Origin of the sequence: uncultured Lawsonella sp. (assembly GCF_947252745.1) — a bacterium.
GTDB lineage: Bacteria > Actinomycetota > Actinomycetes > Mycobacteriales > Mycobacteriaceae > Lawsonella.
Window position 1 is genome coordinate 1 of record NZ_CAMXWW010000002.1, and the last position, 57,671, is coordinate 57,671.

Below are 57,671 nucleotides of genomic sequence, written 5' to 3' on the forward strand. Positions count from 1 at the left end.
CGCGACCTCCGCCGTGACAGGGCGGCGCGCTAACCAACTGCGCCACAGGGCCATACGAAAAAAGCTGCCGATGCAGCAGTGGCCAGGGCCGGGATCGAACCGGCGACCTTCCGCTTTTCAGGCGGACGCTCATACCGACTGAGCTACCTGGCCTTAGTAAGACGATGACGTCTGGCGACCCTGACGGGACTTGAACCCGCGACCTCCGCCGTGACAGGGCGGCGCGCTAACCAACTGCGCCACAGGGCCTTGGTACCCCCAACGGGATTCGAACCCGTGCCGCTGCCGTGAAAGGGCAGTGTCCTAGGCCGCTAGACGATGGGGGCATCTCTCTATTACTAGAGCGAGACTAAGCCTAAGGGATAACTACCGGTTTCTGCAAAACCACTGGTAAATCCGTTGCATTTAGATGTTATTGCGACAGTATTCATACTGAGTTTCGTCATTGGCGATGTTTCTACTAGATTATTAGCTGCAAGCCCCTATAGCTCAGTTGGTAGAGCTACGGACTTTTAATCCGCAGGTCTAGGGTTCGAGTCCCTATGGGGGCACGCACAGAAACCCCCGGGTGGACAGCATTCACTGCCTCCACCTGGGGGTTTTCGTTTGCCACCGGGAATGTGCAGCGCAACTGCTCTACCGGAAGTCGCGGGATGGCATCGCCCATCCAACATCGAGCGGTTCAATCTTGTCAGCCACGATGCTCACCGCCCCCTCCGCGCTATCGACAAGACCACGCACCACCAGTGCTGTCGATTGCGTGAGGATAGCCCGGTATCGTTTCCATAATCCCGCGGAACAAATGACGTTCATGAGCCCTGTTTCGTCCTCCATGCTGAGGAACGTCACTCCCCCTGCAGAAGGGGGACGTTGCCGGTGAGTGACCACTCCGGCAACGCGGACTCGCTGCCCATTAGGTTGTGCCAGCAGGTCGCGTGCACAGGTCACTCCTTGTTCCGTGAGACTTTTCCGCAGGAATACCGTGGGGTAGGCGGAGATACCAGTACTGGCATAGTCCGCCATGGCAATTTCCCACGCACTCATTCCGGGTAGATGTGGTGCAGTGGTGACGGTAATGCCTGGTAAGTAGGCAGGGTGTGTTTGCGCTTCCAACCCGGCACGCCACAGCGCCTCGTGTCTTCCTGCACCCCCCCGCTGCTGGGTGAGACAGTCTAAAGCTCCCGCAAGCGCCAGGGATTCCACCTGCTCGGTGGTAAGTCCGGCGCGCAGGACCAGGTCTGCGATGGAGGTGAAGGACCCGCCTTCCTGCCGAGCAGTAACGAGACGGCGGGCAGGGTCTTTTCCGAATCCGCGTACGGAGGTGAGTCCTAGCCGCAGCTCCTCACCGTGTTGCTCACAGGTGGCCTCGACGTCACTGTGGTGGATGTCGACAGGGTGGACGCGCACACCGTGGCGTTGGGCATCCTGCACTAGCGATTGTGGGGAGTAGAAGCCCATCGGTTGGCTACGGAGGAGAGCGGTGCAGTAGATGGCGGGATAGTGACATTTGAACCAGGCCGAGTAGTAGACAAGGGAGGCGAATGATTGCGCATGACTTTCGGGAAAACCGTAGGCAGAGAATGCTTTCATCTTCTCCCAGAGACGCTCGCCAATCTCGCGCGGGCAAGGTTGCCAGTCCGGTTCTGCTAACGGCCCAGGCGTCTCCCCAGGAGCGGCTCCGATACCGTGCCGTTCCCGCATCCCTGCGAAAAAGCGCGCCTTCATGCGTTCCATTCTTTCTACGGACCGTTTGGAACCAATGGCACGTCGTAGCTGGTCTGCTTCTCCCCCGTTAAATCCTGCTGCAGCCTGTGCAATTTCCATGAGTTGTTCTTGGAAAAGTGGGATACCGAGGGTCTTCCCGAGAGCTGCTTCGAGACAGGGATGGTCAAAAGTAACGGGTTCGCGTCCGTTGCGGCGACGAATGTAGGGGTGGACGGAATTGCCTTGGATGGGCCCCGGACGCACAAGTGCGACTTCGACGACAAGATCGAAGAAATTACGGGGGCACAACCGCGGCAGTGTGTTCATTTGTGCCCGCGATTCCACTTGGAAGACGCCCACAGTATCTGCTTGTTGCAGCATGCGGTACACGGCAGGGTCATCCATGGGGATGTCGGTGAGTTCCTTATCGTCCTCTTTTTCCTCTTTGAGGAGATCGAGGCAGTGCCGGAGAACTGTAAGAATGCCGAGCCCGAGGAGGTCAAACTTGACGAGTCCTACTGCTGCACAGTCGTCTTTATCCCATTGCAGGACGCTGCGACCCGGCATTCTCCCCCACTCGACAGGAACCACGTCGGTGACGGGTCTATCACAGATCACCATGCCACCGGAGTGAATACCCATGTGCTGTGGCATGCGGCGGAAGCCTGCGGCCAGACTCTGTACCAGTGGCGGGATACCAGTACAGGGATCGAGGTCCCGTTCGGTGGCGCGGAGGATGGAGTAGAGGCGGCTTACTTTTTTACTCCAGGCGTCTTGTTGCCCCGGAGAATATCCGAGGGCACGGGCAGCATCACGCACTGCGGACCGCCGGCGGTAAGTGATGACGTTAGCAACTTGTGCAGCGTTGCGACGTCCATAGCGCTGGTAGACGTACTGGATGACGTCTTCCCGCCGCTGCGACTCGATATCCACGTCAATGTCTGGTGGGCCGTCCCGCTCCGGGGAGAGGAAACGCTCAAAAAGGAGGTGGTTGGCAATAGGGTCGACGGCCGTGATACCGAGACAGTAGCAGACGGCAGAGTTGGCGGCGGAGCCACGGCCTTGACAGAAAATATGGTGCTCCCGACAGAACTGGACAATATCGTTGACGATGAGGAAGTAACCGGGGAAGTCGAGTTGACGAATAATCTCGAGCTCATACGTGATTTGCTGTAGAGCCGCCTCTTCCACGTCTTTTCCGCGATAACGCCGCTGCGCTCCCGCTAGGGTGAGAGCACGCAGGTAGCTATTTTCATCCTCGCCGGGCGGGACCGGGAAAGGCGGCAACCCCGGCGAGACAAGATGCAGGTTAAAAGCACACTCTGTGCCAATGCGAACAGCAGTGGCGAGAGCCTGCTGATGTGGCCCCGCTAGAGTGGCCATCTCCTGGGGAGTATGAAGGAACGCAGCTCCACCCGGATGAATGTATCCAGCATTCTCTTCCACTGTGCGGTAGGCACCCAGCGCCTGCACAGCGGCAGCAGTTCTCCCTTCACGGGGTGTTCCCATCGCAGGACAGGAGGTGGCGATATAGGCTACGGGCGGCTGATGATTCTCACAGATTTCAACGAGTGCATCATTGCGTTCACATTCTCCCATTCGCCCGCTATACACGAGTTCTACCAGGATATTGTCTGCTCCATATCGTGTTATACAGCGGGTGAGTTCTGCTGCTGCAGCGCTAATGCCAGAACTGTCGAGCGCCTGTCGTAGGAGACTGCCGGGCCCCCCAGTAAGGACCCAGCAGTGCCCCGCACGCACAAAGTCGAGAAGCTCCGACTGATCGTAGTGCACATGATCTTTATCACCCGCCCGCAAATACGACTCCCCGATGAGGTGGGAGAGGGCACGGTAGCCGTCGACATCGCGTACAAGGATGGGGACGATTTCAGCAGTAGGGTCGTCTCGCTGGTGCGTACTGCTAAGGGTGAGCTCCGCCCCGAAGGCGGTACCAAGGGGAGAACGGTGAGGGAGGAGACCTGCCTGCATATCGTCGGTGAGGTCGCGCACAGTTTCCGCTACTTGGACGGCAGAGTAGAGGCCGTCACGTTCGAGGAGGGCGATAGTGCTGAGCCCCGCTTTCCACGCGGTCTCCACCATATGTTGAGGGGTGGCGGCACTGTGGGAGAAGGTAAAGGAGCTGTGTGCATGCAGCTCGGCATATAGCGTGGTGGGACACTGTGCCGAAGACTGCGGACCCATATGTCACCCTCCTTCTCATAATCGAAACTATGTTCGAATAGTATGCCGAAGGTGTAACACATTTCAACGAAAGGAACCCAGCGCTAGCGCGCTACTCTGACACTTCGTGCAGCGAGTACAGCTGCCAACTCCAGCACGGCTTGGGGCTGGCCCCACAACTTTGCGGGCGGGGTGGTAACTGGACAGTCCGCAGCACCACATTCCACACCCGTCCCTCGGGATGGATGACGCGTACCTCTGCCTCGTCTCCCCCACGTGGCAGTGTCCTCTTTACCAGCGTCGTAGCCTTCAACAAACCAGGAGTGAGTAGCTGGGATTCTCGCGCCAGAACTTGCGCAACCACCAACTCGGCCGCCTGCGCGGGAGCGTCAAGAGACGTCCGTCCCCGCAGTTTAGTGAGGTCAATGTACCCTTGACGGGCTGCACTAGCGACTGCGATGGCCTCTTCCGGGGTAAGTCGGCCGTACATATAATTCCCCGGCAGTGTCATGAATGCCGGGGCGAAGCGATGCCCAGCGATATGAGAAATTTCCCAGAGCGCCGGCTCTTCTCCCCAGTGTTCCCGGCTGTATTTATCGAGGGCATCGGCCACGGGGCGTCCATTGATGGCGCAACACCGGTCTCGCTTGCCATGTGTACACACGACGGAAATAGAGGTACAGCGAGTACACCCATAGAGAGCCGGTGACAGGGGGTTCCACCGCAGAATATCCCGCAAATGGACAATGCTTCCCGTCCACAGTTCGGGGATGCCGTCGAGGGAAAGGGAAATGTAGACACGTCGTTGCTCGATGTCGCAGTGTCCCTGACGTCCGTGCCGGCGGATGAAGGCAATCCGCATGCCATAAGTGTCGGCATAGTCTTTCAATGCTGCACTAACCTCAGGTAGAACTGTTTCACCATCAAAAATATCGTGGCTCCACGCGCCTGTGTGCTCAATGAGAATCCACCCATGCGCAACAAAGGGGGCAGTTCCGGGGAGAGGCTCGTCGGCATAGCTAGAGCAGCGCACCAGGGCGCCAGTAAGGGGGGTATCCGTAGTTGTCTCGCACTGTTCTACAGCGGAAATCACCGGCGGATCGACGTGGTCGAAACAGTTCGGGGCAGAATCCGCCATCAGACCTCCTTTAACGTCCCTTCCCGCTACACACTGACGGGGAGAGAACTTTTCTTCTTGTAGTTTCTCAGTACTCTCCTTCGATGTACCACCTCTTTTCTCGAATCACGAGAAGAAAAAGTTCATTTCTACTGGTCTGAACCTGAATACGCGCACAGCGAACAGGCTCGTCCTCCCACCATTTATCGTCAAAAGTCCACGGACCCGCCCAATTCGTAATGGCAAAGAGGCGCCCCTGATCCTCCAGATAGGCGGGGGCAGCCGTCATCACGCCTCGTCCCGTCACTCCAACACTGTGTCGGGAACTATCGAGGAGAGTGACGGGTCGCTGCACAATAGTAGCGGGGAGTGGGCACAGCATCTTACCCTCCCATGGGGCAGCAGCGCATTGCTGCTGGCGGACAGTGGGGGCATCTCCATAAGGCACCCACGAGACTGCGTCGTTGGGTCCCCATCCTCCGCTGGGAACAGCACTGAGCACGTCATTTTCTCCGAGCATCCCTTGAACACGGGTAAGGCACCGGCGACGCGTCATTTCTCGATCGCTGACCCCACTCCACAGGTCTGGCTGTTGATGCCCGGCTCCCACCACATCGAGGGGACGCATCCACAGCTGTTGCAACCCTGCAGTGAGAGTGCCCGAGGTGAGCCACCCCTCCAGCTGCCATCGCATCCGGTCGGCCATGGCGGTGGAGCTGAGCGGTTCACTACACCGCCATGTGCGCACCAGTTCCACTCCGTCTGTAGTACAGGCTCCCACCTCTACTGTGTGGCAGCAGAGGTCTTGGGCGACGAGTCGTTCATGCAGCTGTACCGCGAGGCGACGCGCAAGGAAAGCAGCCTCGTCGATACGACAGAGGGGCGGCTCGCAGGTGTGTTGGACGGTGGAGTTCACTTCTGCGGGGTGCGGAAGGACTGCACGAAGCGGCTCACCGCAGGCCATGCAATGAATGTCTCGTGCATCATTTCCGAAGCGCTGCACAACATCGGGTCTCGGCAGGTGAGCAAATTGACCCATCGTCTGCACACCCATGCGCGCCAACATCGCCGCCATATGGCACCGTTGCGAAAAGAACGGCAGAGCACTTTCTTCTGCCAATACATGTATTGGCAGATTATGGAGGAAATGGGAGGTCTGCCCCGCTGTCACCAGTACACTCCGGGGAGCCGCCCATACTGCGGCCTCCATGCTATCTGCACTGCCCACCAGACACTCCACCCCAGCCTGCTCCATCTCGGTGGCTAACACCTCGCAGGCTGCTTCCTCTCCCCCGTAGAAGGACGCCACACTCCGGGAAGAAACCACAATGAGCCCGGGGCGTAGCACTTCCATATGGGGGGTGATGGTATCGCAGCGCTGTATGACCGGTTCAAACCAGCGAGCGTCACGGTCATCATTATGTGCAGCGAGAAGCGCTTCTGGGCAACGAGAATGAGCATCCCGCTGGCGCATACCCACCTGAATGCCGTACTGCCGTGCGCGCGCGTTTGCCGCCGTCACCTGATAGTTATCGACAATAACAACGGGAGTAGAGAGGTCCCTCTCTGTATCGAGCAACAGTGCGGTGGCCGGCCAATCGGGAAAAAGACAGGCAATAACGCGCTGCGATTTACCCGACATGCTGCCACTCCATCAGCTCCCCACCCGCTGGGTGAAGCCGCTGTACTGGTTGTTGAGCACCATATCGGCTCCGCCCGATGCTCCACTGATACCGTTGTGTTTGCTGATACCTTCGCGACACTGCCACATCTAACGTGACAGTGGAGATACGGCCGTACCCGTGCTGTAATCCGTCTGCCGACGCTGGGCTGGTATGAATAGCCAAAGATACCTGCGGCCACACACAATCCACTGCTATGAGAGTGCCCGCAGAATGCCGCAGAGAACTTTCATAGGTGCGGCATCTCCGGGGTGTGGGAGAGAAATCAGCAAAGTCGGCGACCACAAGATCGAAACCAGCTGCGAGGATCATACAGAGGCCAGCCACATCACTGCCGGGATGCGGTACCCAGATGAGATTGGAGCTACACGCTCCCATTTCCACAGCCGCAGACCACCCCACTGTAGGAAAACCCACAAGGGCTACACTGTGGTCCACGCTGGCAGCCGCTACCACCCCCAGTAACCCCTGCCGTGAGCCACTCAGGCAGGACACCTCCCCGCGAGGAATCCCCTGCGGTCCGAGCATCTCTGACCATGGGGCTGCCAGTCCAAGCGTGTTATCGGCAGGATCGTACGAGAGTCCCGTCACCGCTTCAGACAAGGCCGAGGTGGCCGCAGCAGCAGATGCTGAAGGGTGCCCTACCGGAGAAGTACCAACAGATGAACCGGCCCCTTCTGAAGCAGTGAGGCGGTGTCGCGATGCGCCTTCCAACACCGTCATTCGTTGCCGCAAAAACGCAATTGTCTCTGCCCGGGACATTCCCTCTACAGCGTCACACATTGTCGTCTCAACCTGCGACGATGTTATAGCATGCACGTTCTCCACCCCTCCTCTCCAGACCTTTTCTCGATGCTCATATTAGAACATACTTTCGAAAAGAGAAGCAGTCAAGGAATAAGGAAGGAGAGGAAAATTAATTCGCAGCAGCCATCCGAGTGGACATCATTTGAAAAACTTGGTCCCGCAACGCCGTTACTGCCGCCACATACTCCTCTTTGACAGGAAGGGGCGGAGGGTAGACCGGCGGCAACACTTCTACGCGCATGCCACGCCGCAGATCCCCCCACCACATTTTGCGGGTTTCGGGAACCGCCACAATAGGAAGAATGGGGACCTGCTCCGTGATCGCCACATGGAATGCGCCCTTATGGAAAGGCTGCAGCTCTTTCTCGAAGGGACGGAGATTACCCTCCGGGTAAATCACTACCGATTTCCCCTCATTGAGCAACACTCCCAACTGGGCATTAAACAGCTCTTTGCCGCCTTCCCCTCCGACAACACCCACCACATCCCAGAAAGAGAGAATGCGGCCCGCTACCGGCAGGGAAAAATTCTGCGCTTGTGAGGTAAACCAGAGACGACGCGGCCACAGTGCCCACACGGCGAACGCCGCGTCGAGGTAGTGTGTGTGGTTGCAGACCACGATTCCACCGCGATGTTTCGTCAATCCACGAAAACGCATCGCGTTAGAACGCCCGATAAGCCGCACACGCGTCAGCAGTCGGAGAACCCCCACCGTCGCAGGCCCAAAAGCAAAGCGGAAAATATTATCTTTGATGCTGCTCCACAGCCGCATACAACATTTCCTCCATCTTCCGGCCACACTCAGCCATCCGATAGCCATTCGCCGATTCTGCATAAACCTTCGACATCTGGATACGCTGCACCGGGTGCTCAATCCAGTAGTCGATCTGGCGCGCCAAGTCGCGCGGATCATTATTGATAAAGAGGCTACGCTCATCGAGCGCAAATTGCCGAGTCGCAGACTTCGGAGAATTTGCGATGAGAGGGACTAAACCCGTTGCAACAGCCTCCAAACAGGAAATGGCTTCAATCTCCACCGAAGCGGTATGCACATACAAATCGCACGAGTGCATCAGTTTGAGCAGCTCATCTTGCGAATAGTAGTGAATACTGGGAGGGTGGGGCAGCACACTTCCCATGCTCTGCAGCATCTTCCGATCCGCTCCGCCCCCAGCGAAGAAGATGCGAATGTACTCCGCGTAGCGAGAGAGCTGCACCGCACGAATAAGAACCTTCTGGTTCTTTTCAGGAGACAGCCGTCCCACCATCAAAATGTCGAATGTGCCCTTATAAAGAGGGAAGACACGACGATCTGGAACCGGCGGATGGAACCTGTCTCCCACCCCGTTAGAAATGACGACAAATTCAGCGTGCTTGTCGTACCCATTGGCGACCAGCTGTTCCTTAATGAATTCGGTGGGACAGTGGATAAAGGGGAACGAGTCGTAGAAAATCTCGTACAGAACTTTGTATACACGGTTAGCAGCCCAGTCCACCCCCTGCAGACGCGGGCTGATGTTGTAGGTAATGTTTTCCGGCTGGATATGGAACGCGGCAGTAACGGGAAGCCCCATCCGTTTAGCAACGCGCACACCCACTTGCTCCAGCATCATCGGCATGAAGAAATGCACTACGTCGGCATCTTCAAAAGCCTCACGCAAGGTCGAGATCTTGGGAGTGCCGAACACAAAGCTTTGCTTCTTCGCGAATCGATTTACCACCGGAATATGGAGCTCGCGAACAACATAACGATCCTCTAGATCGTCATCAACGTCATCCCCCAGTTGTCGCACGTGCACCTTCGTGGAATCTTCATCCCCCGACGCTGCTATGTTCTTAGTACCTGCGGAAACAACGCGGACTGTGTGTCCCTGAGAGCGAAGCTGCGCACACATCCGCCGTGCTGACGTGACAATACCGTTCTTCTCAACGTCAAACATGTCCGTCACAAAGACAATGGTGAGGGGACGACGTTCAGATGACCCCATCATCGCTCCTTGCAGTTGTACTAATAATGTGGGAATGCTTCTTATACCCTACCTGTATCGGTAAAATTCGGAAGAAACAAACAGTGTGACTCAGCTAACTCAACTGGAATAACGGTGGTGCACGAGATGTTGACCCAGATAGGGGAACCTAGTTCGAACTGAGGAAGCGTGATTTTATGAGCATCCCGGCTCCAACTGCACAATATGACAACCTTGTTTCCGACTACGATCAATGGTTCGTTGATAACGCCGCCATCGTGGCATCAGAATTCAACGCCCTGCACCAAGTCCTCCCTGATTTCGACAATGCCCTTGAAATAGGCGTCGGCACTGGCTTTTTCGCAAAAGAGCTGGGCATTCAGAACGGTATTGACCCTTCTACAAAGATGCTCGAGCGCGCCCGTGAGCGTGGTATCCGCGTAGAACAGGCGAGCGCCGAGGACCTCCCCTATGGCGACAACACTTTTGATGCCGTCTTCTTCATTACCGTGGACGGCTACGTCGACCTTCCCACCGCTCTGGCAGAAGCCAAGCGCGTTCTCACCCCCGACGGCACACTCGTAATAGGCATGCTCGATTGGGACACCCCAGTAGGCACAGAGCGCCGTGCCAGCCACGCAGATAGCCCCTACTTCGCTGGCATCTCCTTCCACAGCTTCGCAGATATGGTGGCAGCCCTCCAGACTGCCGGCTTCACCGTGGAAAATACACGCCAGACCGTCTTTAGTTGGGCAGATGACCTCAGCAATCCCCACGACCAGCAAGAAGTGCGAGAAGGTTTGGGCGACGGCTACTTTGCAGTACTGACCGCACGTATCGCATAGCGCCTCAGCCGCGTCGCAGTACGCCGCACCGTAACGCGGTAACTCCGCCAGTGCGGCTCTACCGCACTAAGAACGCCTTCACAAGCGTCGCCGCCCTGATAAACACAGGGCGGCGACGCTTTTATGATGACAATGCGGTAAAGAGGCACCTCTCAGAAGCAGCTCTCTCTACCTGTAGCGCAGCTAGCGCTGCACCCAGACACGCTGGGAAACATCCTCGCCTTCCTTGGGCTCCGGCTCAGCGGCGATACCCCCGAAGGGGGCCTGCGCGACCAGTTCCCACGCCCCCGGGGCACCCGTCACCTCTCGAATAGCCTCATCGATAACAGGGTTATAGTGCTGTAAGGAAGCGCCTACGCCGACGCTCCGCAGCGCGGCCCAAATATTGAACTGCAGCATGCCATTAGCCTGGTTAGCCCAGATGGGGAACTTATCGGCGTAAAGCTCATACTGTGCCTGCATGGATTGAATGGTGGACCGGTCAATAAAGTAAAGAATGGTACCTGCACCAGCGGCGAAAGAGTCAATCTTCTCGCGGCTCACTTTCCCCTCGAAAGCATCATAAATGGCGTCCCACACCTGCTGGTTCTTGTCACCGAAGACAACAATGGCGCGGGCGCTCTTCTGATTAAACGCATCGGGAGTCAATTCCGTAAGCTCTTCCACGAGCGAGATAACGTCGTCTTCAGAGACGGGAAGGTCCGCATTCAGCGCGTAAATGGAGCGGCGGTTGGTAATAACGTTTTTAAAGGCCTGGTAATCGTTACTAAGGGTCATAATGATGAAGTCCTTCAGAGAATCATATCTTGTACGGTCACCCATGACGACCAATTACCCTCCAATAACATTCCCGCAATAAGGAAATACTCACCCCTCCTGCGGAGACCACTCTTCACCGCCCCACAGAAATCCCCCCCCCACCTGCGCGCGCCATCTCGGCCTAAAGGACGAACCGATAACCTGCACCCAACTCAGTCACAAAATATTGTGGCTGCGACGGCTCCACCTCCAACTTCTCCCTAATCTGCTTGATATACACCCGCAGATGGTTGTTCTCCTTCGTATAGTTCTCCCCCCACACTGCCCGCAGCAATTCCTTCTTCGTCACCAAACGCCCACGATGCCGCACAAGGAACATCACCATCGCCAGTTCGTGCGGAGTCAGATGCACCCGCTCCCCCTCACACGTCACCACCTGCCGCGCCACATCAAACTGCACACACCCATCTTCCGTCTCCACCACCGTCTCCACCACCGACTCCGCCGGCTGCTCAAGCCCTGCCCGACGCAACGCTGCCCGCACCCGCGCCAACAACTCCCCCACCCCAAAAGGCTTCGTGATGTAATCATCCGCCCCCCACGAGAAACATCACCGGTGTCTTGTAGAGAGAGCGGGGATCCATCTTCTTGAGCGCGAGCAGGATGGCCTCCCCCACCTGCTTGAGAGTGAGCCCAGAACGCGCCTGTTTACGCTGCTTACGCTGCGCATCTGATGCCGTCGCATCACCTGGAACGAGAGAAGGGTGATTCGACTGCGGTGCGTCCACAGCTGATTGCGCGAATACCGCTGCGTCAGTGGACGACGTACTGCGTGGAGAGGTCATAGAACTGCCTCCAAGATCGGTCCAAGCACGAGAGTGGGAAGGAAGGTCAACGCCCCCACGATGAGGGCGACACCAACCGTGATACCCACAAACTGTGCTCGATGAGTGGGAAGGGTACCGGCAGTCTCAGCCGCCTGTTTCTGGGCGGCAAAGGAACCTGCCAGACCCAGCACCATCAACAGAGGAACAAAACGCCCCAGGAACATCGCTACGCCTAAAGCGGAGTTGAACCACATCGTGTCCGCACCCAGGCCAGCAAAAGCAGACCCATTATTGTTCGCTGCGCTAGTGAAGGCGTACACGATCTCGCTGAACCCATGCGGGCCAGAGTGCGACAACGCCTCCCGCGTATCGGGGAGCACGGCAGAAATGCCGACACCCGCCAGTACCAGCGTAGGCATGGTGAGGATATAAAGACTGACCTGGGTAATTTCGCGGGAGCGAATACACTTGCCCAAATACTCGGGAGTGCGGCCAACCATCAGGCCACAGATGAAAACGCCCAAAATAACCACCACGAGCATGCCATAAAGGCCCGAGCCGACACCGCCGGGCGAAATCTCCCCCAGCATCATGTTGACCATGAGGGCTGCCCCGCCGAGCGGCGAATAGCTGGAATACGACGAGTCCACTGCGCCAGTAGATGTGACGGTGGTGGTGACGGCAAAGAATGCAGACGGGATAACCCCCAGCCGCACCTCTTTACCTTCCATCGCCCCACCAGCGGCAACCGCGGTATGCAGCTCTGCCGCAATAACGCAGGCAAGCGATGCCACATAGAGCACCGCCATTGAGGCCAGCACTGCCCAGCCTTGCCGCTTATCGCCCACCATCAACCCGTACGTGCGGGTGAGAGAGACCGGAATGAGAAGAATGAGAAAAACCTCCAACATGTTGGACCACATGGTGGGGTTTTCGAAGGGGTGGGCAGAATTGGCATTGAAGTAACCGCCGCCATTCATCCCCAGTTCTTTAATAGCTTCCTGCGACGCCACCGCACCCCCGGGAATAGTCTGACTACCCCCCGTAAAAGTCTCTACCGTGTGCGGGGCCGCAAAGTTTTGAATAACACCCTGGGTGAGTAACAGCACGGCGACGACCGCCGCGACAGGCAGCAGTATGCGGAAAATTGTGCGGGTGACATCCACCCAGAAATTGCCGATGAGGCCGTCACCGGACTTATTGGCGAGACCCCGCATGAGGGCCACGGCGACACTAATACCCACCGCCGCAGAGGCGAAGTTCTGCACAGCCAGGCCAGCCATCTGCGTCAGTTGGCTCATGGCTTGCTCGCCGGAATATGACTGCCAGTTCGTATTTGTGACGAAAGATACCGCAGTATTCCATGCTTGATCGGGGTCAATGGCGTCCACCCCGTGCGCAAGGGGTAACCACTGTTGGACACGTTGCAGCAGGTAGAGAAAAAGGAGAGAGACAAGCGAAAAGCCGAAAACGGAGGTGTGGCGTAGCGCATCCAGTTTTGGCGTCCGTCACCGTTGACACCAATGACCCTGTATAGGCCGCGCTCTACCACGGTGTGATGGTCGCTCTGGAATACCCGCGCCATGTAGTTGCCGAACGGCAGATACACCGCTGCTAGGGCAGCAAGGACGAGGATGACGGGGATCCACCCCGCGAGAGAAGAAGTCATGAGAACTTCTCCGGATTCACTAGGGCGATGAGGAGGTACACCAGGGCTGCCAGCCCAAGCACAGCTCCTACAATGAGCTCCCAACTCACAGCTTGTCCACCGCCTTCACCCCAAGATGAAGAAGCAGAAAGCCACCAATAGTGAAACCGACGAAGACAATGTCAAGTAACATGAACTCCATTGTTCATGCTGTGGGAGGGCAACTCCGCATGCCTTAACGCTTTTTTAACGCCCCACTCTGCATACACGTCACCCCACCTAGCCAGTCAATGCAGCGTAGGGCCAGATGGGGTGACAGTGGTCTAAAGAGAGTGTGGAGAGAGGCTCCCACTACTCCCACTCGTTGTTGGGCATCGTGTTTAACGGATTTTGCTTCATAAATTTGATACCTCATTTTTTTGATTATTTGATGTGTCCATATTATCCAGCCTATACGATGGGCTGTTATCAAATTGTTATCGGTGGTGATAACGGGGGGTAGCAGGGTTGTTGTTTTCTCTGGTGGTTTACAACTACATTTTACCACGAAAGGCAGGGAAATGCAATAACCATCCTTGCTGTGGCGTATCAAGGAATCTTACTGAACATATGGCGCACCTTATCCAAACGGCTGTTTGGACGACGGGGCTGGATGACTGGCTCGCCGACAGTGGCCTGATACCCTTTCAGTTCCGTCAGGCACACGCTCCGCCCGTTGGTGTAAAAGGCCAAATCAGTACGGTATGCCTGTATGCAACGGGCGGGAATCTCGCCAGTAAAGACAACTTCATCCTTTTTTATCTGGGCCGTTTCGATGGTGGCACAGTATTTCGGCGCATCATGATAAGCCCTGGAAAGGTATTCCTGGGGCGCATAGAGGGTGAAGGAGAGATAAGGTTCCAGCAACTGCGTCCCAGATTTCTTCAATGCCTGTTCCAATACAATCGGGGCCAATGAGCGGAAGTCCGCCGGCGTACTGACCGGGCTATAGTAAAGTCCATATTCAAAGCAAATCTTACAGTCCGTTACGTTCCAGCCACACAAGCCTTGCCCCAAACCGTAACGGATACCATCCATGACAGCGTTTTGAAAACTCTGGTTCAGGTATCCCAGGGAAACCCGGCTCTCGTATTTTACACCGGAGCCAAGCGGGAGCGGTGTAACAGACAGTCCGATAGATGCCCAAAACGGGTTAGGCGGCACCTCGATATGGATGGTGTGACTGGCCACTTTGAGCGGCCGCTCTAAATAAATGACGGCGGGTTCCTTCACTGCTGTTTCAATCTTGTATTTTTCCGTCAGCAAAGCGGAAACAACCTCCAACTGCATCCGACCCAAAAAAGAAAGAATGATCTCATGGGTGGTGGAATCCACCTCGTAGTGCAAAAGCGGGTCAGTATCCGCAATTTGCGTAAGAGCGTCCAGCAACCGGTCTCTTTGCTCTGCCGTTTTTGGCGTAATCGTCGTCCGCAGCATAGGGAAGGGAACATCACTCCACATTTCACGAGGAAGTTGGGTTTTGTCCCCCAATATATCGTTTAATCTCAAGCTGTCGCTGGGAAGGATGACAATTTCGCCCTTATGGGCGGTATCTGTCCGAACAATCTCCCCTTTGGATGGAATACGCATCTCTGTGATTTTCAGCTTTTCTCTCCCGGCCAGGGCCACCGTATCCCGCAGGCGCAGCGTTCCGCTGTATAGCCGTAGATAGACACGCCGCTGGCCGCAATCTGTATACTCCACCTTGAAAACGCTGCCGCATAGGGCGGCGCTCCCCTGTTCCCCAATCGGTTGGAACAGCCCTGTCACCGCATCCATCAACGGTTGAATGCCAAGGCCCTTTTTGGCGCTGCCATAATAGACCGGGAACAGGGAGGCGTCTTGAACCCGCCGCTGTTCCTCCCGCACAAGTTTTTCCCGGCTGATTGGTTCTCCTGCGATATACTTTTCCAATAATTTATCGTTATTTTCGATGACCGCATCCCATGCTTCTATGTCGGTATTTTCCTCCAGGACTATTTCCGGGGACAGCGACACCGTCTGCTTGATGATAATATCGGCGGAGAGCTTATCCCGAACAGACTGAACCACGCTCTGCAAATCAACGCCAGCCTGGTCGATCTTGTTGATAAAGATAACGGTGGGAATGTTCATTTTCCGCAGGGCATGGAACAGAATACGGGTCTGGGCCTGCACGCCATCTTTAGCGGAGATCACCAAGATGGCCCCATCTAAAACAGCCAAAGAGCGGTACACCTCCGCCAAAAAATCCATGTGGCCGGGCGTATCCACAATGTTGACTTTACATCTGTGCCACTGGAAGGAAGTGACTGCCGCTTGAATGGTAATCCCACGCTGCCGCTCCAAAAACAAGGTGTCCGTCCTCGTTGTCCCTTTTTCGACGCTCCCTGGTTCTGAAATGGCTCCACTGGCATATAGCAGACTCTCCGTCAAGGTCGTCTTTCCAGCGTCTACATGGGCAAGAATCCCGATATTGATAATGTTCATGTCTATCCTCCATACAAGGCCCAAAAGGGCGCAAAAATCCCCAGCGGCAAATACTTTTACCGCTGGGGATCATGACTTCGGATACATAGAAACGCATTCAGCTAACATGAGCCGTTATCCGTCACGATATTTGATAAAAAGGCAAAAGCATTCTTAAATTGGGTACAAAAACCAAGCCCCTGCAAGGGGCAATTATTTTTGTGCCCATTATCAAATTTTATTTAAGAATACCTTGCCGCATGTTGAATAGACTCCTCAAATCAGGATGACAGCAGTATAGCATAGCACACTCTAAAATGCAAGAAGTTTTTACCCGCTGTCCCAAATAAATCAGGAGGGCATTCACCGGGACACCCTCCGATTTGGGGCCTCATGCGCAAATAATTTCTGTGTCCACGATTTCCGCCGCACACGCCCGAATATTGTTAGTCCCTCTGCAACTCATACCACAGACCGTTGCCCTCGTCAAAGATGTACTTTTCCATGAAATTACCTCCATTTTTTGTGATTATCGTGCGCCTACCCTCATTTTTGACCTTGCACCCCATTTCCGCTCCTTTTCGACCTGTTCCTGCTGGTAAGCTGCCTCCAGTATCCTGTCCGCCTGTTCCGGGCCAATGGCCCGTCTGACCCGCTCATAGTCCCTGACTTGCCCTTTCAAGCCGTCCCTCTCGGCACAAACCTCATAAATCCTGGCTGACAGGGAGCCGTTCTTACTGACCTCACGATCATAGGCGCTCTGCAACCGCTCAAACTTGCTCTTGAGGTCGAAGTAGGCCCGGTAGACGGAGCGCAGCACCTTGACGATCTTCTCCCAAAGGGGCTTGGCCTTTTTCTCCCGGTAGGACTTGGCCGATTCCAGCGGCCCCGCCTCCGGCAGCGTCCGCTCCGGGTCGTCGGAGAAGTCCGCCGCCAGTTTCTCCATGCCCTTGAGCAAGGGCGCTACATCGTCCAGCTTAGCCCTGGCCTGGGCCGCTTTCTTCTCAGCTGATGCTGCCTCCTTATTCTTTTTGTCGGCCTCAACCTGGGCCAGCGCCGACACCTCTTGAAGCTGTGCAAGCCGTTCCTGCTCACGCTCCGTCTTGAACTGCGTAACAGTCAAATGTTCTTCGGAACTACCACGTTCCCCACGCTCTACATCGTCATAGCCAGCGGAGCGCATATGCTCAAAGAAATCATCTTGCAGGACACTGTACGACTTTCGTAGAACGGGTTTGCCCTTAGCTGTGCGTAACGGCTCCCCGGTGGTTTCGTCCAGAATGGGCTTGGACGCCCACTTCTTGCTCATGCTCACCTGCATGATCGTTTCCTTGACCTTGCCCACCAGGGACTTGTCCTTGCACCGCTTTGTCCAGCGTATCTCCTTCTCCACTACCGGGATATAAACCACATGGAGGTGGTAGTGGTACACGTCCTCCCCCAGCGCCTCGGACATGGCCCGGTTGCGCTCGTCAGCGTGCATGACCGCCGACAAAATATACTGCTCTCCGCCCACGATTTTGATTGCGGCTTTGTATGCTTCGGTGTAAAATTGTTTTGCAAAGTCATAGCCGCCGTGGTTGTAGAAGTAAGCGGAGTTTACGTCAAAGACCAGCTCACCATATCGAAAGGCATCCTCCTTGATACCACGAGTGGAAATCACGCCATCAGCCTCCATTCGAGCAAACATCTCTCGATACCCGGCAGACGGGGTTTTGAAATGGACATTGAGCGGCGTCCGCTCCAGTACAATGTCCTGATTGACATAGGAATCCTTCTCACGCTCGTTGTGCTGCTGGGTGTTACCGATCTTGGTTTCGGTCAGCCTCATATTTCTTGCGTTGGTACGGTCAATACCGTCGCCTCTCGCCATAGGCAAAAATCCTCCTGTTTCAGATGTTGGGTTGTTGAAAGAGGACGGGGGTTCGGGGGAGGCACTTCCTGCGGGAAGTGTAATAACCTACTATGACACTTTCATCCCTTCGGTCTGCAAAGTGTCGTGGGCTCTCCGAGGGGGTGTGGGGGCTTTGCCCCCGGCAACTGCGGTTGCCTCCCCCAGCAGGGCCGCCCTTTGAAAAGGGCACCCTGCACCCCGCCTAAACTTTGCTGCTCCCCGTGACAGCCGTGACGACCGTGACGATGTTTCAGACACCGCCGCCACTCTCAAAAAAGCCGTCACAGCCGTCACGGTCGTCACGCCTGGGACGGTTCCAGCGTCAGGCTGATACTTCTCCCGGCGTGGCTCCTGCTGTTCTCATAGCGGATGTGGTAGTCTGTCAGCAGCTTCCCGGCCCGGACGTTTAGCCGCATCGCCAGGGCGTTGGGCTTCATGTCAGTCTGGAGCGCCGCTACCAGCTCGGTGGCCGTACCACCCCAGGTCGGCTTCTCCACCGTCACAAGGGCGGCTATGGCCTCCAGCACCGGGTCGGGCGGCTCTGTCCATGCCTCCGTTTCCGTACGCTCCAGCGTCCATATCAGCCGTTCCTTGTCCTTGGTAAGATAGAATCGCTGGTCTTGCTGGTCACGCCCGGCCACGTCCAGAACGGCGCTGCCGTCTGTCCGCTTCTCCTTTTGAAGAAGAAAGGCCCCGTCCGCCGCTCCGAGCAGGCCGTTGGTGCCGGAAATCATATCGAACTTATCATCGGCCTGTTGTTTGCGGGTGTGATGTACCAGCAGGAGGCAGACGCCGCAATCATCGGCAAGGCGTTTCAGTTTCCCCACCACTTCGTAATCATTGGCATAGCTGTACTTATCCCCGCCAGCCTCCCGGATTTTCTGGAGAGTGTCAATGATAATCAGCTTGGTGTTCGGGTGTTCCCGGACGAACTTCTTTAGCTGTTCCTCCAGGCCAACGCCAAGCTGTTTGGCGTAGACCGCAAAGAGCAGATTGTCGGTGCCCTCTGTGCCGAACATTCGGTATAGCCGCCCCTGCAAGCGGCGGTGGTCGTCCTCCAACGCCAGGTAGAGGACAGTCCCCTTGTGAACAGGATAGCCCCACAGGGGGAGGCCCATGCTGACATGGTAGGCAAGCTGAGCCATCAGGAACGACTTGCCCACCTTGGGCGCTCCCGCAAAGAGGTATGTCCCAGGGTAGAGCAGACCGTCAATGACGGGCGGTCTGCTCTGGTAGATGTTCTGGTAAAGGTCGTTCATAGAAACCGTGTGGAGGTAGGCCGGGTCGCTCATGCGCCGCATATCTCGGAGCATTTCTTCCAAACTTTCCTCTTGGGGGTTGTTTTCAGCCGTTTCCTCTGCTATACTTTTGGCAGTTGTTTGTGAAATGGGCTGTTCCCCGTCTGTTGGCGCAGACGGAACCGGGACAGTCCTTTTCGTTTCTCTGGAATCCATCAATCTATCAATCCTCCTTCATGCCGCCCATGATAGCGGCGATCATCCGAATGGTGTCCAGCAGCTCGCTGTCCACGTTGGCCCCGTCCCTGATCCGCCACAGCTCGGCCAGCACAGTGGCCAGTTCGTCCCGCAGGGCCTTATACACCCTGGGATTGCCCTGCACTACCACGTCCCGGCACAGGAGCCGCTTGGTGATGTAGTCTTGCTTCGTCAGGCCAGAGAGCCGCACAGCGGCGTCGATCTGCTCGTTTTCCTCCGGGGATACCCGGAAGGCCACGGTCTTGTTCCTCCAGCGGTTGTGAGTGTCCAAATTCTTAGCTGACATTACGCTCCCATCCTTTCAAAGTCCAGTTTGTCCGCCATCTCCGTCTGCTTGGACGGAAACAGGTGGGCGTAGCGGTAGGTGATCTCGATACTCTCATGCCCCACGCGGTCAGCAATCGCCACAGCGGAGAAGCCCATGTCAATCAGAAGTGAGATGTGCGAATGCCGGAGGTCGTGGATTCTGATACGCTTGACCCCTGCCGACTTCGCCCCTCTGTCCATCTCATGGTGGAGATAGCTTTTCGTGATGGTGAAAATGCGCTCCTTCTTCTTGATGCCGTAGAGCATCCCCAGGTAGTCCTTCATCTCGTCACAGAGGAAGTTGGGCATTTTAATGGTGCGGTTGCTTTTCTTCGTCTTTGGCGTGGTAATGACGTCCTTGCCGTGGAGCCGCTGATAGGACTTGCTGATTTTCACCGTCCCGGCCTCAAAGTCAAAGTCTGCCGGGGTCAGGGCCAGCAGTTCCCCCTCCCGAATACCACACCAGTAGAGCATTTCAAAGGCGTAGTAGGAAACGGGCTTGTCCATCATGGCGTCCGCAAACTTCTGGTACTCCGCTTTCGTCCAGAACAGCATTTCCTTCCGTTCCTCTGACCCCATGTTTCCAGCCTTGGCGGCGGGATTGGAGCGCAGCTCATAGAAGCGGACGGCGTGATTGAAGATGGCGCTAAGCTGGTTGTGCAGGGTTTTGAGATAGGTAGCCGAATAGGGCTTGCGCTTCTCGTCCCGGTAGGCCAGCAACTCGTTCTGCCATGCGATCACGTCCTTGGTGGTGATCTCGCTAATCTTCCGCTTGCCAAAGTAGGGCAGAATTTTCTTCTGGATGATGTTCTCCTTGGTCAGCCAGGTGTTCTCCTTGAGCCGGGGTTTCACATCCTTGGTGTAAAGCTCGGTAAAGGCTTCAAAGGTCATATCCAGGTCGCCGGAGGTCTGCATCTGGAAACTGCGCTCCCACTCCTGGGCCTCCCGTTTGGTGGCAAAGCCACGCTTGCACTTCTGTTTGCGCTCCCCCGTCCAGTCCTGATACCGCACCATGACGTACCATGTTCCTCTTGCTTCGTCCTTAAAGACTGGCATTTAGTTCCCTTCCTTTCTGGCCCCGTAGAGCCGTTCGTTGAAATACTGGCGGTTGACCCGCCCTGCGATGGTGATGAAGCCCTTGTCCTTCAATTCTTCGTTGAGCTGCCGGATGAGTTTATAGGCGTAGGGCTTCGATACACCCAGCTCGTCCGCAACTTCTTCCGCCCGGATGAATCTGTTCTCCATATGGATTCCTCCTTTCTTTTGATTTAACGCTATTTGCTTAACGTAGTCCTATTATACTAACTCTATTCCGTTATGTCAAGACCTTCCAACGAGAAAATATAAACAAATTTATTTATTTTTCTCTTGACTGGTCTAAACATATCTGTTATACTTCAAGTGTCCCCATTACATAGATTGGAGTTGGCAGTTATGGCGATTGGTGAACGTATTCGTTTCTTCCGCAACATGAAGGGCATCACACAGAAGTATCTTGGCATGGTGGTGGGTTTCCCGGAACGCTCCGCCGATGTGCGTATGGCACAGTATGAAACCGGGAGCCGCACCCCCAAGGCCGACCTGACAAAGACACTGGCTGACTTCTTTGATATTTCCCCTGATGCCCTGACCGTCCCTGACATAGATACCGACATCGGCCTGATGCACACCCTCTTTGCTTTGGAGGATATTCGGGGGCTGACTATTGGGGAGATTGACGGCGAGGTTTGTCTGCGTCTGGACAAATCCAAAGGCAAGACCTATACCAATATGCTTGATATGCTGTCCGCCTGGGCGGAGCAGGCCAAGAAGCTGGAGGCCGGGGAGATCACCAGGGAAGACTATGACCGCTGGCGGTACAACTACCCCAAGTACGACACCACTCACCGCTGGGCCAAAGTCCCCTCCAAAGAGTTGAGCGATTTTCTGGTAGAAGCGTTCCGGGACAGGCTTGACATAGACGAATAGACAGCAAAAGCCCTTACCGACGTTGCCATCGGTAAGGGCTTTCTAATATGGTTGTCCTCACTTATAAGCCGTAAAAAAGCATTCTTTACCCGCAATCCAGTGGGAATATAGAATGATACGGTATATGGGGAGCGTTATCAAATCGTTATCAAAAGAGAGATATAAAACCGTAAAATCGTTGTGCCACAACGGGTTCGGAGTTTCAAAAAATCACTCCCACTCGATAGTTCCCGGCGGCTTGGACGTGCAGTCCAACACCACCCGGTTGATCTCCGGCACCTCATTGGTGATGCGGGTGGAGATACGCTCAAGCACGTCGTAGGGGATACGTGTCCAGTCGGCGGTCATCGCGTCCTCGGAGCTCACCGGGCGGAGCACAATGGGATGCCCATAAGTACGATGGTCGCCCTGTACGCCTACAGAGTGGACGTCTGCTAGTAACACCACCGGGCACTGCCAGATCTCGTTATCGAGCCCGGCGTTGGTGAGTTCGGTGCGGGCAATCTCGTCTGCTGCCCGGAGGATCTCCAGACGCTCGCGGGTGACGGCTCCGACGATGCGAATACCCAGACCAGGGCCGGGGAACGGCTGGCGGCCCACAATGACCTCCGGCAGCCCCAATTCGCGGCCCACTGCACGCACCTCATCTTTGAAGAGCAGACGGAGCGGCTCACACAGGGTGAACTCGAGGTCTTCTGGCAGCCCGCCCACGTTGTGGTGGGACTTAATGTTGGCGGTACCCGCACCGCCACCGGATTCCACCACATCCGGGTAGAGCGTACCTTGTACCAGGAAGTCTACGGTGGCGCCTTCCGCGGCGCTCTCGCCAAGGACCTCGCTAACGGCATCTTCGAAGGACCGGATGAAGAGCCGGCCGATTGTCTTGCGCTTCGCTTCTGGATCGGTGACGCCATCGAGCTCCGTAAGGAACTTATCGACAGCATCGATGGTGACGAGTCGGGCACCGGTAGCAGCAACGAAGTCCTGCTGCACCTGTTCCTTTTCACCTGCCCGCAGCAGACCGTGGTCGACGAACACGCAGGTCAAGTGATCGCCAATGGCGCGCTGCACGAGCGCTGCCGCCACCGCGGAATCCACGCCACCAGATAGGCCACAGATGGCCCGGCTAGTGCTGCCAATCTGTTCTTTCACCTGGGCAACCAGCTGGTCCACAATGTTTTCCGTGGTCCAATCCTGGGAGAGACCGGCCACCTTGGTGAGGAAGTTGACGAGCACTTCCTGACCATGCGGGGAGTGCATAACTTCGGGGTGGTACTGCACACCGGCAATACGGCGTTCCGTGTCTTCGAACGCCGCGACCGGAGCTCCCGGTGTAGAGGCGGTGACGGTGCAGCCAGCCGGTGCCTCCAGGACGGCGTCACCGTGGCTCATCCATACCTTGTGCTCCGCTTCTAAGCCACCGTGGAGGATGCCACCCAAGCCGGCAGGAGTGTCCTGTAGGCTCATCTCGGTGCGACCATACTCGCGGTCACCAGTGTTGGACACCACTCCGCCGAGGTTCTTGGCAAGGAACTGGAAGCCGTAGCAGATACCAAAGACGGGGACACCCATCTCTAGCACTGCCGGATCCATAGTGGGGGCACCATCCGCATAGACGGAGGCGGGGCCGCCGGACAGCACAATGGCTGCCGGGTTCTTGGCCTGGAATTCCGCCAGGGTAGCGGTGTGCGGAATGACCTCAGAGTAGATCTTGGCCTCGCGGATGCGACGGGCGATCAGCTGAGAGTATTGCGCGCCGAAGTCGACAACGAGGACAGGCTGCGGAGTGCTCAACGTACGTCTCTTTTCTGGGGGTCGCGGAACTCGTTAGTGGACGGTCAGTTCGACGCGCTGGAATTCCTTCAGCGACGTGTAACCACACTTGGCCATTGAGCGACGGAGGCCTCCGGCCAGGTCACAGGTACCAAAAGGCTCAGACGACGGACCGTGCAGTACAACCTCCAGGGAGGGGCCTTCATAGTCTTCGTCATCTGCTTCGTAGTCGACTATCAGCGGGACGACGGCGCCACGCGGGTTGGCAGGGTGGCCGGCCACGATCGGCCAGTACACACCCTTACCGGCGGCTTCCTGAGCCTGGGCCAGCAGCGGGCCGGCCATCACGGCGTCAGCACCGCAGGCAATTGCCTTGGCGATGTCGCCGGAGAAGTTCACGTCGCCGTTAGCGATAACGTGCACGTAGCGGCCGCCGGATTCTTCCATGTAGTCGCGGCGAGCAGCTGCAGCATCGGCGATAGCGGTCGCCATCGCAACGTTAATGCCCAGCACCTCGCCGGTGGTGGTGATGCCTTCAGTAGCACCGTAGCCCACGACGATACCGGCCGCACCAGCGCGCATCAGGTGCATGGCGGTGTGGTAGTTAACGCAGCCGCCGACAACCACCGGAATATCGGTGCCGCGCACCAGTTCCTTAATGTCGAGAGGCAGTTCCTCGCCTTCCCACACGTACTGGGCAGACACCATAGTGCCCTGCACGAAGAGGATATCCATACCAGCCTGTACCAGCAGTGGACCAAGCTCGCGGGCATGCTGTGGGGAAACGCGGACAGCTGTCACCACACCAGCATCATGAATCTTCTTCACCGCGGCGACGAGGAGTTCTTCCTTGATGGGTTCACGGCTCAGCTCCTGCAGAAGAGACACTGCCATGGAAGGATCATCAGATTCGAGGGCAGCCTTGCGGACCTCGGCGATCTTTTCCTCGGCATTCTCCCAACGAGCCCACAAGCCTTCCGCGTTAAAGACACCGAGGCCGCCGTTCTTGCCCATCTCGATAACGAACTCAGGGGAGGCGAGAGCGTCCGAGGCGTCAGCAACGAAGGGAACGTCAAACTGGTAGGCGTCCATTCGCCAGTCCAGAGACACCTCGCGGTGGCTGCAGAGAGGACGAGAGGGCACCAGGCTGATGTCTTCCAATTCATAAGTGCGAACGGCCTCGCGGCCAATTCCGATTTCTACGACGTCACGCATAGCTTTGTCGTCTCCTTCTTAACGAATCTGATAGTTGGGAGCAGCCACAGTCTGCTGTATGTCATGCGGGTGGCTTTCCCGGAGACCAGCGGCAGTGATCTGAACGAACTGTGCATCGTGAAGATCCGCGATGCTGTGAGAACCGGTGTAGCCCATGGCAGCACGCAGGCCACCCACCAGCTGGTGCAGGACACTCTCCAGCGGGCCTTGCAGCGGAATTCGGCCTTCGATACCTTCCGGCACCAGCTTCTCCTCCGCCAGTACGTCATCCTGGAAGTAGCGGTCCTTGGAGTACGAACGCTTCTCACCAGTGAGGCCACGGCCTTGCATCGCGCCTAGGGAGCCCATGCCGCGGTAGGTCTTGAACTGCTTGCCGTTGATGACCATGATTTCGCCCGGGGCTTCCGGCGTACCTGCCAGCATCGAACCAAGCATGACGGCATTGGCGCCGGCCGCAATAGCCTTGGCGATATCACCCGAGTACTGCATACCGCCGTCGGCGATAATCGGCACGCCCGCCTTATGAGCTGCCGCGGAGGCTTCCATGATGGCGGTAATCTGCGGAGCACCCACACCGGCTACCACGCGAGTAGTGCAGATGGAGCCGGGGCCGATACCGACCTTGATGGCGTCTGCGCCAGCATCGATCATGGCTTGGGCAGCCGCACGGGTGGCCAAGTTACCGCCGATCACCTGTACACGATCCCCGAATTCCTTCTTCACCCGCGACACCATCTCGAGGGCACGGTTGTTGTGGGCGTGAGCGGTGTCGACCACCAGCACGTCCACGCCGGCATCAACGAGGGCATGAGCACGGTGCCAGGAATCCTCATTGGTCCCGATACCAGCACCGACGCGAAGGCGGCCGTCATCGTCCTTGGTGGCATTGGGATACTGCTCAGTTTTGACGAAGTCCTTGACGGTGATGAGGCCCGTCAGCTTGTTGGTGCTGTCGACAATGGGGAGCTTTTCAATCTTGTTGCGGCGCAGCAGGTTGAGGGCGGCCTCGCCAGTGACGCCCTCATGCGCCACAACCAGTGGCATAGGGGTCATGATGTCCCCCACCTTGGTATTGAGGTCAACTTCGAAGCGCATGTCGCGGTTGGTGCAGATACCGACAAGCTTGCCATCATCATCGACAACGGGAAGGCCAGAGATACGGAAACGGGCGCACAGATCATCAACTTCTTTGATGGTCATGTCGGCAGTACAGGTGACAGGATCGGTGACCATGCCAGCTTCGGAGCGCTTCACAGTCTCAACCTGGGCGGCCTGCGACTCGACAGAGAGGTTGCGGTGGAGGATACCGAGACCACCATTGCGAGCCATAGCGATCGCCATACGGGATTCCGTCACCGTGTCCATGGCGGCGGAAAGAATCGGAACGTGGAGCCGAATTTCACGGGTGAGCTGAGTAGACGTGTTCACACCAGAGGGAATGACATTAGATTCTGCGGGGAGCAGCAAAACGTCGTCGAAGGTCAACCCGACCATCGCGACCTTATCGGGATTGTCCCCACCCGTAGTTACCGTGTTCCGAAAAAGCGCCATGGTGCCTCCTGAAAACTCTCATCAAGCGTTCTAGCTCCTAAGAATACCCGCCCAGGTGGTGAACTACGAAGTGAAAGCTGATGGTTCTCCAGCGGGGCGGAGAAAACCGAACTAACGTGAGGTTATGGGCACGCCACCTGCACCATTGGAGCTACCGCCGGACCCGTTCCTCGGGCCCGACGACCCAGCTGCTGTGCTCGTCCCAGCCCTCCCCTGCGAGCACCCCGCCGCCCTCACCCCCACCGAAAGCGCTGAAGCGTGTGAAGAACTCGAAGATATCCGTCTCTTCCAAGCGATTCTGGCTCCCCACGGCATCCGTGGCATTGTCGAGTTCTGCGACGATTGCCAGGATGTTCACTACTTTGACTGGGAGATCCTCCTAGCCATCTACGAGCAACTTCTCACGGAAGGCTCGAGTCAACCACACGAACCACTCATCAACGCAGATCCCACCGAATATGTCACCTGGGACTACTGCCGCGGGTATTGCGACCATGTGCGTTTTCAAGCCCCTAACCCCTTCCGCGCGTCCTAACCTAACCTCGCGGTAGCCGGAAAAGCGGGTACTCCCTGCTAACTAGCGCAGTGATATAAGCAGCGAGAGGGGTTCATCCAGAGGGGGCACCGTCGGGGGATGTGGAGACTGCACATGCGAGGAGTGCGCACTACCAGCGGAACTCTTCTCACTCGAGGAGGAGCCGGTGGGGTTATCCGTCACGGAGGTCGACTTCTCCGTCACTGATGAATCGTCCTCCGCAGACTCCGCATCGGATACCTTCGTGCTTTCTGACGCGGAGGTATCATCCGTATTCTTCCCCTCCACAGAGGTGCTCGGGGTGCGCTCTGAGGGGGGCGTGCTATGAGGAGCCTTCTTGGACCCCTTCACCTGCGCCTCATCTCCGGCTCCGCTGACCTCCTTGCGTGTGGCATCCAGCCGCTTCTGCACATCGACGCGGCGAGATTCTGCCCCAATACCGTCAATCTTAGTTTGTACCCGGTCAAGAACTCGGAGCGCTTCCTGGTCTTGGCCGGAATCCGCCAAGGAGCGGGCGCGGTCGATGTCCTGGTTCAGATACGTCGCCAGCTCAATGTCATTCGCATTGCTGGTGAACAGCGCACGGTTAACCGACCACAGTGGGTCGTTAAGACCGGCTGACTGAATAGCGATGGTGAGGCCACCTGCTGCCAGAATGAGGAAGGCAGCTGCACCGGAAACGGCCCGCACGGCCTCCCGGCGCCACGAGGAGAAACGGGGGTGCTTACGAATATCCACCACGGTGCCATCTGTATCATCGGCAACGGCGTCACCGTTGTGAGCAGCCGGCTGCGGTGTGGGAATGTCGTCGGAGAGACCTAGCAGAGAATCGAGCGTGGGGGTGGGAGGAATCGGGGCAGCTCCAATAGTGCCGCGCCAGTCTGTGAAAAGCGAGGTGAGCTCTGGTGCTACGTCATCGCGCCCAGTGGGGGTTTGTCCTGCGGCAAGGAAGTCGAAGTAGCGATCCGCTGCCCGAAGGGCTAACAAATCGTCGTCGCCCGTCATTGCGGGCTGCGCTGGTGCCGTCGTCGATTTCGACTGTGGGGTGGTGCGATCGTGCTCCATTACTCTCCTCCTTTCCTGCTATGGGGAGCGCTCTCAGAGGTGGTAGAGCTCTCCGGTGTAGTGGTTTCGGCTGCCGGGGCAGCAGCTGCGATTGCTGCTTCCTCAGCGTCCCGTGCGGCACGACGCCGACGGTCATACTCCTTCCGAAGCTTGGCGAGGGCCCGGTACTGTGCGACACGGACGGCGCCCGGGGTGGACTGCAGTACTGCTGCTGTTTCAGCCGCGGACATGCCGACAATGACACGTAGACGGATAATTTCACGCGCTGATGGGGAGAGTGTGTTGAGGAGATCCTCCACCTCGGCAGAACTCTCGTTGTGCAGCGCTAGAGTTTCCGGTCCTTCGCCTTCATCAGGGATGTCGGCGTTGTCATCTAGAACATCGTTGGGATGTCGGAAAGCGTTACGCTTTGCATCCGCAACTTTATGGGCAGCAATTCCGTACACGAAGGCCATAAAGGGGTAACCCTGCTCCTGATACTTGGGAAGCCCAGTGACCACTGCCAGACAGATCTCTTGGGCAACGTCATCGGCTGCCGCATATCCCGGTGCGGCCCACGTAATACGTGCACGGCAATAGGACACAATGGCGGGGAAAATCTCCCGCAACAACTCATTTGTGGCGGCAGCATCACCTTCGCGGGCGGCTACCACCAAGGGTGCCAGGCGATCGTCGGCAGCTGCAGCCACTGTCTGTCCTCCACAGATTAGGGGGCTAGGCGCGTGGTTGGCCCAGCACAAGCTTATGAGAGCACCCTAAACTATCGCTCCCATACTGTCACAATAGTGGAGTTTACTGGAGAGAAGCGGCTGCCCCGCGCTCGACCAGCTCTTTTTCTAGCTCCTCGCGGGTATCATCCCAGCGTGTTGCCTCTTCACTACCATCCCCGGCAAGATCACGAAGCAGCATGGAAGCTGCCCACTGAAGTGGCACGAATCCTTCATCCTGTGCTTCCTGGTACGCACGTTCGGCTTTCTTCACTGCCGCCACTGTGTCCGTCCCCGACCAGGCTGCCGCATCGATAAGCAGCGACTTCACATGGTGGCGTGCGGAAAACCACTCCCCTGACAGTTCAGCGCCCTGCAGCGCGCAGGCCTGTGCGTGCTCCCAACGGCCTTCTGCAATAGCCACTTCGGTACTCACCCACGCGTGGCGAATCACTACCCGCGGAGTGTTAAGCCCGCAGTAACCCCACATGGAATTCGTAGGATCCTCCCCAACGGCAGTCTCTATCTCGGGCGGGAAACTCATCTCGTGAAGGGCGACAAGCACCTCATCCCCCTTGTCGACAAAGGTTCGGGCATTGCTAGAGACGTCCTTGCCCAGGCTATCTGCGGCACGTCCTGAGGTGGCATCTGCGAGGGCCAAAAGCCGAAGGTAAGCTGCCGTTTCTACCTCCATGCAGCCTTTCTCGCTGGGAAGTTCTTGGGCCAGTAGTTCAATAGCCTTATCGTCCAACGTGGCCGCAATGGCGTGGTTTCCCATTTGCCGCTGCCACGAAGCTTGGGAGGACAAGCAAAGGGAGGCCAGCAGGTATCCATCTGGGGAGGGTAGTTTCTGACAGTCTTCCATGACGGAGGACAACTGTTCGGTCGCCGCCCCGTAGTAGCCTAATCCGGCTGCTTCCACGGCATTCCACCAGCGTTGTGCGCACTGCCAGGTCGGTTTGGTGAGCTGTGAACTCTGCGAGGGCATTCTTTCTCCTTATGGGTAGCCGGCCTCTGGACCAACTAACTCTGTTGGTTCTCAGGCTACCCGCTTTGCAGTGACGGCTGGAGAAATTTCTCAACCCCGCTGCGTTGTCCGTGCTCGGGCTGCAACTGTGGGGCAGCCCGTCGACAAACAACTAGCGGGGTTGAGGGTAGCAACGATATTTAAGGTGTGATGGGCGGGACTACCGGTCTAGTGGTGATGGTGTCCGGCGTGTGCGCCATTCTCTTCACCAGCCGCCTTCGGCTTATCCACCACCGAGATTTCGGTGGTGAGCACCATACGGCCGACCGAGGCAGCGTTGGTGACGGCAGAACGTGTCACCATCACCGGATCGATAACACCGGCTTCCAGCAAGTTTCCGAAAGTACGGGTGGCAGCGTTATAGCCTTCACCCGGCTGCATCTCCTGTACCTTGCTGAGAACTACGGCACCGTCTTCACCAGCATTCTTGGCAATCCAGTAGAGAGGCGAGTTCAGCGACTTGGCGAGAATACGGGCACCCAGTGCCACGTCACCGTCGAGAGTCTCTGCAAACTCTGCCACCTGCGTTGCCAACTGGGTCAGCGTGGAGCCACCGCCGGCAATAATGCCTTCCTTAACGGCAGCTTGGGCGGCATGGATAGCATCATCAACACGCATCATGCGTTCCGTCACTTCTGCTTCCGTGGAGCCACCCACCTTGATGAGGGCAACGCCACCAGACATCTTGGTGAGGCGTTCCTTCATCTTGTTCTTGTCCCACTCGGACGAGTAGTTCTCGATCTCGGTGCGAAGCTGGCGGCGACGCTCTTCGACAGCCTCAGGGGTTCCGGCGCCATCCACGATCAGAGTGCTCTTCTTGGTGACAGTGACGCGCTTTGCACTCCCAAGGATTTCCAGGCCGGAATCTGCCAGGTTCACGCCGGTGTCAGGGTCGACAACCGTGGCGCCGGTGACAGCTGCCATGTCGTGCATGAAGCCGACGCGGCGTTCGCCAAAGTAGGGAGCCTTCACCGCAACAACCTTGAGGGTCTTGCGGAGGGCGTTCATCGCTAGCGCAGCCAAAGCTTCATCTTCTACATCTTCTGCGATGATGAGGAGCGAGCGTTTAGTAGCCAATACTTTTTCCAGCATGGGCAACAGGACGGGCAGCGAGCTCAGCTTGTTGCGGTGAATGAGGATGTAGGGATCCTCAAGTTCCGCGCGGGCTGCTTCATAGTCGGTGATGAAGCTGGGGGAAATGTAACCTTTGTCGAATTCCAGGCCTTCGGTGAGCACGATTTCCGTCTCGGTGGTCTGGCTTTCATCGACGCTGATCACACCATCGCGACCGACGATCTCCATGCCGCGAGCGACCATGGCACCGATTTCCTCGTCGCGAGAGGATACGGTGGCGACATTGCGAATCTCGTCATTGGTTTCCACCGGAGTGGCGACCTGGGCAAGGAGCTCTTCGGTCTTGTCGGCAGCCAGTTTGATACCCTTGGACAGGTCCATGGGATTCGCACCGGCAACGACGTTACGCAGGCCCTCATGCATGAGGTGCTGAGCGATGACGGTTGCGGTAGTAGTGCCGTCACCAGCAATGTCGTTGGTCTTGGTAGCAACAGCTTTCACCAGCTGTGCCCCGAGATTCTCGAATGGTTCGGAGAGATCGATCTCACGGGCGATAGTGACGCCGTCGTTCACGATCTGTGGCAGTCCAATGGGCTTTTGCAGCACCACGTGACGACCGCGCGGGCCCAGCGTCACTTTGACAGTATCGGCGAGCTGGTCGACACCGTGGAGGAGGCTGGTGCGGGCGTCCTGGTGGAAAGCAATGAGCTTAGGCACTGAATGACTTCCTCACGATATAGTTCCGCAGGCACTCACAGCTGGAGCACCAGCCTGGTGAGTGTCCTGCGGAAACTGTGGTTTATGTGGTGATGGGGCTGACGTTACTTGGTGACGACAGCGAGCAGATCACGAGAGGACAGGATGAGGTATTCCTCACCGTCGTACTTGATTTCAGTTCCGCCGTACTTGCTGTACAGGACGATGTCGCCTTCCTTGACGTCGAGCGGAATGCGGCGTTCGCCGTCTTCATCCCAGCGGCCGGGGCCGACTGCCACGACGGTTGCCTCGAGCGGCTTTTCCTTAGCGGAATCCGGAATCACCAGACCGGAAGCGGTGGTGGTCTCAGCCTCGATGGCTTGAACGAGAATCTTGTCCTCGAGCGGCTTAATTTTCGCCACGATGACCCTCCATAAGATCAATCAGTAGTTCAACGTTATGCGCTAGGAGCACGCTAACCGTCGCGGGTAGCTAGCACGCTCAGTGCTAATTAGCACTCTACATTCATGAGTGCCAGCCTTCAACATCTTTCGGGGCAAGAACTCGGCATAATCCCCCACAATCCCTCCTGCACGAGCCCAACGGAAAATAACTAATCTGGGAACTTATTCGCGCCCCACGACGTTGTGCCTAATGAACATCGTCATGCGAGGAGAAAAATGGCAGAGGATACCTCCTTCCCTGAGAATGCATACCCACTTGCCCCAACGACGGAACTACCTCCCATCGGTACCTATGGCACTCCTATAGGGTCCGTCCCCAGTGGTTCCGCACCGCTGGGCCCTTCTTCCATCACTGGTAACGTTCCCCCCACTGACACCTATCCTCTCCCTCCGATCCCCGCTCCCGGTCCAGCATTCGATCCTGTTATGTACGGCCAGCCGCTACAACCAGCAACTAACAGCCTTACGGTAGCCTCATTCGCGCTAGCTCTCATCAGCTGGATCGTGCCGCTATTCTTCCTCGTCGGATCCATCCCCGCCGTCATCTGTGGTCACATCGGCCTGAAGCAAGTACGAGAAACCCAGGAATCAGGCCGTTCCCTCGCAATTGCTGGATTAGTCTTGGGCTATATCCCTATTGCTGCCATTATTCTTGTATTGGCAATTGGTGCGATTACTAGTACAGCTATTTCGATTTTCGGTTTAACGATCCAACTTTAACGTGACCTACTAGAGGACCCCCATGTACTACAACGATCCGTACTCCAACGGAACCTATGGAGACAGCGCTTACCCTCCATACCCCCAGACAACAAACCTCAATGCGGGTTACCCTGCCCCCTACCCGCCAGCTTCGCGCCCCACCAATAGTTTGGCGATTGCTTCCTTCGTCTTGGCGATGCTGTGCTTCTTCATCATTACGACCATTCCCTCGATCATTTGTGGTCACATCGCGTTGTCCCAAATCAAGAAAGATGGATCTGAAGGCAAAGGCCTTGCCATCGCCGGCTTGGTCATCAGTTATCTCGCGATTGCCGCCATCGTAGTGGTGGTCGTCATGCTGTTCTTCGTTGCTGGCGTTGTTGGCGTGGTGGGGTCGTCAACCGGCACAGGCGGAAGCTACGCCATGGCACTGACGCCGCTCCTGCAGATCTAAACAGTCCTCCTGCAGACACTAGCCTTGCACTAGCGACACCTCAACAGGCAGACCCGGGTCCGCTGCGCACGTCAGCGGAGTCGGGTCAGCCCCATTTGCAATCAAATAACTCGCCGCAGCTGCAATCATGGCCCCATTGTCAGTGCAATAATGCGGGCTGGGAACACGCAACGTAATACCCGCTTGTGCACAGCGTTCGGCAGCCAGCTCCCGCAGCCGCGAGTTCGCAGCCACACCCCCACCCACAATCAGCGTATCCGCCCCAGTATCCTGGCAAGCCCGTAGAGCTTTCGCGGTCAACACATCCGCAACTGCCTCCTGGAAGCTCGCGCACAAGTCGGCCGCATCCACCGTCTCCCCCGCCGCTTCAACCGACTCCACATGCCGCGCCACTGCAGTCTTCAAACCGGAGAACGAGAAGTTATAACGATCATCCTGCTGCCGCATCATGCCACGAGGGAACGCAATCGCCTGCGGATTACCCTCTTTCGCCAAAGCATCAATAAGCGGGCCCCCCGGATACCCCAGCCCCAGCAGACGCGCCACCTTATCGTAGGCTTCGCCAGCAGCGTCATCCACCGTCGTCCCCATTTCTTCCATTGGCTCATAGAGGCTCCGCACCCGCAACAACTGGGTATGGCCACCCGACACCAACAAAGCAATCGCATTCGTCGCCGCCCCATGTTGGAAAGCATCCACTGCCACATGGCCCGCCAAATGGTTCACCCCGTAGAACGGCACACCCCACCCAGCAGCGTAAGCTTTGGCAGCCGCAGCCCCCACCAACAATGCGCCGGCCAAACCCGGCCCCACCGTCGCCGCCACCATATCGGGCTTCTCGATAGCAGCCTCCGCTAATGCGGCATGCATCGTCGGTACTAGCGCCTCCAAGTGTGCACGGGAGGCAATCTCCGGCACCACACCCCCAAAACGGCGATGTTCCTCCATCGACGACGCCACCTGATCAGCAATGAGCTCAACCAGCGGGGGTTCTCCCTCCCGGGGAGTCACACGGGCAATACCAACGCCGGTCTCATCGCAGGAACTCTCCAGACCCAGCACCGTGAACGAATCGCCCGGGGCACACTGGGTGAGGTCAACATTGGACGTCACCTCACGTGGCGAAACTGCGTCACGGGCAGCTGAAATCATCAGGTCGTTCATCACTCTCTGCTCCTTTGAGGAAGTCATTTCCACTGGTGTGTAGTGCAGGTCTACTAGGCCGCTGGGCTATCTCTCGGGAGGAAGTGGTGGACGGCGCATGACGAGAGCGTCCGTCCCAATCGGCTGGTAGTAATTTGGACGAATACCAACCACTTCGAAACTGCACGACTTGTACAGGTTAATCGCCCGCTCGTTGTCGGCACGAACCTCCAAAAAGACTGTCCCCTGCTCCGTCCCCTCCAACAATGCCGAGAACAACGCACGACCCCAGCCGCAGCTCTGCACCTTCGGACTTACCGCTATCGTCAGCACCTCGTATTCCGGAAAATCCCCTGGCGCGCCACGCTGACCGCAACCCGCAAAGCCTACCAACTGGCCTGGTTCGAGCGGTGGCTCAATATCAATCTGTGCCTCCGCCAGATCCTCTGCGGACGCTACCCGCAGTGCCAGATAGCGGGTACCAGGTTGGCTGATTTCTTCCCGGAAAGACTGTTCGCTCCACGGACTTTCTGCAGCAAAAACTTCCGCCTCCAGCGCAGCGCAAGCGGGCGCATCCGCCAAGTAAAGCGGTCCGATACGGCAGAGACATTCACGGGTCGTCATCGTGCTAGCTTCTTTCCCCCAAGCCGGTAATGGCAGCAGACACGGGACGAGGGCGTGGTGGCACTGCATCCGGGCGACGAAGATAGAGCGGCTGGAGTGGGGCAGCAGCGGCAGCACTCAGCAACTGCTCCCGCGCCACCATCACCAGCGCTGCTGGATCGGGATACTCCACATCCACATGGGGGCATTGAAAACTGCTGCGGTACTTGCGAGTACCGGCAACACACGCAACACGGGTGACGGGAATATCATCAGGCTTATTGACAGCTGGGCCATCCAGACGCGCCGGCACCGCCCAGGCCAGCAACTGTGCAGTATCCCCCTGCGGGCCGGAATCAGCCGTCTCCAGCACCTCATCAGCCAGAATGCCCTGCAAGGAATAGGTTGCCCAATACACTTCCCGGCGGCGCGCATCCGTCACCACTAGGAGTTTCTGGGCGGCAAGCACCCTCTCATCCTGGTTCGTACGAGCCGCCAGTTCCGCCCGGCGAATCTCATCCCACGTATCGACAGCAATAGCATCCAGGCTGCACACCCCATAGACCGGAATACGCAGGGCATCGCCCAATGCGGCGGCGGTGGCCAACCCAACCCGCAGCCCAGTAAACGGTCCCGGTCCGGTACCCGCCACAATGGCGTCAACATCAGCTAAGTCAACCCCGGCGTCTGCACAACACTCCAACACATGCGGGGTGAGGAGCTCGCAGTGTGCCTTGGGGTTAATAGTGACGCGCCGCGCCAGCGTGGTAGGAAATGCTCCCTCTTCCAGGGACACCAAGCCCGCAGTGACAGCAGGGGTGGACGTATCCAAGGCGAAAACCAGCATACGGGGCATCCTTTCTAAAGAAGTTCGCGTTTAGGGAAGTTCGCGGTACGGGTCATCAACCCACCGCCAGGTAGCGTGCCGTTTATCAGAACCAGGGGAACGCGCCAAGGTAACAACCAGACTGCGCTCAACCAGACGCTCCACTACACCGCCGCCCCACTCCACGACTACAACCGAGTCAGTCAGTTCAGTATCAAGGTCCAGGGCATCAAGTTCATCAAGGAGGGCATCCCCCGCGTTGGGGCCATCCTCAATCCCGTCGAGTAGCCGGTAAGCATCCACATGCACCATACCAACTCCACCCGGGGTACCCGGCCGATGGCTTCGGGCAATCACAAACGTGGGCGAGGTGACGCGCCCCTGCACGCCCAGACCTTCGGCGATACCGCGCGCCAACACCGTCTTGCCGGCACCCAGGGCACCATCCAACACCACCACATCGCCGGCACGCAGCTGGGTGGCGAGCTCCCGGCCCAATTGGAGAGTGTCCTCCACAGTGGGCAGTTTACGCAGACCAGCGGGGCCAGCAGGGTGTGCCTCAGCACCACTAGAGGCACGCGTGGAAGTCACCGGCCGATGTTCATAGCGGCGTGTGGTGCGGCCGCCCACCGCACAAATGACCTCGTAGGGAATGGTGCCAATAAGGTTGGCCCAGTCCAGTGCAGTCAGTTCCCCACGACTACCGTCACCGAAGAGGAACGCTTCATCACCCGGGAATACTCCCCCGCCGTCAGCTCCCAAGTTGACGACAATTTGGTCCATGGAAATACGCCCCACCTCCGGGAAACGCTTCCCATTGATGGTGACCTCCAACCGGTTGGTGAGGCGACGGTCGATGCCATCGGCGTACCCGCACGGGACGATGGCGGTCACGGTATCAGCAGGGGCATGCCAGTCGTGGTTATAAGACACTCCGGCGCCCGCCGGGAAGGGTTTGGTAAGAGTGACGGCAGCCGACCAGGTGAGTGCTGGTACCAGATCGAGATCACCCAACTCCGGCATGGGTGAGATACCGTAGATGCCCAGTCCGGGGCGTGCGAGCTCAAAGCCCATCCCTCCGTGGGTAAGGAGTGCGGCAGTGTTGGCATGGTGGTTGTGGTCAAGGCGGAGCCCCGCGCGACGGCCCTGGTCAATAGCAACGCGGAGCCCCTCTGCTTGCCGATCTGTGACCGGGTTGCCGAGTTCGTCGGCGCTGGAGAAGTGGGCCATCAGACCACGAATGTGTACCATTCCGCTGGCTTCCGCCTCGCAGAAGCGGGGCAGCAGGGCGTTCCATTGCTGGCTGGTAAAGCCGGAGCGGCCCATACCGGTGTCGAGTTTGATGGTGAGGGAGGCACTAATACCGGTGTTTTTGACGGCGGTAAGAACCGCATCCAACTGCCATTCTGCGGCGACGGCGATCATGAGGTTGGCACGGAGGGCTTCTTCCACCGGTGTAGAGGGCCCCCACATCCAGAAGAGGATGGGGGCGTCAACGATACCGGCATTGCGCAGCTGCATGGCCTCTTCATAGGTGGCGCAGCCCAGTTCGACAGCTCCGGCGGCTAGGGCAGTCTTCGATACCTCGATAGCACCGTGCCCGTAGGCATCCGCCTTCACCACCGCCATGATTTGGGTATCACCAGCGAACCGTTGCATGACGCCAATATTGTGGGCAATAGCATCCAGGTTGACGGTAGCGAAAAGTTGGGTGGAGGGGGTGAGAATGGTCTCACCGGTGTATAAGGTCACAGCCTCATCCTAGTCTCTTACTTAAAGAAACCCTTAAGCACTGTCCCGAGGATCTTCTTTCCGCCATTTCCTTTCACCAGCTCACGCGACAGCTGGGTACCCAGGGAGCGGGCGAAGGAACTGGCGGCTTTGGAGGCAGCACCCCGGATTCCAGTACGGGCCCGGCGCTCCGCTTCCCGCTCTTCTTCCCGCCGGCGGCGCTCCTCTTCGCGACGTCGCTTCTCTTCTTCCTTCGCTTGCTTTTCAGCCTCTTTACGGGCTTTTTCTTCCGCTTCCGCCCGGGCAGCTGCGGCTGCGGCTGCTTCTGCCTCCGCCTGTCGCTTCTGTGCTTCAGCGCGGAGCTTCTCGAAGGCGGACTCCCGGTCTTCCGGCGTCATGTATTTCACGGCTAGGGCGGATGCTTCTACGGCTTTCTTGAGCTGTGCGCTATCGGCGGGCCCCATCACCGACTGGGGTGCCCACAACTTGGTGGGGGCAACTGGGCTGGGACGGCCTTTCTCGTCGAGAATCGTGACGATGGCCTCACCCACACCTAGCGTGGTGAGGAGTTCTTCAAGGTCGAAATCAGAGACGGGGAAAGTGGAGACAGTAGCACGTAGTGCTTTGGCATCCTTCGGGGTGAAAGCACGGAGCACATGCTGGACCCGCGAGCCCAACTGGCCCAGTACCTCTTCGGGGATGTCGGTGGGGTTTTGGGTGAGGAAGTAGATACCCACGCCTTTGGAGCGGATGAGTTTCACTACTTGTTCCACCTGCGCCAGGAATTCTTTGGAGGCTCCTTGAAAGAGCAGGTGCGCTTCGTCGAAGAAGAACACCAGTTTTGGCTTGTCTACATCGCCAACTTCTGGCAGGGTGCGGAAGAGGTCGTTGAGAAGCCACATGATGAAGGCGGAGACGAGGGCTGGTTTCTCAGACATGTCCGTCATCCGCAGGAGGCTGATGACACCACGTCCATCCGCTGCGGTGCGCAGGAAGTTGGCGGTGTCGAAGGCGGGAAGTCCGAAGAATACGTCTCCACCCTGGGCGGCGAGTGCAGAAACGGAGCGCAGGATGACTCCGGCGGTGGGTCGACCAACCCCACCAATGCCTTTCAGTTCGGTTTTACCTTCGTCGGTGGAGGTAAGGAAGGTGACGACTTCTTGGAGGTCTTTAAGATCGTCGAGGGCCATATTGCGTTGTTCGCAATACTCAAAGATGAGGTGGAGTGCCTGGGTTTGGGTGGCGTTGAGGTTGAGGGCACGGGAAAGGAGGAGTGATCCAAAATTCTGGACGGTGGTGCGGACGGGCACGCCGGGGGCGATCTCACTGGAGACTCCGAGTGTGAGGAACTCGGTGGGGTACCCGGTGGGCTGCCAGTTGCTTTGTCCTTGGGCGGCGGTGCGAGCCTGGAGGTCCTCCGACGGAGTTCCGGGAGACATGAGTCCGGAGAGGTCGCCTTTCACATCAGTGATGAACACGGGGACGCCGGCGGCGGAGAGGCCTTCCGCCATGAGCTGCAGGGTGCGGGTCTTGCCGGTGCCGGTGGCTCCTGCAACCAAACCATGCCGGTTCATCATGCGAAGCGGCAGTGAGATGGAGATGTTCGGATAGTTGTGGCCCTCAATGAGGGCACAGCCGAGTGGCATGGTGGGGGTGTCGAAGGAGTATCCGGCGGCGATAGTGTCGGCACGTGGGTCTGCCGGGGGCTCATGCGTGGAGGGTGTGGCGGCCGGCTTTGTGGTTTCCGCTGTCGTCCCGGTGGTGTCGCCTGATGCGGCGGCTGGGGTAGCAGATGGGGCTACGGCCTCTGGTGCTGCCGCGCCCGGAGCTGCAGCAGCTTCCAAGGCGGCACCCTCCGCTTCTTTAGCTACGGCCTCATTGGCTTTAGTAGCTGCGGTTGAGTCTGCGGCGTCTGCCTCTTTGCGTAGTTCTTCTGCTTCTGTCTGGTCGGAGACGGAAGCGAGTTTCGCCTGCAGTTCGGCTGCCTTCGCCGCGGCTTCGGCAGCGGCTAGCTTGGCAGCTGCAGCTTCTGCACGGAGGCGGGCGAGTTCTGCCTCCCGAGCAGCGTTACGGGCAACTTCGGCAGGGGACGTAGAGTTCTCAGACATACTGAAAATTCTACTGGAGAGTGTCCTCTCCTCCGCCCTGCACGTCACGAATTGCCGCTGATATCGAAAGGGAAATCTCGGAGGCAGTGACGGGCGCCCCGTGGGGCAGCTGCGCCCCTTCGTCAACGAGATAGTCCAACGTGTGCCAGGTTTGTCCGCCCATGGCGGCGAGACGTGCTGCACGTGAGTGAACTCGGACTGCCATTGCTGCCGATTCTTCGGCGGAGCGGCCTACTACCACACCGTGTGCGACGATTGCTCCAATGAGACCGGTCAACACGTCACCGCTACCGGGTGTCGCGGCCCAGGAGGATCCGGTGTCTTCGGCAAAGACACCTCCTGGTCCCGCAATGTAGGTGGTTCGGCCTTTGAGAAGGATGCTGATGGTGATGCCTTGGTTTTCCCACGCTTTCTGGCAGGCGGTAACGGCAGCCGGTCGTCCCATGCGCTCAATATCTGCGACGGAAGTGGGTAGGGGGTAGTGTGGCGCCTCCGGGTAGGCCTTGCAGAGGCGGAGGAATTCGCCGGTATGCGGGGTAAGGAGGGTGACAGCGTCGCGGGGGCGTTTGTCCATCAGCTCCGGGGTGTCCGAGATGAGGGTGATAGCGTCGGCGTCCAGCACCACCGGTATTTCTTGTTCAAGAATCCAGCTGAGGCGGTCAAAGGCGCCTTCATCGGTCCCCATGCCGGGCCCTGCTATCCATGCGTTCACGCGGCCTGCTTGTTTGGGTGAGCCGGTGCACACGGTGTCGGGCCGATGGGAGAGGACGAGGTCGGAGACGGAGCCGCTGTAGCGTACCATGGCGGAGCTGGCGTGTGCTGCTCCTGAGACGGTGAGGAGGGCTGCCCCCGGATAGGCGGCGGAGCCAGCACATACTCCGACCACGCCGGTGGTGTATTTGTTGTCATTGGCGCCGGGGATGGGCCATTGGGCGGCGACGTCGGCATCGGAGAGTACCTGCATAACGGGGGTTTCTCCGCTGAGATCGAGGCCAATGTCAACGAGCGAAATGCGGCCACAGGATGGGCCGGCGAGGATGTGGCATGGTTTCAGGGACCCGAAAGTAACGGTGGCGACGGGGTGGACATGGGGATCATGCTGTACCCCCGTGTCGGGGTCGATACCGGAGGGAATGTCGACGGAGACGATGGGTACGTGGGCGTCGTCGAGGAGATCGATGACGGTGGCGGCGGGTTCGCGGAGGGGTCCCCGTCCGCCGATCCCAACAATGCCATCTAACGCGAGGTCGGCACTGTGGATGGCAGCACTGAGGGCGGTGTTTGCGGCGAGGTCTGTCTCTTGTTGGGGCAGGGTGATGACGTGTCCGTGGGCTGCCCGGAGGGCGGCAAGGCCCGCGGTATGGGTGTGGTCGGGGTTGAGGAGAACCGCGGTGACGGCGGCTCCTTTTCCGCGTAGGTAGGTACCGGCCCAAAGGGTGTCTCCGCCGTTGTCTCCGGCACCGACGACGAGCAGAATGTGGCTGCCGTAGACGGTTCCGCAGCGACGGCGGATTTCGTCGAGGACGTGGATGTAGAGGCCGTAGGAGGCACGCCGCATGAGGTCTCCCTCGGGGAGGGAAGCTAGTAGGGGCGCTTCGGCTGCGCGGATGCTGTCGGCGGTATAGACGTTCATCAGTGTTTTCTCTCTGGCAGAGGTACCCAAAGGAACGCGAGACCCAGCGCGGCGAAGATCACCACCCAACCACACAGTCGGATGATGGTGGCTTCGTATCCCACCGGTATGGTTTGAGCAAGGACGCTTGCGACCATAGCGATGAGGCTGAGCACGCTTGTAACGATACGGGCCCAGGTGTGCCCCTGGGCGAGGTACCACAACACAACCACAATGGCGACGAAGCACACTGCGGCGGCTGCGGGGATCATTCCGGCACTGCCGTTCGTCGGTTCCTGGGCGCGCGCAACTACTACGGTGGCGATTGCTGCTCCCAGGAGGAGGACCAGGATATTGCACACGACGGCGATGGGGAGGGCGGCACGGGGGTCCAGCCCTGCGATCCAACGACGCATGTCATCAGCCCCTATTCGACGGTGACGGATTTGGCTAGGTTACGTGGCTTGTCCACATCGTATCCGCGTTGGGTGGCGATCTCGGCGGCCATCATCTGGAGCGGCACGGTCGAGACCAATGGCTGCAGGAGGCTTGAGCATTCCGGAACACGGATGATGTGGTCAGCGAAGGGTACCACTGCATCGTCACCTTCTTCAGCGATGACGATGGTGGTGGCACCGCGTGCCTGCACTTCCTTGACGTTGGAAATCATCTTGGAGTGCAGCACTGCCCTGCCCTTGGGGGACGGCATGATGACGACGATGGGCATTCCTTCGTCAATGAGGGCGATGGGGCCATGCTTGAGTTCACCAGCGGCGAAACCTTCCGCATGGATGTAGGCAAGTTCTTTGAGTTTGAGGGCACCTTCGAGCGCCACCGGGTAGCCGACATTGCGCCCGATAAAGAGGATGGTTTTGCTGTCAGCGAACTGTCGGCCAATGGTGCGGATGTGGTCGGTTTGTTCGAGCACTTTCTCCACTTTGCTGGCCATTCCTGCTAGCTCACGGTAGGTGGCGGCCACTTCATCGGAGTATTTGGTGCCACGGGCCTGGGCCAGGGCTAGGCCCACTAGATAGTTGGCGATGACCTGTGCGAGGAAGGCCTTGGTGGAGGCTACCGCGATTTCGGGTCCAGCATGGGTATAGAGAACCGCATCGGATTCACGCGGGATTTGTGCCCCGTTGGTATTGCACACTGCCAGTACGCGGGCTTTTTGGCTGCGGGCGTGGCGGACAGCTTCCAGGGTGTCTGCGGTTTCGCCGGACTGGGAGATGGCCAGCACGAGGGTGTCTGGACCGAGGACGGGGTCGCGGTAGCGGAATTCGGAGGCGAGTTCGATTTCTACGGGGACGCGTGTCCAGTGCTCGATGGCGTATTTGGCGAGGAGCCCTGAGTGGTAGGCGGAGCCGCAGGCGACGACGAAGATCTTCTCGATCTGGCGGAGGTCGTCGTCGGAAAGCCGCTGCTCGTCGAGGACGATATGTCCGTTAATGAAGTGGCCGCGGAGGGTGTCGGCGAGTGCTTGCGGCTGTTCGGCGATTTCCTTCAGCATGAAGTAGTCGTAGCCGCCTTTTTCGGCTGCTTCGAGGTCCCAGTCGATAGTGAAGGGGCGGCCTTCCACAGGGTTTCCGGCAAAGTCGGTGATCTGGTAGCCATCAGCGGTGATGGTGACGACGTTATCCTGACCGAGTTCGACGGCTTCCCGGGTGTGTTCGATGAAGGCGGCAACGTCGGAGCCGAGAAACATTTGGTGGTCGCCGACGCCAATGACGAGCGGGGTGCTCCGCCGGCATGCCATAAGGGTGCCGGGATGGTCGGCGTGGGCAATGACGAGGGTGAAGGCTCCTTCGAGCTTGTTGATGACGGCCATGACGGAGGCGTGGAAGTCTCCGGCGTTGGGGCCTTCGCCGTAGTATTCAGCGTGTAGCAGATGGGTGACCGTTTCACTGTCGGTGTCGGAGGAGAATTCGACTCCCTCGGCCTCCAGTTGGGCACGTAGGGGGGCGAAGTTTTCGATGATGCCGTTGTGGACGACGGCGATCTTCCCCTGGTGGTCGACGTGGGGGTGGGCGTTGCTGTCAGTGGGGCGCCCGTGGGTGGCCCAGCGGGTGTGACCGATGCCGGTGGTGGCGGGGTATTTGTCCAGCTTGGCGGCATCTACTGCGGCGACGAGGTTGTCGAGCTTTCCAGCTTTCTTTTCGACAGCCATGCCGCCGGCGCCGTCGAGGAGGGCAATGCCGGCAGAGTCGTAGCCGCGATACTCCATGCGGCGCAGCGCGTCGATGACAACACCGAGGGCGGGCTTAGACTGGCCGGGGGTGCCTACGTATCCAACGATTCCACACATACCTACACCCTACTTGGTCGGAGTCCCTGGAGTCGCCTTGAGCCGACCTGTTGCCCGCTCTTTTTTACCACTGCTGTGGATTTCGGGGATTCTGTGGCATGTTTGCCTCAATCTCTACGTTTCTTGGGGGTGTTATTGACTAGGCTTAGGGACGTGGCTACGAAATTGAAGAAACTAGTTTCTGATCTCTCATACATTGGCTCGAAGCGCGTGATGCGCGGCGAACTGTCTGATGTCCATCTTGAGGGTGTTGTTTTCGCTCCGACGGGACGCACTTCGGTGCCTACTGTCATTGTTATTCCCGACTGGTTGACCCCGGTGGGCGCATACCACGAGTTAGCACGTCATCTTGCTTCGTGGGGTATGGCCTGTGTGGTACCCAAGTTGAAGAACAATGGGTTGAACGATGCTGCTGATATGACTGAGCAGGTGGCAGCGTTGGTGCAGTCCTTGCGGGGCATGCAGTTGGGTAACGGCACAGCCCAATTCGACAGCGACAAGGTAGCACTGTTGGGCCATGGTCTGGGTGGTGCTGTGGCGGCGGAGACTGCCGCTAAAGGTGTGCCGTTGAAGGCTGTGGTTGCCGCCTATCCGACTGAGGCGACACCGTCTCCGCTGGACTTCACGGCTCGTGCCGCGGTTCCTGCTTTGGTGATTGCTCCGGAGTTCCCACCGTTGTTGTCGATTGATGTGTCGGAGGATTTTGCTAATTCCTGGGGGGCTTCTGTGGTGATGCGCAAGGTTCCGGGTTGTACTCGTATGGGTATGACGGGGAATAGCTTGCTGGAGCGTTTTGGTCTCTCGGAGACGAATGACAAGAAGCCTTTGCGCGCACAGACGGCACTGATGACCGGCTACCTGTGGTACCAGTTGGCAGGTGAGAAGGATTTCAAGGGTTTTGCGGCGCTGGATTCTGAGATCGCTGGGACTGAGGTGGTGCTGACGGAGCAGCAGGAGGATGAAGCTGCTGCTCCGAACCAATCGAAGTGTCCGTTCGCTCGCTTGGTTCGTTAGTTTCTTTTTCTGAGCTCAAGACAAAAGTGGTGGCCCGGTTGGGACCACCACTTTTTTTGGGGCTTCCCCTCCCTCTATTGAGGGCACATGTTGGGGGGAGGTGGAAAGCAACCGTCTAAGGACTAGAGCTGATCTAGCATCTTCAGGGTCTCGGGTTCGAGCTCGATGTAGCCTGCTTTCGCCAGTTCCTTGAAGTTATGCAGCGAGGTGAAAATGCTTTCTGCTTCTTCATCGCTCAGTTCATAGGGGTCTTCCTCGCTGTACTGCGCAAGCTGTTCCTCGATTTCTTGTTCATCAAAAGAATGAATTTTGTGCTTTGGCTGTTGGTCAAAGAGAGCCATTGTTACCACATCCCTGCTTTGGAAAGACCATTGTCAGTGACATCGGATCGGTCAGCCGATGCGACAGGCGAAGCCGGCATTTCTGCGGGCGTCGCTTCTGCGGGCGTCGCTTCTGTTGGTGCTTGATTCACAGCTGCAGTCTGCGTATGAACGTGTACTTCCGCAGTTGTCTTTGCGTGGATCTTTTCATCAACGCTGGCGTCGTCATTTGAACTTTGTTCACCGTGTTCTGAATCCTGCTTTTGTGCCTTCTCTACCGATTCGGCAGCATCTCGTTGACCATGCTCCTTGGTGGAATCCTTGGGCTGGTCTCCATCTTTCTTTTCTTCATCTACGGAATCTGCTTCTTCAGTGTGAACATCAGCATTGTCATGGTGCGCAGACTTTCCGTCGTTGTCACTCTGTTCTTCGCCATGCTGGTGTTCGTCTGGGCCGTGTGCAGACTCATCGTGGTGCGCTTCATCGTGCCGATCTCCACCATCTGTGTGATGGGCGTCCTCACCACCATTGGCTTCGCACGAAGCTGGGTGATCATGGTCCACGGTTTCTATTGAGATTGATCCATGGCTATCGACAGAGACCTCGACACCGAGCTCTCCGTCGATTCGAAGTGACCAACTCGGGTTGTTTCCAGAGGCATGGGTAGTGCTGTCATTGGCCTGGCCGCTTTCAGACATGTACCCCACGTGTGCTGCGGGGTTAGTATGCTCGCCTCCTGGGTACATGCCAGCTCTGGCAGACAGAGTGCCGTTGCTGTGCATTCCCATGTCGAGGCCACCACTGTAGGCGGGCTGATGAGACATCGGCATATCGCCGCCCGGCTGCGGGGGAACGCCTGGCATCATGCCGTTCTGGAATGGGGCATTACCTATTCCGGGAGTGGAAGTGTAATCCCCTCCTGGGGTGGCAGTGGGGTTCGCTGCATCCATTCCACCATTCATCAAAGCGTTCCAGAGCTCATTGTGAATCATCTGGGCCGTGCGGTTGCCCGCCTGAATGATGGTGTTGATGATGGCTGGCTGGGTCGTACCCGATTGTGTGCCATTGCTTCGATCAGGGATATAAGGGGGATTCCCATTACCTGTGCCGGGCATGTGTTCCTGGTGACCATTCTGCGGCGGATGGGGCTGTTCAGGATTGGCGGGAGGATACCCAACCGGAGGCTCCAAGGGCTGATGATTATTGCCACTATCACCAGGATCCATAGGCGGATGAGGGAGCGTGTTTCCACCACTACCTCCGGTACCGCCTCCACCTGTCCCTCCGTTGGAGCCGCCACCGGTGGGCGGGACGAGCTTTGGATGGTGCTCTTGAGGTGCGGGTTCGGGTGTCGACTTCCTTTTCTCGTGTCCGTCGCTCTCATCTTCATGCGGGACGGGGCACGTGAATTTGGGAAGCTCTTTGAGCGGGGGATTGGGATTGCACTTGATGTCTCGGTCTTTCGGACTTGTCGGAGGCTCGACTCCCTTCACCTTCACAGGCTTCAGCTGGTGAGTGAAATCGGGAGATAGTTTCTCCCCGGATTTGGTTTTCGACCAGACAATTGTCCAAATTCGATCGAGTTCCTCCTCTGCACTCGCGACAAGGTTGCACAATGCATCAAGGACGTTCATAGAGATCCTGGTGGATCGTTGCATGTCCTTAACCCCCTCAACGAGCTCCCCTAGGCCTCCTCGTATTCCTTTAATACCAGAGGTAATTGCCGCTCCGGGACTGTACTTGAACCCGTACTTCGAGGCTTTGTCTTTACCGAGTGCTGCACCGATAACATTGTCAATGCCCTCCCCGCCCATAGCCATGAGACTGTCACTCGTTGCCCGGAGCACATTATCGAGCGCGATAGGGCGCTTTGTCATCGCAATAATCCAGGCTTGAGCTTGGGCGAATTGCACCATCGCCAGGGTGGCCTTCAGCCCGAGCTCAATATTATGCTCGGCAACCTCATAGATATGCGCTTGGGCTTGTATGTCCTTCTGTAGCACGTGGAGTTGGTGCCGAGCTGCTTCTGCAGCTTCTCCTCGCCACACCTTATTTGTATCTGAAATACAATCCTGGACAACCGTATTCAGGTTACTCAGCGCGACGTGACGGTCTTCAATGGAGTGCTTGAAAATCTCCACTTGAGAGGTGTGGAACTCAAGGAAATTCGTCACCAAGAGTTTCTCAGCACGCCACATGCTCGGACGCAACTGATTGAGGACAAGCGCTGGAGGAAACGCCACTTTCTTGAGATTCTGCTCTGCAAGAGTAAAGACAATTGCCGCTCTAATAGAGGCGACAGATACGCCATAACCACCGCCCATGGCTTACACCTCCTGCCGTTGGAATACCGACCTATGCTCATCACTCTGCTGTTCGAAGAGCGTTGCGTCTGAATGCACATGGTCAGCATGCGATAACGTTTGGTTCACTAAGTCGTTTACTTTGCCGTCTTCCTGAATGAACCACGAAACAAATGCCTGCCCGATGTCTTTACGCCGACCGCCAAACATGTCGTCGCACAAAAACTGATGGGAGGGATCAAGCGCAAATGTGCAGTCGCTCCCTCCGTCATAAAGACGAGAAGCAATCTTCTTTAATGCCGGTGGATCAATAAAAAGTTCGTCAGCCATGGCTTCCCAGTTCGTTGTAGGTCCGGAGCACGGGAATGTGCGTTTACACATATGACGCCGCACGGCGTAGTGGGGTTCCACCGCATCGGGAAAAAGTCCAGAAATAGCAAAAGGTGACGATGCACCACTACATCGTCACCTTTCTCTACTGGTAGGTCTACACAGACCCCACAATCTCGGCGAGGCGACCCGCCACCTGTTGTGCATGTTCTTCCGTGGCAGCCTCCACCATGACACGCACCAACTGTTCTGTTCCGGAGGCTCGCAACAGCACCCGCCCGGTCTCCCCCAGCTCATCCTCGGCTTCAAGTGTCGCCGCGACCACCGTGGGATCCGACGCCACCGCATCACGATCTGAGACAGCCACATTGATGAGGACCTGAGGCAGTACCGTCACCACACTGGCGAGCTCTGCCAAACTATGCCCAGTTGCCACCATCCGATCCATCAACTGCAGGCCCGTCAGCACGCCGTCACCAGTGGTGGCATAGGCAGGCAGCACAATATGCCCAGACTGTTCACCACCCAGGCTGTAGTCGCCGGCACGCAGGTCCTCCAGCACGTAGCGGTCCCCCACTGCTGTGCACCGCAGATTAATGCCCTCTTTTTTCATCGCCAAGCGGAGGCCAAGATTGGACATTACGGTAGCCACTAGAGTGTCGTCGGCGAGTTCACCGCGTTCTTTCATCGCGATGGCCAAGATAGCCATAATCTGGTCACCGTCTACCAGATTGCCGTATGCGTCAACGGCAAGGCAGCGGTCGGCATCTCCATCGTGGGCAATTCCGAGGTCTGCACCGTGCACCAGTACTGCCTCGCGAAGGCTCTCCATGTGGGTAGAACCGCAATTGTCGTTGATATTGAGGCCATCAGGCTCATTATGAATTGCAATGACGGTGGCACCGGCTCGCTCATAAGCTTCCGGAGCGACGGCTGAGGCAGCCCCATTGGCAGCGTCAACAACAACCGTAAGACCACTCAAATCGTGGGTACGGGTGGAAAGAAGGTGCTCCAAGTAGGATTCGTGTGCTTCTGTTTGCGCCTGGTTGATGCGCCCAATATCACCACCTGTCGGGGCCGTCTCGCGTGTGGAGTTGAGCCGCGCCTCAATCTCGTCTTCTAGCGCATCGTCGAGTTTGTGGCCACCCGCAGCAAAGAATTTGATGCCGTTATCCGGCATAGGGTTATGCGAAGCCGAGATCATGACCCCAAAAGCGGCGTCACGTCGAGCTGTTTCAAAAGCTACCGCGGGTGTTGGTAGCACCCCAAGGAGGTCGACATCGACACCACGGCTGGAGATGCCGGCCGCCAGTGCAGCCTCCAGCATTTCTCCCGAGATGCGCGGATCGCGCCCTACAACGACATGGGGGTGTTCGGTACCGTTTGCCGCATGTGCGGCAAACACTTCCGCAGCTGCTGCTCCCAGTTGGAGAGCGAGGTGCGGGGTGAGGGTGTCGTTCGCGAGACCACGAACGCCGTCGGTACCGAAAAGTCGTGCCATAGTGTGTGCGTTCCTTATAGGTGTGGGTGACGGGTCACTACTGGGGAACGTTTCTGACCAGTGGGAAGAGACATTTTCCCCAGTAGCCAGGCTGTTTCTGCCCAGTAGCTGTCCATTCTACTCTGTTAAGGGCTTTCGGCGGGAGGAGGTCTGGCTATCTGGGTGCTCCTGCCAGCACAGGACAGGAGCGTGTCGGCCAAGCATGCCGGAACCAGCCAGGAAAGTCCCAACGACTCGCCGAAATGGGGAATGCCCCGACCGGGGTCGGGGCATTCCAAGCAAGCTGTTGTATTAACGCTTGGAGTACTGCGGAGCACGGCGGGCCTTGTGCAGACCGGCCTTCTTGCGCTCAACAGCACGGGAGTCGCGGGTGAGGAATCCAGCCTTCTTGAGGGCAGGACGATCATCCGGATTAGCGGCGTTCAGGGCGCGGGCGATAGCCAGACGCAGTGCGCCGGCCTGGCCGGAGGGGCCACCACCCTTGAGGTTGGCCTGAATGTCGAACTGCTCTTCGCGCTCAACGAGGACCAGCGGGGACTTCACGAGCTGCTGGTGAACCTTGTTGGGGAAGTAGTTTTCCAGGGTGCGGCCGTTCAGCACGAACTTGCCGGTGCCAGGAACCATGCGGACACGCACGACGGCTTCCTTGCGGCGACCAACGGTCTGGACCGGGCCGGAAACAGCGGCAGGGGCAACCTCCGCCTCAATGCCGTCGACGGTGATGTCAGCAGTGAGCTCTTCAGCAACTTCCTGGGAAGCAGCGTCAATCACGGCGTCTTCTGCAATGACTTCGTTGTTGATGTTCTCTTCGGCCATTACTGTGCCACCTGCTTAATCTCGTAGGGAACGGGCTGCTGGGCGGTGTGAGGATGCTCGGGGCCAGCGTAGACCTTGAGCTTCTTCACCATCTGACGCCCGAGAGAGTTGTGGGGAAGCATGCCCTTCACAGCCTTCTCGATGACGTATGCAGGATTGGTGTCCAGCAAGTCACCCAGGGCGTCAGCGCGGAGACCACCCGGGTAGCCGGAGTGGCGGTACAGCTTGACCTGTTCACGCTTGTTAGCGGAAACAGCGACCTTTTCAGCGTTGATGATGACGACAAAGTCGCCGCCATCAAAGTTGGGGGCATAAGTGGGCTTGTTCTTCCCACGGAGCAGGTTTGCGGTCTGGGCGGCCAGGCGACCCAGTACCACATCGGTGGCATCGATGACGTACCACTTGCGGTCGACGTCACCAGCCTTAGGTGCATAAGTAGACAAAGCGACTTCCTCGTCTCTTCGAAACTGCCGGCCACAGAGTGTTTTTCGAATCATTGACAGCGGCCGGTTGAGACCTGTCAGGATCCTTGTCCCCCGCCCGCGAGAAGCGGGTGACGCGAAGAAACACCGGTGGACAATATTACCAGCTCATAGCGGTAGACAAAAATTATGGAGGCTCTGCCGACCAGCGGTAATGGCTGGGTGCAGAGCCTCCATGAAAGTAGAGCTTGGGTGCAATATCTCTTACATCCAGGAAGCGGCGGCGCGACGGTTGGTGTCGTTCATGGCATCGTTGCCCTGTCCAACGATCACACCAATGCGGTCGAGAACCTGGTTGAGTTCTTCCTGAGCGCGATCCCACTTCTGCTGCTGGGCCTGGTAAGCATCAGCTGCTTCACCTTCCCAGGTCGACACCATGGGGGCAAGGTAAGCTTTGAGGTCACTCAGGGCGGTATTGAGGCGAGAAGCAGCCTGGGCGATGTCCATGCGGCTAGCCTCGATGGAAGCGAAGTCGTAACGAATGGTATCCACGTGCATCTCCTTTAGATGTTAAGGGTGTTGAGCTGAGCCAGGTGGTCATCCTGGGAGGCCTGGTAAGCAGCGCTGTTGGCACGGATGGTCTCGGCGATGCTATTAAGGGACTCGTTGAGGTGCCGCCCAGCGTCCTGCCAACGGACCATAAGCTGGTCGAACGCCATCTTGGCGGAACCCTGCCAAGCTGCATCCAGGGAACCCAGACGCATTTGCAGGCCGTTCATCTCCTGCTGAACTTGCTGCGCGATATCGACGACATGATTGGCCGCAGTCGCCATAGTGTCAGTCTGCGTATTGAGAGCCACCATGTTCACTCCTTCAACTGTTAGAAAGTGGTGTCCTAGCCACATCCCCAACGGCTGCGGCTATATTGTCGTTTGATATGACGCCGCTAAGGGCAGCAGGGTTCCATCGGCTCGAAAAAACTTTAAGAAACTCGAATTCCATTGAGAATTGCCTGGCAGAGCTTGTGCGCCTTCTGCTCCGTCATACCCTCACGCACCCGATACTGGCAGGCCAGCGAATACGCATAACGATCCGTGTAGAAGACCACCCAGTCCGCCCGGGACACCTCACCAGTAAGTTCCCGGTAGCTCAATGCCACAGGTGGCACCCACCCATTAGTGGGCCACTGGTAGCTACTCACCCATGGCTTAATCGTGGCCATCGGATCGGACAGCTGACGTTGCAGAGAATCCCGCAGGCGATGATCAGGATCCTGTTTCAAGGTCAACAGCATCCGCAGGTTCGGCTCATTCACCGGGGCAATTATCGTCCGCCATTGTTCATGAGTAGTGAGATCCACAGTCGGCGGGGAATCGCGCGTTACCGTCCATGCTCCCGGCAGCGACAGCATGCCTCCGGGAAAGGTGATCACCTGGGCGGGGTCGACGGAGCGAATGCCCTGCCGCCCATACGCATCTTCGGTGCGTTTTTCGGTACCAAACGCTCCCGCCAGCACCATCGACAGCATTGCCACCACCGTCATAATGATCACTGCGTAATCGGTGCGAGTCGGTTTACGGAAACGCTTCTTCCGCAATGCTGCTCTGCGTGCGAGCAGCACATCCCGCTGATGTTCCGCATCGGCGCGCCACTTCCGCTCTTTGACAACCACCCACATATCGGTGGGACTTATCCGGTAGGAGACAACACCCGCGGCACGAAGAGTTTCGCACACTAGCTCGCATGCATCAGTTTCGAGACCGGGAGGACCGGTCAGCACCAGGACGTCGCAGTCACGGCGCAGATCATGCACCATCAGACGTGCAGTGGAGGCAATAGCCTGCGCCCACTCGATCGCTTGCCCTTGTTGATCCGGTTCGTTCTCCTGCACCACCGGAGCGAACCCCATCCCGGGGTAGACAGTGGTGGAGAACCGCCGCGCATCGTGGGTTCGGACCAGTGTGAACGTGGCGTTCAGCTGCGTGCACTCGATAACGAGCAGGAATCGTGGGAGACACTCGGCGGCATCAATCGTGATCCATTCAGTGGCTATCTGCCAGGCTGGGTAGACAAGCGTCTCCTGTTGGCACAGACGGGCCAAGGCGCGCCGCCGCGGCATCCCCCATGCGCTGGGAGCAACCACCAGATGGTCATCGTCAATGGGGTCAGGGAAATACTCGTAGAGGGGTGAGTATCCGTGGTCGATGTTGATGGCATCGTTCATCTCATCCGCAGTGAGGGTGAGAAACTTGTTGTTGCGAACAACTGTATTGCCCCAAATGCCTGTAAAGGTTGTCATTCCGCATTCTCCTCTACCGGGAGGTAGGCCAACTGCACCACTTGGTGCTGGCCCTGGCTATTAATCACGTCTGCACGGCCCGCAGGCAGTGAACGGGCCTTGCGCCCACCGGCAATGGCGCCCTCCTCGGGAGAACCGTTCATGACGAAAACTGTAGGGTGCAATTCGCGGATACGCGACATGATCGGTTCGAAGGAGGTGCGGGAGAAGCCGGTGCAGCGGCGCGCCACCACCATGTGCAATCCAATGTCTCGTCCATACGGCAGAAGTTCGAGCAGCCCCAGCAGCGGGTTACCAGAGCTGGTAGCCACCAGATCATAATCATCTACAATGAGGAAAATGTCTGGCCCCTCCCACCAGCTACGATCACGCAGTGTCTGCGGATCGTTCACGCCAGCCGGCATGCGGGATTCCAGCAGTGGCGTCAGCTGTGCAATGAAGTCCTGCACATCCTGCTTCGTGGAGGCGTAGCCTGCCAGATGACTGGGCAGGCATTCGCCGAGTAGCTGGCGACGGTAATCGACCACCAACATCTTCGCTTCGGTAGCGGGGATATTCTCTGCGATACGGTGAATGACGGTACGGAGCATGGTTGATTTGCCGGAGGAGTCACCCACCACAAGGATGTTCTCCTCCTGCCCCGTATCGATAGCAAATTGACCCAAGCTGTCGCCTTCAATACCCAGCGGGATCCGGTAGCCGTGCTTGCCAGAGACGGTGACGGGTCCCATTTCTCCAGCGGAGACGATTCTCGGTAGGAGCGCCAATGGGGTTACTGGAGCTTCCTGCGACCACTGTGCGGCGATCGCACGCAGGCCTTCCTCATCCTGTAGTGCGAAGAGGAAGTGGAGGCCATCTGGTGTCATACCACGGCCCGGTAATGCCGGCACTTTCTCTGCATTCTTGCGGCCAAGGATGGAGTCGGCGGGATCACCCAAACGAAGCTCCCACCGGGTGGTAAGGGAGTCTCGCAGGGCAGCACGGATATCTCCCCAGCGGGATGCAGCGAGGACAAGGTGAATGTTGTACGAGAGACCTTCCCGCACCAGCTGCCGGACCTTCTCCTCGAACTCCATGTTGTTCTCGACAAGAGCTGCCCAACCGTCGATGAACAGCACAATATGCTGATTGATGGGGGCACCTGCCATCCGGTTTCGCAGTTCTTGACTGATTTCCGCGAAGGTTCGCTCCATGATTTCTTCGTCTTGCGTGGAGCAGACAGCGGCACAGTGCGGAAGTATCCGCAGGTGCGTGAGCACCCCACCACCGGCGTCAACGGCGTACATCTTGAGTATCGCCGGGGAGTTCTCTTGGGCGAGGGCGCTTGCAATGGTGACGAGTGCCTGCGACTTTCCGGTCTGTGTGGTCCCGACGATGAGAGCGTGGTTGAGGGTGGGAAGCGACACACGCATAGACTTGCGCATCTGCTCTGCCGGTACGTCGATGAGACCGACAATGCCCCGATGGGACAGTTCGTCCATGGTCGTTCCCACGCTGGCACCGATCGCCAACTCTGCACATTCGGCGGCACTTGCGTGCAGAGGTAGCGGCGGCAACCATACCTGGTGGGCTCGAGGCACATGAGAAGGGAAGCTGTTGAGCAGCACATGGAAAATAGTGTGTTCTTCTCCATCGCTGTCGGCAGGCTGGGTGGGTTCCTCCACTTCCTCTCCTTTAAGGATTATCGGGACCGCGTTACGCGTCTCGATAGACCAGCCAAAAGAATTGCCCACCAATGGTTCTGATCCATAAATCTGGAGGTGGTTATCTGCTTCGGTAAGTATCTCCTGGGGGGCACGTACCCGACGCTGAGACCGTTTCTTGAGGGTGCCTGAAACGTAGAAGGCTCGGAATTTTTGCAGGTTGTCGGTGCCATCCAGAAGATATCCGGCACCTGGCTGCTGCGGCAGGTTGAAGGCATCCGGGGTACCGATAACGGAGCGGGACTCCACCACCGAGAAGGTCTTTAGGGCAATGCGATAGGACAAGTGGGATTCCAAGCCACGAAGTTTGCCGGCATCAATACGCTGTGATGCGAGCAGCAGGTGCACGTGCAGCGAACGACCCAGACGGCCGATCTGCACAAAGAGTTCTGCGAATTCGGGACGCTCGGCCAATAGTTCAGAGAACTCATCCACGATAATGAGAAGAGCAGGGAGATGCGGAAAACGATCCGTATCCACCTGTCCACGCGAGCGCGCCTTGACGTACTCGTCAATGTTCGCAAAGCCGCCGGCGGCGTGGAGAATCTCCTGGCGACGCCGTAGTTCGCCTTCGAGTGCAGCATACATACGCTCAACTGCCAGCGCATCATCTGACAAGTTGGTGATGACGGCTGCTACGTGTGGTGCGCCAGAAATGCCGGAAAAGGTTGCGCCGCCCTTAAAGTCGACAAGAACCAGGTTGACCTGTTCCGGACTGTGTGACCCAATGAGACCGACGACTAAGGTACGCAGCAGTTCCGATTTACCAGAGCCCGTCGCGCCGATGCAGAGGCCATGTGGGCCCATTCCGCCCTGTGCCGATTCTTTGAGGTCAAGGTAGACCGAACGTCCTTGGTCATTCAAACCAATGGGAACACGAAGTCGATCTCGACCGACTTTCAATGCCCAGTCCCGTTCAGGCAGGAAGTTCTCTACCGAACCCATCCCCAGCAGTTCAAAGAGATCAGCAGTCGGCTTTTCCCCATTGGCGTCATCCCCACTGTCCTCGGCGGGGCTCCCTATAGTGGTATATCCGGCGAGTCGCCACGCAATGGCCGCCGCTGTGGAGGGACTCAGTTGGTCGGCAGTGCCGAGGGGACAGGATTCCCCACGGAACCACACATGCACAACTCCCTCGTCATCCACCTCCAAGTGAAGATCCGTCTCGGTGTGTTCCGCTTCCGGGAGGATAGCGAGGACATGAGGAAAATAGGAGCCGTAGGCGCTTACGAACTCGACACTATCTGTAATAAGGAGCGTCGTCCCTTGCTGCGGAAGGTCTTCACGCAGGTCGAAGGGCTGGTGAAGAAGATTAAAGGGATAGAGTTCACAGTCCGAGCGGCGAACGGTGTGAGGCAGCCACTTCAACAGTTCCGGCCATTGAGGATCCCGGCAGGCCAAGACGACATGACAATCCTCAGGATGGTGGGTGAGGAAGAATGTCATCAACATAGAGCGGAAGAGACTGTGGGCTTTCTCTTTCTCGCCGCTCACCACACAACGGCTGAACCCGCGCAGACTCACCACAATGGGCATGTCTTCGATGGTGTTAGCGGTTCGGGAGAACAGTCGCAGAGCACTCACCGAGACCGGTTCCAGATCTTCCACCCGTGGCAACTCCGGGAAGGCAAAATGATCGTCGGAGGAGACAGAACCACTTCCAACACGGAAGCAGAGGAAGGAGTCGTCGTCCTGCCGCACACTCCATAGGTAGCGCTCGTTAAGGTAGGCACGATAGCGATCTGGGTGAGGGAAACGAAGGGTCTCTTCCTTGCGGATCAGCTCGTGGAGTTCCTCCCGATCCTCATCCAAATCCGCCAAATATCGCAGATACTCCTGCCGTCGGCGGGCAATTTCTCGCATCGCATTGCCGCCGCCCAGGCTGGAGGAGATCATGGTGCCGGCGGAGGCCAACATCATAACGGGAAACATCAGCATCATCGGACTCATCCGACCGCCGGACTTCGCCATCCAAATGATGGAACCCAACACACCCACCACCATGACGAGCGGCATCAGCTTCGGTAGCAGTGGTTGCGATTCCTGAGCGGGTATCTCCGGCGCGAGCTCGACATCAACTGAAGAAGCCTCGTCGCTGGTGCGTTCTGGCAATTCACGACTATGGAAAAAGCGGGTTGCTCCAGCGCGGAAGCCAACGAGACCACGCGCACCTTGCGGTTTGTTATCCGCAGAACTGTCAGCCTCAGAAGGTGTGAGGGTAACGGGGGCGGCAGCGGAGGAAGCAACTGGTTCCCCACCGGCCGCGGCCGAATCGGGGAGCTGGGCAGATGAAGACATCTCAGGCACGAGTCGCGAGTTCCCTTATATGTCGTGTGTGAAAACTTCTAACGGCCCGATGGTAGGGACTCACCTCCCCGCGTGGAACTGCTACATTTCTCAAAATCTTTTTTCTCACCCGAAAAATTGTCATCTAGCTGCAGAAATAGTGTGGAAAAAGATTGTTAAAGAAAAAGTAGCGCATCCGCTAACAGCCACGATCGGTTATTGATAGGGAGCTAACAGTGTGCCCGGGTTCGCTCCCCGGCACCTACCACCATCGTCTGGGACGACAAGGAGACCATCGTGGTCGCTCTCCGTGTTATCGTGCACACCCCCTATGAGCGGGTAGCTCTCTCCATCCCCTCAACCCTCTACCCCTCAGAGGCCACCTTCTTTGTGCAATTTCTTCTCCAGCAGCACCACAGCTTGGACCCAGTGGACACCGACTCTCCCCAGTACGTTGATATCGTCAGCTCCTCCCCCTGGCAGCTGGCCCACCTCACCAACGGAGTACTGAGAGAAGACCGAAGCCTCTACGACAATGGAATCCGTGACGGCGACGTCCTCCTCTTTGACCGAGACCTTACCCCAGAACCCGTCACAACCTCCGCAATCACCAGTGGCCCACAGTCACTAACCGACAAAGAACGACTCAACGAATTGCAACATACCAGCCGCTATATGAGCCTCGGTACCGTCGCCCTATGGGTACTCGGATGCGTCATTGCGGCAGCCTTCCCCAGCTGGTGGAGCTTCGGCGGCGTGTTCGGCAGCCTCGCACTCCTCTTCGCCTTCACTATGCTCGTCATCTTCCGCCGAGGGCGGGACGACGCTCCCCTTCTAGGATGGTCCGCGCTCATCATGGCAGGGGCGGGAGGCATGGCCCTGCCCGGCACCACCTTTGACCTCAGTTGGCCCACTCGTATCCTCATCGCCGTCAGCTGTATCGTCGTCACCTTAGTGTTCTGCCACCTCATCGGCACCACTTCGCTCAAACAAGAGCCTTTCGCAGCCCTAATGAGCGTTCTCATCCTCCTTATAGTGGGTCTCACCCTAGTCGAATATGCGCGAGTACCGGCACGGAGCATCGCCGCCGGGGGAATGATTCTGGCCGCTATTCTGCTCCTGGCTGCCCCACGTCTAGCACTCTGGATGGCACGAGTGAAGATTCCGCTGACGGCACTCATCGATGTAGATCTGCCTCTCCTCCCCCAGGCAGCCATCGATGCGGCTCTCAATAAAAAAATTCAACGCGCTCGCTGGCTGCAAGCGGTCCTTACTCTCACCGGAGCGTTCTTCAGTATTGTCTGCACCGTTCCCCTATTAGGTTGGCCCTGGTCCGAGCCCTATGATCCTCCTAACCCCTGGCAGTGGATTCTCCTCGTCCTGCTCGTCGTGAGCCTG

Annotated in this window: 47 protein-coding genes, 4 tRNA genes and 2 pseudogenes (1 of these 53 running past the window's edge); 8 read left to right on the top strand and 45 right to left on the bottom strand. The window is 57.7% G+C overall.

Translation table 11 applies throughout. The features are described 5' to 3' along the window. Positions 1-79 precede the first annotated feature (79 nt). From Q0X28_RS02120 to Q0X28_RS02130, 3 genes are all read right to left on the bottom strand, one after another. A tRNA-Phe gene (locus Q0X28_RS02120) sits at positions 80-153 on the bottom strand. Between the two features lie 19 nt (positions 154-172). After that, a tRNA-Asp gene (locus Q0X28_RS02125) sits at positions 173-249 on the bottom strand. Between the two features lies 1 nt (position 250). Beyond that, positions 251-326: transfer RNA gene (locus Q0X28_RS02130), tRNA-Glu, on the bottom strand. 152 nt (positions 327-478) lie between these two features. Between Q0X28_RS02130 and Q0X28_RS02135 the strand changes: the two genes are divergently transcribed. Continuing rightward, positions 479-551: transfer RNA gene (locus Q0X28_RS02135), tRNA-Lys, on the top strand. 85 nt (positions 552-636) lie between these two features. Here the strand turns inward: Q0X28_RS02135 and Q0X28_RS02140 are convergent. The 5 genes from Q0X28_RS02140 to Q0X28_RS02160 all read right to left on the bottom strand — a co-directional run bounded on the left by Q0X28_RS02140 (position 637) and on the right by Q0X28_RS02160 (position 9,482). Continuing rightward, positions 637-3,906, bottom strand: a complete 3,270-nt coding sequence (locus Q0X28_RS02140) for an error-prone DNA polymerase (RefSeq protein ID WP_298576033.1) — start codon at positions 3,904-3,906, stop codon at positions 637-639. Positions 3,907-3,997: 91 nt separating this feature from the next. Beyond that, entirely contained in the window at positions 3,998-5,023 is a 1,026-nt protein-coding gene (locus Q0X28_RS02145; protein WP_296238994.1) for a sucrase ferredoxin, read from the bottom strand. Positions 5,024-5,090: 67 nt separating this feature from the next. Beyond that, the gene (locus tag Q0X28_RS02150) at positions 5,091-6,644 is read right to left on the bottom strand and encodes a DNA polymerase Y family protein (RefSeq protein WP_298576036.1); all 1,554 of its coding nucleotides are present in this window, start codon (positions 6,642-6,644) and stop codon (positions 5,091-5,093) included. 956 nt (positions 6,645-7,600) lie between these two features. After that, positions 7,601-8,134, bottom strand: a complete 534-nt coding sequence (locus Q0X28_RS02155; protein WP_298576039.1) for a lysophospholipid acyltransferase family protein — start codon at positions 8,132-8,134, stop codon at positions 7,601-7,603. A 100-nt stretch (positions 8,135-8,234) separates the two neighbouring features. Beyond that, the gene (locus Q0X28_RS02160) at positions 8,235-9,482 is read right to left on the bottom strand and encodes a glycosyltransferase (RefSeq protein ID WP_296238988.1); all 1,248 of its coding nucleotides are present in this window, start codon (positions 9,480-9,482) and stop codon (positions 8,235-8,237) included. A gap of 173 nt (positions 9,483-9,655) precedes the next feature. On the opposite strand from Q0X28_RS02160, the gene Q0X28_RS02165 reads away from it, so the two are divergent. Continuing rightward, positions 9,656-10,303, top strand: coding sequence for a class I SAM-dependent methyltransferase (locus Q0X28_RS02165; RefSeq protein ID WP_298576043.1), 648 nt, complete (start codon positions 9,656-9,658; stop codon positions 10,301-10,303). A 183-nt stretch (positions 10,304-10,486) separates the two neighbouring features. Here Q0X28_RS02165 and Q0X28_RS02170 read toward each other — a convergent pair whose 3' ends face one another. The 11 genes and pseudogenes from Q0X28_RS02170 to Q0X28_RS02215 form a co-directional block, all read right to left on the bottom strand. Then, positions 10,487-11,080 (bottom strand): nitroreductase family protein, encoded by a 594-nt coding sequence (locus tag Q0X28_RS02170; RefSeq protein WP_298576046.1) that lies wholly within the window; start codon positions 11,078-11,080, stop codon positions 10,487-10,489. 163 nt (positions 11,081-11,243) lie between these two features. Next, a complete protein-coding gene (locus Q0X28_RS02175; RefSeq protein ID WP_298576049.1) occupies positions 11,244-11,627 on the bottom strand; it encodes a winged helix-turn-helix domain-containing protein in 384 nt (127 codons plus the stop codon). Positions 11,628-11,649: 22 nt separating this feature from the next. Next, positions 11,650-11,907 carry a hypothetical protein gene (locus Q0X28_RS02180; RefSeq protein ID WP_053961670.1) on the bottom strand — a complete coding sequence of 86 codons (258 nt, stop codon included), beginning with the start codon at positions 11,905-11,907 and terminating at the stop codon, positions 11,650-11,652. Further along, a pseudogene (kdpA, locus tag Q0X28_RS02185) lies at positions 11,904-13,558 on the bottom strand (potassium-transporting ATPase subunit KdpA). The gene Q0X28_RS02180 and the pseudogene kdpA overlap by 4 nt, the downstream one beginning before the upstream one ends. Next, positions 13,555-13,647, bottom strand: coding sequence for a potassium-transporting ATPase subunit F (locus Q0X28_RS08565; RefSeq protein ID WP_053961671.1), 93 nt, complete (start codon positions 13,645-13,647; stop codon positions 13,555-13,557). The pseudogene kdpA and the gene Q0X28_RS08565 overlap by 4 nt, the downstream one beginning before the upstream one ends. A gap of 478 nt (positions 13,648-14,125) precedes the next feature. After that, complete coding sequence (gene tet, locus Q0X28_RS02190; RefSeq protein WP_298576054.1) at positions 14,126-16,045, bottom strand: TetM/TetW/TetO/TetS family tetracycline resistance ribosomal protection protein; 1,920 nt, start codon at positions 16,043-16,045, stop codon at positions 14,126-14,128. Positions 16,046-16,553: 508 nt separating this feature from the next. Beyond that, entirely contained in the window at positions 16,554-17,897 is a 1,344-nt protein-coding gene (locus Q0X28_RS02195; RefSeq protein ID WP_031583917.1) for a plasmid recombination protein, read from the bottom strand. Positions 17,898-18,217: 320 nt separating this feature from the next. Next, on the bottom strand, positions 18,218-19,372 hold the full coding sequence (locus Q0X28_RS02200) for a helicase RepA family protein (RefSeq protein ID WP_019541683.1): 1,155 nt from the start codon (positions 19,370-19,372) through the stop codon (positions 18,218-18,220). Positions 19,373-19,379: 7 nt separating this feature from the next. Continuing rightward, a complete protein-coding gene (locus Q0X28_RS02205; RefSeq protein WP_016412726.1) occupies positions 19,380-19,700 on the bottom strand; it encodes a plasmid mobilization protein in 321 nt (106 codons plus the stop codon). After that, positions 19,700-20,776 carry a site-specific integrase gene (locus tag Q0X28_RS02210; protein WP_016412725.1) on the bottom strand — a complete coding sequence of 359 codons (1,077 nt, stop codon included), beginning with the start codon at positions 20,774-20,776 and terminating at the stop codon, positions 19,700-19,702. The genes Q0X28_RS02205 and Q0X28_RS02210 overlap by 1 nt, the downstream gene beginning before the upstream one ends. Continuing rightward, positions 20,777-20,965 (bottom strand): AlpA family transcriptional regulator, encoded by a 189-nt coding sequence (locus tag Q0X28_RS02215; protein ID WP_016412724.1) that lies wholly within the window; start codon positions 20,963-20,965, stop codon positions 20,777-20,779. It lies immediately after the preceding gene. A 189-nt stretch (positions 20,966-21,154) separates the two neighbouring features. On the opposite strand from Q0X28_RS02215, the gene Q0X28_RS02220 reads away from it, so the two are divergent. Continuing rightward, the gene (locus Q0X28_RS02220) at positions 21,155-21,688 is read left to right on the top strand and encodes a helix-turn-helix domain-containing protein (RefSeq protein ID WP_016412723.1); all 534 of its coding nucleotides are present in this window, start codon (positions 21,155-21,157) and stop codon (positions 21,686-21,688) included. Between the two features lie 210 nt (positions 21,689-21,898). Here the strand turns inward: Q0X28_RS02220 and guaA are convergent, their stop codons facing one another. From guaA to guaB, 3 genes are read right to left on the bottom strand one after another with little or no spacing between them, the layout of a single operon-like run. Then, a complete protein-coding gene (gene guaA, locus Q0X28_RS02225; protein ID WP_298576071.1) occupies positions 21,899-23,482 on the bottom strand; it encodes a glutamine-hydrolyzing GMP synthase in 1,584 nt (527 codons plus the stop codon). Positions 23,483-23,515: 33 nt separating this feature from the next. Next, the gene (locus tag Q0X28_RS02230) at positions 23,516-24,676 is read right to left on the bottom strand and encodes a GuaB3 family IMP dehydrogenase-related protein (protein WP_298576074.1); all 1,161 of its coding nucleotides are present in this window, start codon (positions 24,674-24,676) and stop codon (positions 23,516-23,518) included. An 18-nt stretch (positions 24,677-24,694) separates the two neighbouring features. After that, a complete protein-coding gene (gene guaB, locus Q0X28_RS02235; RefSeq protein ID WP_298576077.1) occupies positions 24,695-26,227 on the bottom strand; it encodes an IMP dehydrogenase in 1,533 nt (510 codons plus the stop codon). Between the two features lie 124 nt (positions 26,228-26,351). Between guaB and Q0X28_RS02240 the strand changes: the two genes are divergently transcribed. After that, the gene (locus Q0X28_RS02240) at positions 26,352-26,762 is read left to right on the top strand and encodes a DUF5319 family protein (protein WP_298576080.1); all 411 of its coding nucleotides are present in this window, start codon (positions 26,352-26,354) and stop codon (positions 26,760-26,762) included. 42 nt (positions 26,763-26,804) lie between these two features. Here the strand turns inward: Q0X28_RS02240 and Q0X28_RS02245 are convergent, their stop codons facing one another. From Q0X28_RS02245 to groES, 5 genes and pseudogenes are all read right to left on the bottom strand, one after another. After that, on the bottom strand, positions 26,805-27,827 hold the full coding sequence (locus Q0X28_RS02245) for a hypothetical protein (protein WP_296238963.1): 1,023 nt from the start codon (positions 27,825-27,827) through the stop codon (positions 26,805-26,807). Between the two features lie 137 nt (positions 27,828-27,964). After that, positions 27,965-28,516 (bottom strand): annotated as a pseudogene (shbA, locus tag Q0X28_RS02250) (RNA polymerase sigma factor ShbA); the annotation flags it as partial. Between the two features lie 103 nt (positions 28,517-28,619). Beyond that, the gene (locus Q0X28_RS02255; protein ID WP_298576084.1) at positions 28,620-29,522 is read right to left on the bottom strand and encodes a hypothetical protein; all 903 of its coding nucleotides are present in this window, start codon (positions 29,520-29,522) and stop codon (positions 28,620-28,622) included. 207 nt (positions 29,523-29,729) lie between these two features. Beyond that, positions 29,730-31,352 carry a chaperonin GroEL gene (gene groL, locus Q0X28_RS02260; RefSeq protein WP_298576087.1) on the bottom strand — a complete coding sequence of 541 codons (1,623 nt, stop codon included), beginning with the start codon at positions 31,350-31,352 and terminating at the stop codon, positions 29,730-29,732. Between the two features lie 104 nt (positions 31,353-31,456). Beyond that, complete coding sequence (gene groES, locus Q0X28_RS02265; RefSeq protein ID WP_296239003.1) at positions 31,457-31,756, bottom strand: co-chaperone GroES; 300 nt, start codon at positions 31,754-31,756, stop codon at positions 31,457-31,459. A 255-nt stretch (positions 31,757-32,011) separates the two neighbouring features. Between groES and Q0X28_RS02270 the strand changes: the two genes are divergently transcribed. Next, entirely contained in the window at positions 32,012-32,515 is a 504-nt protein-coding gene (locus Q0X28_RS02270; protein WP_296238957.1) for a DUF4190 domain-containing protein, read from the top strand. Positions 32,516-32,537: 22 nt separating this feature from the next. Continuing rightward, positions 32,538-32,951, top strand: a complete 414-nt coding sequence (locus tag Q0X28_RS02275) for a DUF4190 domain-containing protein (RefSeq protein ID WP_296238955.1) — start codon at positions 32,538-32,540, stop codon at positions 32,949-32,951. Positions 32,952-32,969: 18 nt separating this feature from the next. Here Q0X28_RS02275 and tsaD read toward each other — a convergent pair whose 3' ends face one another. The 8 genes from tsaD to glmS form a co-directional block, all read right to left on the bottom strand. Continuing rightward, entirely contained in the window at positions 32,970-34,118 is a 1,149-nt protein-coding gene (tsaD, locus tag Q0X28_RS02280) for a tRNA (adenosine(37)-N6)-threonylcarbamoyltransferase complex transferase subunit TsaD (RefSeq protein WP_298576090.1), read from the bottom strand. Positions 34,119-34,181: 63 nt separating this feature from the next. After that, positions 34,182-34,718 carry a GNAT family N-acetyltransferase gene (locus Q0X28_RS02285; RefSeq protein WP_296238951.1) on the bottom strand — a complete coding sequence of 179 codons (537 nt, stop codon included), beginning with the start codon at positions 34,716-34,718 and terminating at the stop codon, positions 34,182-34,184. Positions 34,719-34,722: 4 nt separating this feature from the next. After that, entirely contained in the window at positions 34,723-35,544 is an 822-nt protein-coding gene (tsaB, locus tag Q0X28_RS02290) for a tRNA (adenosine(37)-N6)-threonylcarbamoyltransferase complex dimerization subunit type 1 TsaB (RefSeq protein WP_296238949.1), read from the bottom strand. A gap of 30 nt (positions 35,545-35,574) precedes the next feature. Continuing rightward, positions 35,575-37,275: an alanine racemase gene (alr, locus tag Q0X28_RS02295; RefSeq protein ID WP_296238948.1), complete on the bottom strand. Its 1,701-nt coding sequence runs from the start codon at positions 37,273-37,275 to the stop codon at positions 35,575-35,577. 17 nt (positions 37,276-37,292) lie between these two features. Continuing rightward, complete coding sequence (locus Q0X28_RS02300; RefSeq protein ID WP_298576094.1) at positions 37,293-39,362, bottom strand: helicase HerA-like domain-containing protein; 2,070 nt, start codon at positions 39,360-39,362, stop codon at positions 37,293-37,295. 10 nt (positions 39,363-39,372) lie between these two features. Then, the gene (locus Q0X28_RS02305; RefSeq protein ID WP_296238944.1) at positions 39,373-40,995 is read right to left on the bottom strand and encodes an NAD(P)H-hydrate epimerase; all 1,623 of its coding nucleotides are present in this window, start codon (positions 40,993-40,995) and stop codon (positions 39,373-39,375) included. Next, on the bottom strand, positions 40,995-41,390 hold the full coding sequence (locus Q0X28_RS02310; protein ID WP_296238942.1) for a hypothetical protein: 396 nt from the start codon (positions 41,388-41,390) through the stop codon (positions 40,995-40,997). The genes Q0X28_RS02305 and Q0X28_RS02310 overlap by 1 nt, the downstream gene beginning before the upstream one ends. A gap of 11 nt (positions 41,391-41,401) precedes the next feature. Beyond that, positions 41,402-43,279, bottom strand: a complete 1,878-nt coding sequence (gene glmS, locus Q0X28_RS02315; RefSeq protein WP_298576098.1) for a glutamine--fructose-6-phosphate transaminase (isomerizing) — start codon at positions 43,277-43,279, stop codon at positions 41,402-41,404. A gap of 153 nt (positions 43,280-43,432) precedes the next feature. Between glmS and Q0X28_RS02320 the strand changes: the two genes are divergently transcribed. Beyond that, complete coding sequence (locus tag Q0X28_RS02320) at positions 43,433-44,293, top strand: dienelactone hydrolase family protein (protein WP_298576101.1); 861 nt, start codon at positions 43,433-43,435, stop codon at positions 44,291-44,293. Positions 44,294-44,415: 122 nt separating this feature from the next. On the opposite strand, the gene Q0X28_RS02325 is transcribed toward Q0X28_RS02320, so the two are convergent. The 10 genes from Q0X28_RS02325 to eccCa all read right to left on the bottom strand — a co-directional run bounded on the left by Q0X28_RS02325 (position 44,416) and on the right by eccCa (position 56,285). Further along, complete coding sequence (locus tag Q0X28_RS02325; RefSeq protein ID WP_053961688.1) at positions 44,416-44,634, bottom strand: hypothetical protein; 219 nt, start codon at positions 44,632-44,634, stop codon at positions 44,416-44,418. 2 nt (positions 44,635-44,636) lie between these two features. Then, entirely contained in the window at positions 44,637-46,937 is a 2,301-nt protein-coding gene (locus Q0X28_RS02330; RefSeq protein ID WP_296238933.1) for a hypothetical protein, read from the bottom strand. A 3-nt stretch (positions 46,938-46,940) separates the two neighbouring features. Next, complete coding sequence (locus tag Q0X28_RS02335; protein WP_298576105.1) at positions 46,941-47,246, bottom strand: hypothetical protein; 306 nt, start codon at positions 47,244-47,246, stop codon at positions 46,941-46,943. 157 nt (positions 47,247-47,403) lie between these two features. After that, positions 47,404-48,747, bottom strand: coding sequence for a phosphoglucosamine mutase (glmM, locus tag Q0X28_RS02340; RefSeq protein ID WP_298576108.1), 1,344 nt, complete (start codon positions 48,745-48,747; stop codon positions 47,404-47,406). Positions 48,748-49,038: 291 nt separating this feature from the next. Next, on the bottom strand, positions 49,039-49,563 hold the full coding sequence (gene rpsI, locus Q0X28_RS02345) for a 30S ribosomal protein S9 (RefSeq protein WP_296238927.1): 525 nt from the start codon (positions 49,561-49,563) through the stop codon (positions 49,039-49,041). Further along, the gene (gene rplM, locus Q0X28_RS02350) at positions 49,563-50,006 is read right to left on the bottom strand and encodes a 50S ribosomal protein L13 (protein ID WP_053961693.1); all 444 of its coding nucleotides are present in this window, start codon (positions 50,004-50,006) and stop codon (positions 49,563-49,565) included. The genes rpsI and rplM overlap by 1 nt, the downstream gene beginning before the upstream one ends. Positions 50,007-50,249: 243 nt before the next feature. Continuing rightward, on the bottom strand, positions 50,250-50,537 hold the full coding sequence (locus Q0X28_RS02355) for a WXG100 family type VII secretion target (protein WP_097677610.1): 288 nt from the start codon (positions 50,535-50,537) through the stop codon (positions 50,250-50,252). Positions 50,538-50,548: 11 nt separating this feature from the next. Then, positions 50,549-50,848 carry a WXG100 family type VII secretion target gene (locus Q0X28_RS02360; protein ID WP_296238922.1) on the bottom strand — a complete coding sequence of 100 codons (300 nt, stop codon included), beginning with the start codon at positions 50,846-50,848 and terminating at the stop codon, positions 50,549-50,551. A gap of 119 nt (positions 50,849-50,967) precedes the next feature. Beyond that, positions 50,968-52,284 carry a hypothetical protein gene (locus Q0X28_RS02365; protein ID WP_298576114.1) on the bottom strand — a complete coding sequence of 439 codons (1,317 nt, stop codon included), beginning with the start codon at positions 52,282-52,284 and terminating at the stop codon, positions 50,968-50,970. Then, a complete protein-coding gene (gene eccCa, locus Q0X28_RS02370; protein WP_298576669.1) occupies positions 52,281-56,285 on the bottom strand; it encodes a type VII secretion protein EccCa in 4,005 nt (1,334 codons plus the stop codon). The genes Q0X28_RS02365 and eccCa overlap by 4 nt, the downstream gene beginning before the upstream one ends. A 285-nt stretch (positions 56,286-56,570) precedes the next feature. Between eccCa and Q0X28_RS02375 the strand changes: the two genes are divergently transcribed. Continuing rightward, positions 56,571-57,671, top strand: the 5' portion of a protein-coding gene (locus Q0X28_RS02375) for a hypothetical protein (RefSeq protein ID WP_298576117.1). It continues 300 nt past the right edge of the window; the window shows 1,101 of its 1,401 coding nt (coding positions 1-1,101); its start codon is at positions 56,571-56,573; the stop codon falls past the right edge of the window.

Coding starts and splice junctions, on each gene's coding strand:
- Q0X28_RS02245 (WP_296238963.1), bottom strand. CDS start 27,827: ATGGAGCACGATCGCACCACCCCACAGTCGAAATCGACGACGGCACCA.
- Q0X28_RS02330 (WP_296238933.1), bottom strand. CDS start 46,937: ATGGGCGGTGGTTATGGCGTATCTGTCGCCTCTATTAGAGCGGCAATT.
- rpsI (WP_296238927.1), bottom strand. CDS start 49,563: ATGGCCGAAGAGAACATCAACAACGAAGTCATTGCAGAAGACGCCGTG.
- Q0X28_RS02240 (WP_298576080.1), top strand. CDS start 26,352: ATGGGCACGCCACCTGCACCATTGGAGCTACCGCCGGACCCGTTCCTC.
- Q0X28_RS02305 (WP_296238944.1), bottom strand. CDS start 40,995: ATGAACGTCTATACCGCCGACAGCATCCGCGCAGCCGAAGCGCCCCTA.
- tet (WP_298576054.1), bottom strand. CDS start 16,045: ATGAACATTATCAATATCGGGATTCTTGCCCATGTAGACGCTGGAAAG.
- Q0X28_RS02275 (WP_296238955.1), top strand. CDS start 32,538: ATGTACTACAACGATCCGTACTCCAACGGAACCTATGGAGACAGCGCT.
- Q0X28_RS02150 (WP_298576036.1), bottom strand. CDS start 6,644: ATGTCGGGTAAATCGCAGCGCGTTATTGCCTGTCTTTTTCCCGATTGG.
- Q0X28_RS02310 (WP_296238942.1), bottom strand. CDS start 41,390: ATGCGTCGTTGGATCGCAGGGCTGGACCCCCGTGCCGCCCTCCCCATC.
- Q0X28_RS02165 (WP_298576043.1), top strand. CDS start 9,656: ATGAGCATCCCGGCTCCAACTGCACAATATGACAACCTTGTTTCCGAC.
- eccCa (WP_298576669.1), bottom strand. CDS start 56,285: ATGTCTTCATCTGCCCAGCTCCCCGATTCGGCCGCGGCCGGTGGGGAA.
- Q0X28_RS02270 (WP_296238957.1), top strand. CDS start 32,012: ATGGCAGAGGATACCTCCTTCCCTGAGAATGCATACCCACTTGCCCCA.
- Q0X28_RS02255 (WP_298576084.1), bottom strand. CDS start 29,522: ATGCCCTCGCAGAGTTCACAGCTCACCAAACCGACCTGGCAGTGCGCA.
- Q0X28_RS02335 (WP_298576105.1), bottom strand. CDS start 47,246: ATGGCTGACGAACTTTTTATTGATCCACCGGCATTAAAGAAGATTGCT.
- Q0X28_RS02200 (WP_019541683.1), bottom strand. CDS start 19,372: ATGGATTCCAGAGAAACGAAAAGGACTGTCCCGGTTCCGTCTGCGCCA.
- Q0X28_RS02140 (WP_298576033.1), bottom strand. CDS start 3,906: ATGGGTCCGCAGTCTTCGGCACAGTGTCCCACCACGCTATATGCCGAG.
- glmM (WP_298576108.1), bottom strand. CDS start 48,747: ATGGCACGACTTTTCGGTACCGACGGCGTTCGTGGTCTCGCGAACGAC.
- Q0X28_RS02360 (WP_296238922.1), bottom strand. CDS start 50,848: ATGGTGGCTCTCAATACGCAGACTGACACTATGGCGACTGCGGCCAAT.
- Q0X28_RS02145 (WP_296238994.1), bottom strand. CDS start 5,023: ATGGCGGATTCTGCCCCGAACTGTTTCGACCACGTCGATCCGCCGGTG.
- Q0X28_RS02195 (WP_031583917.1), bottom strand. CDS start 17,897: ATGGCGAGAGGCGACGGTATTGACCGTACCAACGCAAGAAATATGAGG.
- Q0X28_RS02325 (WP_053961688.1), bottom strand. CDS start 44,634: ATGGCTCTCTTTGACCAACAGCCAAAGCACAAAATTCATTCTTTTGAT.
- Q0X28_RS02210 (WP_016412725.1), bottom strand. CDS start 20,776: ATGCCAGTCTTTAAGGACGAAGCAAGAGGAACATGGTACGTCATGGTG.
- Q0X28_RS02365 (WP_298576114.1), bottom strand. CDS start 52,284: ATGACAACCTTTACAGGCATTTGGGGCAATACAGTTGTTCGCAACAAC.
- Q0X28_RS02300 (WP_298576094.1), bottom strand. CDS start 39,362: ATGTCTGAGAACTCTACGTCCCCTGCCGAAGTTGCCCGTAACGCTGCT.
- Q0X28_RS02180 (WP_053961670.1), bottom strand. CDS start 11,907: ATGACCTCTCCACGCAGTACGTCGTCCACTGACGCAGCGGTATTCGCG.
- guaB (WP_298576077.1), bottom strand. CDS start 26,227: ATGGCGCTTTTTCGGAACACGGTAACTACGGGTGGGGACAATCCCGAT.
- Q0X28_RS02220 (WP_016412723.1), top strand. CDS start 21,155: ATGGCGATTGGTGAACGTATTCGTTTCTTCCGCAACATGAAGGGCATC.
- Q0X28_RS02230 (WP_298576074.1), bottom strand. CDS start 24,676: ATGCGTGACGTCGTAGAAATCGGAATTGGCCGCGAGGCCGTTCGCACT.
- Q0X28_RS02215 (WP_016412724.1), bottom strand. CDS start 20,965: ATGGAGAACAGATTCATCCGGGCGGAAGAAGTTGCGGACGAGCTGGGT.
- glmS (WP_298576098.1), bottom strand. CDS start 43,279: ATGTGTGGAATCGTTGGATACGTAGGCACCCCCGGCCAGTCTAAGCCC.
- Q0X28_RS02285 (WP_296238951.1), bottom strand. CDS start 34,718: ATGACGACCCGTGAATGTCTCTGCCGTATCGGACCGCTTTACTTGGCG.
- Q0X28_RS02205 (WP_016412726.1), bottom strand. CDS start 19,700: ATGTCAGCTAAGAATTTGGACACTCACAACCGCTGGAGGAACAAGACC.
- Q0X28_RS02170 (WP_298576046.1), bottom strand. CDS start 11,080: ATGACCCTTAGTAACGATTACCAGGCCTTTAAAAACGTTATTACCAAC.
- Q0X28_RS02160 (WP_296238988.1), bottom strand. CDS start 9,482: ATGATGGGGTCATCTGAACGTCGTCCCCTCACCATTGTCTTTGTGACG.
- tsaB (WP_296238949.1), bottom strand. CDS start 35,544: ATGCTGGTTTTCGCCTTGGATACGTCCACCCCTGCTGTCACTGCGGGC.